Raw genomic sequence first — 54256 nt, 5'->3', positions numbered from 1 at the left:
CCTTCCCCGGCACTCGGTACGGGATGCCCGCGTCGCGGATCTTCTTCTTCGCGCGGACGATCCGCTGGGCCACGCCCGGCTCCGGGACGAGGTACGCCCGCGCGATCTCCCCCACCTCCAGCCCGCCGATCAGGCGCAGGGTGAGCGCGGTCCGCGCGAGCGGCGAAAGCGCCGGATGGCAGCAGGTGAAGATCATGCGGAGCTGGTCGTCGCGCACCGGCCCCAGCTCCCGCGGCTCGTCCGGCGAGTGCAGGAGCAGCGCTTGGGCGTGGCGGGCCTCGCGGGTGGATTCCCGGCGAAGACGGTCGATCGCGCGGTTCCGGGCGGTGGTGACGATCCACGCACCCGGATTGGGCGGCGTTTCCGCCCATTTCTCCACCGCCGTCGCGAACGCGTCCTGCACCGCCTCCTCGGCGAGCGAGATGTCGCCGAGGAGACGGGTCAGCGTGGCCACGCACCGGCCGTATTCCGCCCGGTAGATCCCGTCGAGATCCATCGGCGTCACCGCGACGGATCGCCGAACGGCCGTACCTCGATCGGCTGCCCGCAGGCGAGCGCGCATTTCTCCGCCCAGGCCAGCGCCTGGTCGAGGTCCTCGACCTGGATCACCCAGAACCCGCCGAGCTGTTCCTTCGTCTCGGCGAACGGCCCGTCGGTGATGGTGACCTTGCCGCCCGCGGGCCGGACGACCGTGGAGACGTCCGAGTGCTCCAGGCCGCCCACGAAGACCCAGGACCCGGCGGCCTTCATCTCGTCGGTGACCTTGCCCGTCCTGGCCAGCATCGCCCGGACCTCTTCCTCCGGCGCCTCCCGTTCGCTCTCGTCGAACTGGACGGCGAGCAGGTACTGCCTCATGACGGACCCCTTCGACGGCTCAGGAGATCATTCCACGGTGACGGACTTCGCGAGGTTACGCGGTTTGTCGATGTCGTGGCCGAGGATCAGCGCCGCGTGGTAGGCCAGCAGCTGCAACGGGATGGTGAGCAGGATCGGGTCGAGCTCCGGCTCCGACCGCGGGACCACGAACCGCGGCACGTCGAGATCGCCGAAGTCCACGTCGTCGTGGGTGATCGCCAGCACCTGTCCCTTGCGCGCCTTGATCTGCTGCATCGCGGCCAGGTTGCGGTCGGCGAGGTCGTCGGACGGCACGATCGCGACCGTCGGCAGTTCCTCGTCGATCAGCGCGAGCGGGCCGTGCTTGAGCTCCGAGGTCTGGTAGGCCTCCGCGTGCCGGTACGAGATCTCCTTGAACTTCTGCGCGCCCTCCCGCGCCACCGGGAACCCGCGGACCCGGCCGATGAAGAACAGGCTCCGCGCGTCCGCGCAGATCTTGGCGTGCTCGGCGATCCGGTCCTCCGCCTCGACGATGGCGGCGACCTGCTTCGGCAACGCGCGGAGCGCCGCGACGATACGCTGCCCGTCCGCGTTGGACAGATCGCGGACACGGCCCAGCGCCAGCGCGATCATCGCGAACCCGACGGCCATGTTGGTGAGCGCCTTGGTCGAAGCGACGGCGATCTCCGGGCCGGCGTGCAGGTACAAGCCACCGTCGCAGGCCCGCGCGATCGTCGAACCGACGACGTTCACGAGGCCGACCACCCGGCCGCCCTTGCGCTTGACCTCTTCCACGGCGAACGCGGTGTCCGCCGTCTCGCCGGACTGGCTGACCGCGATGTAGAGGGTGTCCGCTTCGATGATGGGGTTGCGGTAGCGGAACTCGGACGCGGCCTCCGCGTCGGCCGGGACCCGCGCCAGGTCCTCGATCATGGTGGCGCCGATCTGGCCCGCGTAGTACGCCGAACCGCAGCCGAGGATCTTCACCCTCGCGAAACCACGCAGATCACGGGGAGTCAGGTTCAGACCGTCCAAACGGGACACTCCGAACCGGTCGTCCAGCCGTCCCCTGATCATCCGCTCCAGGCATTCCGGCTGCTCTTGGATCTCCTTGTACATGTAGTGCTTGTGGCCGCCGAGGTCGAGGTCGTCGGCCTGGATGTCGATCGCCGTCGCGGCCTTGCCGGTGTCGCTCTCGTCGACGGTGAAGGTGCGGTAGCCGGTGGCCGAGACGCTGGCGAACTCGCCGTCGTCGAGGTGCACCACCTGCGAGGTGTGCCGGACCAGCGCGGACAGATCGCTGGCCACGAACATCTCCCGGTCGCCGACGCCGATGATCAGCGGCGAACCGTTCCGCGCGACCACGACGCGGTCGGGGTGCCCCGTGTCGGTCACGGCGATGGCGTAGGTACCTGTGACGCGGGAGACGGCCTCGACGACCGCGTCTTCCAGTGTCTTCGCGCCCGACCGGGCGATCAGGTGGGCGAGCACCTCGGTGTCGGTCTCGGACGACAGCGTCACCCCTGCCTGGGTGAGCTGCTCGCGCAGCGCGTCGGCGTTGTCGATGATCCCGTTGTGCACCACCGAGATCCGGCCGTCCTCCGAGACGTGCGGATGGGCGTTCGCCTCGGTCGCCGGGCCGTGTGTCGCCCACCTCGTGTGCCCGATGCCGACCTTGCCCGCGAGCCGTTTGGGCAGCGCGGCCGTCAGGTTCCGCACCCGCCCGACGATGCGGTGCACCTGAGCGCCTTTACCGCCGAGGACGGAGATCCCGGCCGAGTCGTAGCCGCGGTACTCCAGCCGCGTCAGCCCCTCGATCAGGATCGGGGCGGCGTTCTGGCCGCCGATGTAGCCGACGATTCCGCACATGACGAGTCAACCTCACAAAAGAAAGAAAACGGACGGGCGTGTTCCGTCAGCCGTAGACGATGCGGCGCAGTTGCCGCTCGGACAGGTCGGGAGGCGCGACGAGACGACGGCTCAGCTCGCCGGCGATACGAGGGAAGATCTCGGGGTTCTTCCTGCCCTCGGCCTGTAACCGGGCATGCCGCTCTCGCACGTACTGCTCGACCGGCTGCCGGTAGAACGCCAGGACGTCCTCGACGACACGGGCGGCGATGGCCGTCGACAGACCCGTCGACAAGGCCACCTGCTCGACGATGTCCGCGTCCTCCACGGAGCCCATCATGCACATCGACGTATCGAAACGCCAGTTCTTGCCCGAAATCGGGCAAGAACTGGCGTTTTATCCTCTCGTAGTTAGTCGACTAAATGCGGGGAGGGTGTCAGCGGCCCAGGATCGCCTTCACCAGTCCGGCGGTCAGCTCCGCTCGTTCCGCCATCGACCCGGCCAGCAGGTACTCGTGATCCGCGTGCGCGCCGCCGCCGACGGCGCCGAGCCCGTCGAGGGTCGGCACGCCGATCGCGGCCGTGAGATTGCCGTCGCTCCCGCCGCCGACGGCCACCCCGGCGACGCCGGGCAGCAGCCGTTCCGCGACCGCGAAGAGGTCCGCGGCGGCCGACTCGGGCATCGGCGGCCGGTGGATCCCGCCCCGTACGGTGATTTCCGCCCCGTGCAGGCGCGGGGTGAGCGCGGCGAACCCGGCTTCGACCCGCTCCTTCTCCTCAGTGGTCTCGACCCGCACGTCGACCACGACGGTCGCGGACGCGGGCACGACGTTGCTCGCCGTTCCCGCCGAAGCGACCGTCGGAGTGACGCTGGTCCCGGCCTCCGGCCGGTCGAGCGCGGCGATCGCCAGCACCTGGTGCGCGGCTTCGGTCAGCGCGTTGACCCCGGCCGCGGGTTCGAGGCCGGCGTGCGACGCCCGGCCCGTGACGACGACTTCGAACGTGCCGCAGCCCTTGCGGCCGATCTTGAGCCCGCCACCGTCGGCCGCGCCTTCGAACACGAGCACCGCGCCGCACGCACGAGCGCGTTCCTCGATGAGCGCGCGAGACGCGTGCGAGCCCGTTTCCTCATCGGCCGTCACCAGGATCTCGACCCCGGAGAGGTCGTCGAGCGCGGCCAGCCCGTGGATCGCCTGCACCAGCCCGCCGAGCATGTCGAACACCCCGGGTCCGGTCACCCGGCCGTCGGTCACCGCGAACGGACGCCGCGCCAGGGTGCCGACCGGGAACACGGTGTCGTGATGCCCCAGGATCAGCACGCGGGGTTCACCGCCGCCGGACCACCGGACGTGCGGTCCCGCCGCACTCTCGACCAGGGCCGCCGTTCCCCCGAGACGCGCCTCGACGAGAGCGGCGACCGCCTCGGCCGACGCGGTCAAAGCCTCGATGTCCCCCGAAGGCGACTCGATCTCGACGAGGGTCCTGAGGTCTTCGATCATCGCGTCGACAGTCATGCGAGTACTTTCTCAGGCGACTCCGGCGGGGACGGTCTCGTCCTCGCTCAAGCGTTCCGTCTTGGTCCAGCTGTTGCGGCGGGCCACCACGCGGAACAGCGCCCGCCAGGTCGCGACGACACCGAGCACCAGGAATCCGGGATAGAGCAGGCCCGCGAGCAGACAGCGGTGAAGTGGTTCCTCACCGAGCCGGAGCCGGTGAACGACGGCCCATACGAGACCGGGAACCAGCAACACGGCCACGCCGATCAAGGCCGCGCCGGGCAACGCCGACGGCGGTGCGATCAGCCCACCGAGGGTGACCCCCGACCAGGAGGCGACGAGCGTGCCCGCGAACAACAGGGAAACCGCCAACGACAACGGCACGGTCAGCCACGAGATAGGCGAGGAAATCCAGGAGCCCGATACTGCCGACTTGCCGGGAACCGCGACCCGCGCGCGTACGAGGACCCGGACCGCTTCGACGTCGACCGTCCCTCGCCGAGGCATCTCGCGCTGGGACAAGGCATTCACTTCTGCCTCGGCGCCCCGCTGGCGCGGCTGGAGGGCCGCACCCTGTTCGAGGCGCTGCTCGGCGCCGGGCGCGCCTTCCACCGGACCGCGGAACCGGTCTGGGTGAAACAGGTGACGCTGCGCGGCCTCGAAAGCCTGCGGCTCGAATTCGCCTGAAAGTCCGGTTTTCGACCTTAGGCGGTTGCCGACCGGCGCCGGACTGCGCATGCTTTGCGCCAATCCGGCGTAGTGGGGGTTGCCCATGTACCAGGAACGCGAGGTCAGATCCGGTTCGTTCCCCCGTGCGCTTTCCGAAGCGGTGGAGCACCGCGGCCTTTCCCTGTCCCGGATCCGCGCGCATCTGGCCGCACGCGGCGTTTCCGTGGCCGAATCGACCCTGAGCTACTGGCAGCGCGGGCTCCGGCATCCGTCGACACCGCGCTCGCTCGACGTCGTCCGCGCGCTCGAAGCGGTGCTGGGTCTGCCCGCGGACAGCCTCGTCGTCCTGATCGGCCCGCAGCGGCGGTCTCCCGGCGACGACCGCAGGCCCTCGTTGCCGGAGCTGCGGCAGAGCTGGGCCGAGACCTGCTCACTGCTGGACGAACTGAGCGAACCCCCCGGCACGGTGGGAAACGCGAAGCTCGACGTCGTGACGGTCGTCGACGTGCTGACCATGACCGGGGAAGGACGGATCTCGGAGATCAGCTCGACCATGGTGGTGCGGGCGCGGGAGCCCGGCGCCGACGGTTTCGTGGTGACCCATCAGGACGAGCCTGGCACCGACATGGAGGCGACGACGGTGTCCGCCACCGATGGCTGCCGGAGAGGACGAGTACGCCGGAGCGCCTCGTCGCCGGGGATGGTGTTCGAGCTCCTCTTCGACCGTGGTCTTGCCGAAGGGGAAACGCACACCTTCGCGTTCACCTTGCGGTTGGCCGCGTCCGTCCGTTCGACCTGCTTCCACCGGACGGTGCGGTCGCGTATGTCGGCGTACCTGCTCCGCCTGCGTTTCGACGACGGCGCGATACCCGCGCGCTGCGTGAAAACCGTGCGAGAGCGCGAAGAACTCGCCCCCGTGGTCAGCGAGCCCCTGCATCCCGGGCCGGGCGCGACGGTCAGCGCCTACTTCGAGGATCTCGGTGTCGGGATCGCGGGGATCGACCTCATCTGGGAGTGAGGCGGCGCTTCCGCCACATCGCGACCAGCACGACACCGGCGCCCGCCCCGGCGGCGATCAGGCCCGCCACGATCGCGACCGGAAGCCCGCTGTCGCCGGGCGGCTGCACCGCCTGCTGGGTGAAGCCGATCCCTCGGTGGCGCTGGTAGTCCGATCCCGGCAGTTTGTCGGCGTAGCGGCCCTGCACTTGCCGCTGGTACTCGGTAAGCGGGACGAACGCCCCCACCGGCGACTGCGGCAGGCTCGCCCGCAGGAGCACCACGCCGCCGTGGCCCAATTCGTACCAGCCGTTGATCTGCGGCTCGTTGAGCAGGACCGAACCGGGCTTCAGCCGCGCGCTCAACGTCTCTTCGTCGTTGCCGGAGAACACGCTCGCCGCGACCCACTTTCCCGGGCCGTCGGGCATCGCCTGCAGGGTGGCTTTCCGGCCGGAATCGGCGGTGGCCGTCACGGCGATGGAACTCAACACACCGGCCGGCGCTCCGGCGATGCCCCTGACGAAGTCGGGATTGAGCGTGTAGACCGGGATTCCCCTGTCTCCCATGGTGATCCGTCGCGGTTCGATCCGGTCGACCTGCCGGAAGTTCGATCTCGCGAGACCGATCGCGTCGGGCTGCCCGGCGACGCGCACGGCGGCCGCGAGGTCGTCGGCCGAGGGCGGGGCGACTCCTTCGCTCGCCATGGCGGGCGGAGTGGCGGGTAGCAACGTCGCGACGGCCACCGCGAGACACCCGGCGAACTTCCGGCAGGTCGTGTTCATGGCCGCCGCTCAGCCCTTCCGGATGTTGACGATGGTGTCGTTCCAGCGGAACTGGGCATTACTCCGGTACTGGTTGTAGTTCCAGGTCTTGTAACGCGGGGAAGACGGCCACGGGTCGCCCACCATGATCGACTGGCTGGTCGAGTCGTAGCCGTAGATCACCTGGGCGTGGCCGCCGCCGGACGTCCAATAGATCCCCGTCAGGTTCAGGATCCCGGAGTCGACCTGGCTGACGACCGAGTTGAAGCCGATCGGCCCGCCCGCGTCCTGCGCCGAGAAGCCGGTCCCGCGGAACCCGCGGATGATTTCGGGAATCTGGGCGGGCTGGTTCGGGCAGTACCCGGCCGACGTACCCTTGCCCGCGGCGCAGAACTGGGCCTGGGTGGCGGTCCCGCCCTGCGAACGTTCGATGCTCGAACCGTCCGCCGCCCAGCACCATTGGTTGTACTGCTGCACCTGCTGGGTGTAGTTCAGCTGCTTGGACGCCGACGTCGCGGCGACCGTCATCGCGGCCCCGGCCACCGGCGCGACCTCGCGCACCTGGGTGTGGATCCGGGTCTGGACGAGGCCGTTGGACCGGTCCCCGGCATCGCCGGGCTGAGCGAGAGCGGTGGCGGGCAGCATGCTCAGCGCGAAGACGGCGGCTCCGGTGGCCAGCGTGGCCCTCGAAAGACTCTTCACAGATGTCTCCTTCGACACGGGGATGGGGAGATCACCGTGCGCCGCCCCGGCGTCGGGAACAACGCCCGCACCGGGCGCGAAGGAACCGCTGTGATCGTTCACAGGACCGGGACGCGTTCGCGTGCCAGGAGACTCGGGGTCCGCGGGCGGCGGGGCGACGGCCGCGGCGCAAGATTCACGGCCCCTTCACACAGGCTGTGAATCCACCACGGGTCAGGACTTGGGGGTCGCGAGTGTGGTGGGCCGGGCGCGGCCCCGCAAGACGACGTCCTCCGTCGCCTTCCACCGCGCGGCCTCGTCCTCGGCCGCAGACTCGATCGCCGTCCATGACGCGAGCAACCGGGCTTCGACGTTCTTCGCCAGTTCGGTCAGCCGGGCGGCTTCATTGACCGGGTCGCCGATCACCGTGTACTCGAACCGCCGCGGGTCGCCGACGTTGCCGGCGACCACCTCACCGGTCGCCACGCCGATCCCGGCCGGGCATTCGGGCACCTCCGCGGCCAGCCTTTGCGAAATCGCCCGGCCGGCGGACAGCGCGAGGGTCGCGTGGTCAGCCTGCCGTACCGGCGCGCCGAAGATCGCCAGCGCCGCGTCACCGACGAACTTGTTGACCAGCCCGTGGTTGCGGTCGACCTCGTCGACCACCACCGCGAAGAACCGGTTGAGCAGGCCGACGACCTCTTCGGGCGGACGGCTGGCGGCGAGCGCCGTCGAACCGATCAGATCGACGAACAACACCGACACCGTCCGGACCGTGCCGCCGAGTTCGGCCGACGTGCGCATCGCCTCGCTCGCGACGTCCTCGCCGACGTGCCTGCCGAACAGGTCCCGCAAACGTTCGCGTTCGGCGAGACCGACGGCCATCCCGTTGAAGCCCGCTTGCAGCAGACCGAGTTCGGTGCCGTCGTAGACCGGGATCTGCACGGCGAAGTCACCGGCCCGGACGCGGCCGAGCGCGTGCTGGACCGACCGGATCGGGTTCACCACGGCGCGGGCGGTGAACACGGTCACCAGCAGGCCGAAGACCAGCACGACGAGCCCGAGCGCGATGACCGAGATGGCGAGCTTCGTGGTCGACACGTCGCCGCGCACCCACGCCAGCACCGCCGTGACCACCAGTCCGGCCACCGGCACCCCGGTGCCGAGGCACCAGAACAACAGCATCCGCAGATTGACCCCGCCGCTGAGCGGCCGGTCCGGCGAGGTGCCCGCGAGGGCGAGGGCCGCGTACGGCCGCAGGATGAACTCCCCGGCCAGGTAGGCGATCGCGCAGACGACCACCCCCGCGAAGGCGACCACGAGCAGTTCGGTGAGCACGACCCGCGGCTGCACCAGCGCGGCGAGCACACCGAAAACGAGGGTCGCGATGCCCCACAGCACGGCCTGGACCAGCGTCAGGCGCAACGGCACGCGGAGGCTGGCCGCGCGTTCCTCGTCGCTCGGCGTCCGGCCGTCGGCGGCCCAGCGCAGGGTCCGCAGCGCGCCGCGGGTGCCCCACAGCGCGCCGACGACGACGGCGGAGACCACGTAGACGGGGACCGCGATCGCGGTCACGCGGACGAGGTCACCGGACATGCCCGGGGCGGGCATGAGCAACGCCGCCAGCCCGACCACGACCAGGGCGCCGATGACGTTCGTCGCGATCAGCGTCCCGGTGAGCAGTCCCTGGACGCGGCGGCGCAACGCGGCCGAATCCTGGTCGAGCGGGCCGAGCAGCCAGGAGCCGAACGGCCCCTGCCCGCGGCCCCGAACAGAGGAGTCGTTGTCTGGTCTCACCCGTGTCCCGCCGTTCACCCCGGTTTGAGTGAACGACTGTACACCGAAGTGGACGCGGTCGTCAGCGGACGGTGCCGGAGCCGATCAGCGTGGTGGCGTCGAGTTCGGTCACGCCCTCGGCCCGCAGGGAATCGAGGTAGCGCTCACGCACCTGCTCGACGACGCCGGGTTCGAGGCCGTCGAGCAGCCCGCGGAATCCGGAGCCGATGACGACCAGCCACGCGATCTCCGGTGTCATGGCCAGCCGCAGCTCGTTCACCACGACGTCCACATCGGACAGATTCCGTCCGGAAAGCCAGTCGCCGTACGGGCCCGCTTGGTCGACGCGGTCGATCAAACTCGGCTCGCGTTCCGGCGGCGGCGCGGAATCGGTCACCGCCGCGACCGCGCGGCCGAGGTGACGGCCCGCCGTCACCATGGACCCGCCGCGCCAGATGGTGAACACGGCGCGGCCGCCGGACCTGGCCCGGCCGATCAGCCGCTGCGTACCGTCCGTCATGTCGGGAAAGAAGAAGATGCCGAGCGCGGATTGCACGACGTCGTAGCCGCCGGTGTCCCATGCCGTCGCGTCGGCCTCGTGCGCGCGCAACTGCGGCAGATCGGCCGACAGGCGGCGCAGTTCGCCGATCATCGGGCCGGAGAGGTCGATCGCGTCCACCACACCCGCGGCGCCGACAGCGTGCGCCGCGGGAATCGCCGATGCCCCGGTGCCGCAGCAGGCGTCGAGGACGCGGTCCCCTTCACGGACTCCGGCGGCGGCCACCGTGGCGGCGCCGATCGGCTCCCAGAGATGCCGCCCGAGCGCGGCGAAATCGGCGGCGGCCGCGTCGAAGGCGCGCTGGGTTCCCACTTCGCGAGACGACATGCCGCGACGATAGCCGTTCCGCGCCCTCTGCGAACCCGGCTGCGACGGACTTCTGGGCGCCGCACGCGGCTGAGACCGATCCGGCGCGCCCACGGCTCCGAACACCGGACATGGACCAAGGAGAGCTCGCGCCGGACTTCACCCTGCCCGACGACACCGGCCGGGACCGCACGCTGTCGGACTTCCTGTCCACCGGCCCGGTCGTTCTGTTCTTCTACCCCGCCGCGATGACCGGGGGATGCACCGCCGAGAGCTGTCACTTCCGCGACCTGGCCGCGGAATTCGGTGAGGTCGGCGCCCACCGCGTCGGGATCAGCCCGGACGGGATCACCAAGCAGCGGCAATTCTCCACGCTGCACGGCTTCGACTATCCGCTTCTGTCCGATGTGGACGGAATCGTCGCGAAGCGGTTCGGCGTGTGGCGCCGGTTCAGCCCGTTGCACGCCAAACGCCGCACCTTCGTGATCGACACCGACCGCCGGATCCTCGCGGTGATCAAGAGCGAGCTGAAGTTCGACGTCCACGCGGACAAGGCGCTCGCGACCCTGCGGGAACGGGCGGCCACCGCTTGAGGTGCGGAACGCGCCTTCACCCCGCTGTCCCCCGCACCACCAGGGAAAGCGCGGCGGTGCCGTCGAAAAGCGCCCGCGAACGGGCCGCGATCCCGGCGTCCCTGGCGGCGAGCGCGGACGCGACGTCCTCCAGCCGCCGGGAGCGCCGCAGCTCCGGCATCAAGGCCCGGAGCGGCGCGACCCGGTAACCGGCCAGCCGCAGCTGCTGCACGATCCGCGCGTCCCGCACCTGGGACGGGGTGTACCGCCGCGTTCCCCGCTGATCGCGGCCGGGGACGACGAGCCGTTCCGTGTCCCAGTGCCGCAGGGTCGAAGGGCGCACGCCGAGCGCCGACGCGAGCTCGGAGACGCTCATCGAGTCCGACCCGCGCACGTCTTCGATCGGCTCGCGGGAGATCACCCGGACCGCCTCCCTGGCCTCCCTGAGGTCCGCACGTTCGGCGTCGAGCCCGGCGTGGGCGGCGTCGAGGCGCGCGAGCACCTCGGGGAGCGGATCCCGGTGCACGGCGCGGACGATCTTCTTGGCCTCGACCGGCCCCACCCCGGCGGCGAGCGCGCGGTAGGCCAGCGCGGACCGGAGGTGGAGCTCTCCGTAGCTCCGGTAGCCCGAGGCCGTCCGCGACGCCGCCGGGAGCACGCCGTCGCGTTCGAGGTTGCGCACCTGCTGGACGGAGTACCCCGCGAGGCGGGCGACCTCCGCCGTGCGCATCGATTTGAGACTTGGCACCTTCACTCCGTCGAAAACCCACTCGAACCCTCCATAAGCACTTTAATGCCACGCTTGAGCACATGACCATCGAAGAGATCATCGGCCTCGTATCGGGCCTCGACGGCGTCCTGACCCTCACCCCCGGCCCCGGTGACGAATGGCCCGAACTCAGCTGGGGTGACGCGTTCTTCTACTACTCCCCGGACGGTGTCGTCCCGACGAACGTCCAGCCCTTCGCGACGATCGTGACCAAGAACTATCCCGGCGACGAGAGCTCGCGGCTGGACCGGCCGGACACGTTCCGCGTGAACGTCCACGCCGGCAAGAAGGAGTTCGCCCGGCGGCTCGGCCAGGACCCCGCCGCCACGGACACCCTGATCGCCCATCCCGTGTACGGCACCGCGGGCTGGCTGGCGGTGGTCAACCCGGCGTCGAACACCGAAACGGCCACCCGCGAGCTGCTCGAAACGGCCTATCGGCTGGCTCGCGCCCGGTACGAGCGGCGGGCGGATTCCTCGCGCGGCCGGTAGACCGAATATCGTGGGGCGGTGGGCCGGAACCTTCACCCCCGTGAGCGGCTCAGGCCGGTCGACCTGGCGCGCGAGCACGGCCTGTCCACCCAAGCCGTCCGCAATTACGAGGCGGACGGCATCCTTCCCGCCGCCGAGCGCGGTCCGCAGGGTTATCGCACCTACACGCCACTGCACGCACAGGCCCTGCGCGCGTTCCTCGCCCTCGTGCCGGGGCACGGCCACGCGACGGCGACGTCGATCATGCGGGCGGTCAACCAGGACGCGGTCGAGGAGGCGCTCCGGCTCATCGACGAAAGCCACGCGCAGCTGCTCGACGATCGCCGCACCCTTCAGGCGGTCGCGGCCGCGCTCCGCGATCTCGAACCCGTGGCGCAGGAGCGGGACGAGATGTTCGTCGGCCCGCTGGCGCGGAAGCTCGGCGTCCGGCCCGCCACCCTGCGCGAATGGGAACGAGCGGGTCTTCTGCGGCCCGGACGCGACCCGAAGACCGGCTACCGCGTCTACGGCGCGGCCGACGTGCGCGACGCGAAACTGACGCATCAGCTCAGGCGCGGCGGCTACCTCCTGGAGCGGATCGCACCGGTACTCGACCAGGTCCGTTCGGCGGGCGGGGTCGTCCCGCTGGAGTCGGCGCTGCGCGACTGGCACTCGCGTCTCTCGGCAAGGGGCCGCGCCCTGCTCTCCGGTGCCGCCGCGCTGGAGGGCTACCTCGACGTGGCACTTTTGCGCCAATGACACTTCCGCGCAATTGATTACGCGGGCAATTCACGTTTTCCGCATACGAAAGTAGGTCCGCGATCACGGATCCTACTTTCGGCGCTACGGCATGCCGTACGGGCGCTCGTACTGTGCGTGACGTCGAGATGAACCGCCCGGTCCCCTGCGCTTTCCGAACATATTCCGGCGGTTCGTCGTTCCCTCCTTATCGAAGGAAATTCGCATGCGAATTCGCGGACCCGTCATGCTCACCCTGCTGAGCGTCTGTGCCGGAATCGGAGCGCTCGCCGTGCCGGCGACCGCCGCGCCGGTCACCGCCTACGACCAGACGATGCTCGAGACCCTCGCCGCCCAGCTCAAGGTCAGCCCGCTTCAGGCCGCCAAGAAGCTGGACCACGAAAAGAACCTGATCGCGTCGCTGGAGAGCATCAGAACCCGCGGCCTCCACACGGACGGCGCGTACTTCGACGACGCCGGCGCCCTCGTGGTGAACGCCGACGCCGGCGCCGCCAAGGAACTCCGCTCGGCCGGGCTGACCCCGCGCACCGGCGCCCGCGGCGAGAACGCGCTGAACGCCCTGTCCGACAAGGTCGGCACGGTGATCGGCAAGGACGTCGCCCAGGTGCAGTCCTGGGGTCCGGAACTCGCGGCCGACCAGGTCGTCGTCACCGTGCAGCCGGGCGCCGACAGCGCCCTCGTCCGCCGCCTCACGGCGCTGCCGGGTGTGTCGGTCCAGACCGGCGTCGCCAACGGGAACACCACGCAGGCCGACGTCATCCCCGGCCAGATCATGGACCTCGTCCCCGGCACCAACTGCTCGCTCGGTTTCCCCGGCACCACCAGCAACGGCAACAACGTGATGCTCACCGCCGGGCACTGCGTCGAGGGCAACCCCGACATCCTCAACCGCAGCGGTGTCCACATCGGCCGCGGTGTCGCCACCCAGTTCCCGTCGGCCGACATGGGCCTGATGGACATCGACGCCGAGGACACCGGCCGCGGCTACGTCGACACCCGCATGGGCACCACGGTGCGGATCACCGGCAGCTCGAAGGCGCCGGTCGGCACCACGCTCTGCAAGGCGGGCAACACCACCGGCTGGACCTGCGGCAAGATCACCGCCTACAACCAGACCGTCCGCTACAGCGGTGAAAGCGTCGCCACCAAGGGGCTCGCGAAGTCGACCGTCTGCACCGAGGGCGGCGACAGCGGCGGTGCCTACATCGCGGGCAACACCGCGCAGGGCATGACCTCCGGCGGCCCCGCCGACGGCCACGACTGCGGATGGAACCAGGGCTCCAACGCCACGGGTTCGTACTCCTACTACCAGCCCGTCGTGGACGCGGCGAACAAGTACGGCGTCACGCTGACCCGTTCCTGACGAAGTGATCGCGATGGCCGGGGAGCGGGCGCTCCCCGGCCATCGTCGTCTACCGCGAGCTCAGGATCTGCTCGCGCAGGATGTCCGCGTGGCCGCCGTGCTGGGCGAGTTCACGCAGCACGTGCAGGTACACCCAGCGCAGCGGAAGCGGGCCACGCCGGTTCCCGTGGACGAGATCGTCCAGGTCGAGGGCGGCCGCCGCCTTGCGGGACGCCTCGCAGGCTTCGCGATACGCCTGCCGCACCGTGGCGATTGTGTCCTCCTCGTCGAGGACGAACGACTCGTCGGGTGTGGCGGGGATGCCGATCTCGGCGCGCGGGCGGCAGGTGACGGCTTCGTCGAACCACACCTTTTCCACGAAGGTCGCGTGCTTCACCAGCCCGAGCAGGGTCGTGCGGGAGGGGACGAGCGACCGGCGGGCCTCCTCCTCGGTCAGCCCTTCCAGTGACTCGTCGAGAACACGGCGGTGCTCGTCGAGGAACACGTCGAACTGCTCGCGGAACGGGTGGTCGAGGACTTCCAGCGTGGACATGGGGGAAGCATCGCAAAGGTTCTCGATCTTGGGCAACTACTTCAAGAACCCGACCAGTTCGGCGCTCACGAACTCCGGGTTCTCCTCGGCGAGCCAATGCCCCGCCCTCGGCACCTCCACGGCGCGGGCCAGGTTCGCGACGCGGGGCGCCAGTGTCGCCTTCTGCGGTTCGAGCAGTCCTTCCGCGGTCATCAGGAGTGTGGGAGTCGCGATCGGACTCGCGCCGACGTTCGCGGTCGCGTCCTGCCCGAGCGTGCGGTAGAGCTCGAAACCGCCGTGCAGGACCTCCGGCCTCGTGTAGGTGCGGGCGTACTCGTCGATCTCGGCGTCGTCGAACGGCGATGGCGCTCCTGGCCCGCCGAAGGCCGTCCCCGAGTAGGCGACCTGGGGATAGAACAGGGACAGGTACTTGCGGACGTCGTCGCCGACGACGGCTTCGGGAACCGTCTTCTGCGAGTGGAAGGCGATGTGCCAGCTCAGCTTCCGGTACGCCGTCGCGTCGAGCGCGGGGCCCGGCAGCGGTAGATCGAGGTACGCGAGTTTGATGATGTCACCGGGGAATTGCGCCGCGTACTGGAAGGCGACCGCGGCACCGAGATCGTGCCCGGCGATCCGGACGTCGCGCAGGCCGAGCCGCCCGGCGACGAGGCCGTGCACGTAGCGCGCGAGGGTCGCCTTGTCGTAGCTGGGCGGCGAGCCGGCGCTGTCACCGAGACCGGGCAGGTCGAGGGCGTACACCGTGAAGTGCTCGGCCAGCGCGGGCATGACCCGGTGCCAGCCGTACCAGGTCTGCGGCCAGCCGTGCAGCAGGACGAGCGGTGCTCCCTTTCCGCCGGTGACGTAGTGCATCTTCACGCCGTCGACGTCGGCGAACTCATGCCGGAACCGACTCGCGAAAGCCGTGTCGCCGCGGGTGACGTTCTCGTAGGGCGGGGCGGCGGCCGGGGGCGAACCGCAGGCCGTCAGCAGGACGAGTGCCGCGACGAACGCGGCGGCCCGGTGGAACATGGGATTCTCCGTTTCAGCGCCCGGTGGCGCCATCGATCAGTTCGCGCAGGATGTCGGCGTGCCCCGCGTGCCGTGCGGTTTCTTCGATCAGGTGGGTCAGCGTCCAGCGTCGTGATCCCCGGCGGGGCCCGGTCGCGGCGAGGTCGTCCCAGGACGCGATCTCCGCGTTCGCCTCGGCGACGGTTTCCCGGTAGGCGGCCAGAATCGACGCCGTCGTGTCGCCGGGATCCGGATGGAACGTCGCCCTCCAGTCGGTGACGCGATGGCCGAGCAGCCAGTGGCGTTCGACGTGGGTCAGGTGTTTGACCAGCCCCAGCAGATTCGTGCCGGACGGCACGCCAGGGGTGCGGGCCAGGTTTTCCGGCACCCCTTCGGCCTTGGCCACGACCGCGGCGCGGAGATAGTCGAGGAACCCGGCGAGGACGTCTTTCTCCCCAGCCCCCGTCGAAGGGGGCCCGGCGTCGCGTTTGCGGCTCATCGCCCGGCCCGCCGGAGCACCAGGACGTGGTCGACGACCGTCGCGGTCCGGCCCACCGGGCCGGTGGCCAGGCGTTCCGCCGCCTCCGCGCGGTCGGTCGACCAGTCCGACGGGTCGAGCGCCAATTCGGCCGCCACCTCGGCGGGAGTGGGGTATTCGGCGTCCTGGTCCCACGACCAGGGCGCGGCGGAGCCGTGGTCGACGACGACCAGCCGCCCGCCGGGGTTCACCGAGCTCGCGGCGGCGCGCAGGACGCGGGCCCGGTCCAGCTCGAACGGTGTGTGGAAGTACTGCGCCGACACCAGGTCGAAGGTGCCGTCGGGGAAATCCTCGGCGAGGTCGACGCGGAGCGCCGTGATCGGTTCGCCGCGTTCCTGAAGCGAGCGCACGGCCGCTCCGGAGATGTCGACCGCGGTCACCCGCCAGCCTCGGGCTGCCAGCCACAGCGCGTCTCCCCCGCCACCACAGCCGAGGTCGAGCGCGGTGCCCGGCGCCAGCGGGCCCGCGATCTCGGCCAGTCTCGCGTTCACCCTCGGCGTTTCGGCGACGCGCCGTTCGTAGAGTTCGTCCCAGAATTCCGTCGCGTTCATGACCGCCACCTTCGCCCGGGAGCAGCAGTATTGGCACGAAAACTTGCCGACCTGGCAAGATCGGCGCCATGGCGGACGAGACGGACGAGGTACTGGACGCGGTGGGCCCCCGGCTGCGGGCGCTGCGCAAACACCGGGGCCTGACCCTGGCCGAGCTGTCGGCGACGACCGGGATCTCGGAAAGCACCTTGTCGCGGCTGGAAAGCGGCGGCAGGCGGCCGACGCTGGAGCTACTGCTGCCGCTGGCCCGCGTGCACGGCGTGCCGCTCGACGATCTCGTCGGCGCTCCCCGGACCGGCGATCCGCGTATCCACCTCCAGCCGATCCACCGCCACGGCATGACGTTCCTGCCGCTCACCCGGCGCGCCGGCGGGGTGCAGGCGTTCAAGATGCTCATCCCCGGCCGGGGCGAACCGGCGGAACCCACGCCGCAGACCCACGGCGGCTACGAATGGGTGTATGTCCTCAATGGACGGTTGCGCCTGGTGGTCGGCGACCGTGACATGGTCCTGCCACCCGGTGAGGCCGCCGAGTTCGACACCGCGTTACCGCATTGGCTCGGCTCCGCCGACGGGCAGGCCGTCGAAACCCTCGTCCTGTTCGGACCGCAGGGCGAGCGCGCGCACGTCCGGGCCTAGGGCGTGTTTCATAGGCCTGTTCGATGGACTTCGTGATCCAGGTGGTTCCTGCCGGTGCGGGCGGATCGGCCTCGTACCGGGTCGTACTCGGCCGCATTCGCCCGTGCCGTCAGGGACCGCCTGGGCGCGGAGACCGCGAACTTGGCTTATGAAACGCGCCCTAAAGCCAATCGTGCTCGCGGGCGTATCTGGCGGCCTCGTGCCGGGTCTGCGTCTGGGTCTTCTGCATCGCGTTCGAGAGGTAGTTCCGCACCGTGCCCTGCGCGAGATGGAGCTGGGCGGCGATCTCGGCGACGGAGTAGCCCTCGCCGGTCACCCGCAGCACCTCCAGTTCCCGCTCGGTGAGGGGACAGTCGTCGACGACGGCGAGCGCGGAGACGTCCGGATCGATCCAGCGTTTGCCCTGGTGCAGGGCGCCGATGACGAACGTGATGTGCGACGGCTCGGCGGCCTTGCTCACGAAGCCCTGGACACCGAGTTTGAGGGCCTTGCGGAGCACCCCGGGTTTCGCGTGCCGCGTCAGCATGAGGATGACCTGGTTCGGCCGGGTGCGGCGGATCTCCGCGACCGCGCCCAGCCCGTCCACGCCGGGCATTTCGAGGTCGATGACGAGCACGTCGGGCTCGTGCCGCAAGGTGGCCTCGACGGCCTCCTCGCCGTTCTCCGCCTCGGCCAGGACGGTGATCTCGCCTTCGAGCGGGAGCAACGCGGCCATCGCCTTGCGCAGCAGGGCTTCGTCGTCGGCGAGTACGACCGTGGTCATCGTTCCTCCCGGCCGGGGAAGGCCGCGGCGGTCACGAACTGCCCGTCTTCCTGTCGCACCGTCAGTTCACCACCGTCCGCGACGACACGTTGTCCGAGCGCGGCCAGCCCGCGGAGTTCGGGCAGCGGCGCTTGCTGGGCACCGTCGTTGACGATACTGATGCTCCATTCCGACAGCGTGATCCGCACGCGGGTCGCCTGCGCGTGGCGCAGGATGTTGGTCGTGGTCTCGCGCAGGACCTGGCCGAGCAGCCTGCCCGCCGCCGGATCGACGTCCGCCTCCCGGTTGACGCGCACGCGGATCCCCGCGGCCTCGAAAAGGTTCCTCGCGTTTTCCAGTTCGGCGGAGAGGTTGAGCCGGCGCTGGGCGTAGGCGAGTTCCTTCGTCTGGGTGATCGTGTCGGCCACGAGCGCGTGGATCTCCCCCAGTTCCTGTTTGGCCCGCTCGGCGTCGATGTCCACCAGCTTTCTGGCGAGCGCGGTCTTGAGCTTCACCACGTGCAGCGTGTGCCCCTGGATGTCGTGCAGATCGCTCGCGAACCGGACGCGTTCCCGGATCACGGCCAATTCCGCCTCGCGCTCGCGTGACTCCTCGAGCTCCTTGACGACGTCGTAGAACCGCTTGTTGGGGAACATCAGGCCGAGTACGACGGCCGTGATCGCCGCCGGGACGAACACGAAGCTGACCAGCTCACCGGAAACGTCCTCGTGCGAGACCAGCGGCCTCAGCGCACCCACCGCCGCGATGTACGCGACGAGCGCGACGGCCGCCGCGATCCGGTGCCGGGGCACTTGAGGGACGACCAGGGAACCCACGAGGAAGACCCCGAAGAACGACGAACTCCCGCCGACCACCAGCACCGAGAACGGCCACACGGCCGCCGTGACGACCAGGCACGGGATCGCCACCCTCAGGACCTCGCCCGCCGCCCACCGCACGAAGGCGACCATGGCCGCCAGCACGCCTGCGCTCAGGACGACCGCGTGCCACCAGGTCCGCGCGTCGGACGCGACCACGACCACCCCGCCGACGACGAGCAGCGGGAAGAACATGGTGAGGTTGAGCCGGCGCAGCTTTCCCTTCGCCGGCTCGGTGTCCACAGCAGACATGAGCCCAGTATCGGCCCTCGCCGCCGCCGACGACAGTGACACCACGTCATATCCGATCATGACAGACCGCACTGGTCGGTCCGCGTCAGAGCGGCTGGAATCAGACCATGACTTCGACAGCAATCGACGTTGACCGCCTGAACCTGAAATACGGCGACTTCCACGCCGTGAAGGATTTGTCCTTCCAGGTCCGGCAGGGTGAGTTCTACGCCCTGCTGGGCACGAACGGCGCCGGGAAGACCTCGACCCTGGAAACCCTGGAAGGACACCGGAATCCGACGTCGGGCACGGTGCGGGTGCTGGGAAAGAGCCCACGGGATCGCGCCACCGTCCGCCCCGAGATGGGCATCATGCTGCAGGAGAGCGGTTTCTCACCGGATCTGACGGTGAAGGAGTCGATCCGCCTCATCGGGAGCCTGACCCGGCGCACGGACCGGCTCGAACGAGTCCTCGGCATCGTGGACCTGACCCGCAAGGCCGGCACGAAGGTGTCCCAGCTTTCCGGCGGCGAGAAGCGGCGGCTCGACTTCGCGACCGCGGTGTACGGCTCGCCGCGGCTGGTGTTCCTCGACGAGCCGACGACCGGCCTGGACATCCAGTCCCGGGACGCGCTGTGGGACGCGGTCGACAAACTCCGCGAGGACGGATCGACCATCGTGCTCACCACGCATTACCTGGAAGAGGCCCAGCAGCGCGCCGACCGCATCGGCCTGATGCACCGGGGCACCTTCCACCGGGAGGGCACGGTCTCCGAACTCACGCGGACGCTGCCCGCGGTGATCCGGTTCGCCCTGCCGCCTTCGGCCCCGGCGCTGCCGCTACAGGGCAGGACCGAACACGACGGGAAGTTCGTCATCGAGACCTTCGGCTTGCAGAAGGACCTGCACGTCCTGCTGCGGTGGGCGCGGGACAACGCCATCGAACTGCGGGACCTCGAAGCGGGCCCGACCCGGCTCGACGACGTGTTCCGCGCCATCGACAACGACTAGCCACAAAGGACTCCCATGCTCTCGATAGCCCATAGCGAACTCATCCAGATCTTCCGGAACCGCTCGGTCCTGATCACCAGCTTCGTGATGCCGCTGGCCATCTCCGCGTTCTTCGTCTACCAGCACGAGGTCTTCGCCAAGATCGGCAGTCTCGGCTATATCGCGGCGGTCGTGATGTTCACCGTCTGCGCCTTCGGCCTCTACACCAGCGCGGTGACCACGCTGGCGTCGCGGCGGCAGAACCTCTTCCTCAAGCGCTTGCGCTCCACCGCGGCGGGCGACGCGTCCATCCTGGTCGGCCTGGTGCTGCCGGTCACCGTCATCTCACTCGTCCAGGTGGCGGTGATCATGACCGTGCTGGGCACGGTCACCGGATCGCCCGCCAACATCGCCCTGCTGGTGGCGGCGGTGCTCGCCAGCGTCGCCATGATGATCGGCCTCGGCCTGGCCACCGCGGGCCTGACCAACTCCCCCGAGCACGCCCAGGTCACCACCTTGCCGGTCAGTCTCGGCGTGATCGCCGTCGCCAGCTGGGTCGGCATCTCCGGAACCGGCGAGCTGACCTTGCTCAAGCGGCTGCTGCCCGGCGGCTCGGCCACCGAACTCGCCATCGACGCCTGGAACGGCGGAGTCGCCATCACCGATTCACTGCTCCTGCTCGCCCCGACGCTGGCGTGGGTCGTCGTCGCCGTCGTCCTGGCGACCCGGCTCTTCCGCTGGGAGCCGCGCCGATGACCGTCCGAAATGGAGTGAAACTTCTTCCCGTCCTCGTCGCCGTCTTGGTGACCGCGGCGACCCCGGCGGTCGCGTCGGCGGCACCTCCGCCGGAATGGGGGCAGTGCCCCGAAGAGGCAGCGGGCCTCGGCCTGGAATGCGGCACCATCCAGGTCCCGCTGGACTACCGGAACCCTGGCGGTAAGAGCATCGAGATCGCGATCTCGCGCCTGGCGAGCACCAAACCCGGGAAGCGGCGCGGCGTACTGCTGACCAACACCGGCGGCCCCGGCGGCGAAGGGCTGGCCTATCCGGCCACGCTCAAGAAACTGAACATTCCGCAAGAGGTGCTCGACAGCTACGACGTCATCGGAATGGACCCGCGCGGCGTCCACAACAGCACGCCGGTGACGTGCGGGCTGTCCCTCGCCGAGCATCCGACCAACATCCCGAGGTACGCCAGGAACTCGGCCGACGTCACGAGCGAGGCGCAGCGGGTCGCCGCCGTCGCCGCGAAATGCGGTTCTTCGGCCACCGCCCCGCTCCTGCCGTACATGACGACCGCCAACACCGCCCGCGACATGGACCGGGTGCGCGAGGCGCTCGGCGAGCGGAAGGTGAACTACTTCGGCATCTCGTACGGCACCTACCTCGGCTCGGTGTACACGTCCTTGTTCCCCGAACGCAGCGACCGGTTCCTGATCGACAGCGCGACCGGCCCCGGCGGCTGGGACGCCTCCTTCTCGCGCCTGTTCGGCCAGGGCGTCGAAGACCGCTTCCCGGACTTCGCGAAATTCGCCGCTTCGAAGCCCGAATACGGCCTGGGCCGGACGCCTGCGCAAGTGACGGCGAAGTACTTCGAGCTCGCCGCGCGGCTGGACCGGACACCGAGCCCGGACGGCTACAACGGCCAGGTGTTCCGCCACGTCACGTTCGCCGATCTCTACTACGACAGCAGGCTGCCGCACCTGGCCGAGACCTGGCGCGCGCTCGACACCGGGAAGCCCGTCCCTTCGCCTTTGTCCGGTGCGGGCTACCCGTCGGACAACTACATCGCGAGTCAGCTGCACGTGATCTGCAACGACTCCGACTGGCCGGAGGACGTCGGCACGTATCGACGCAACGTCGCCATCGACCGGTTCCGCCACCCGCTGTTCGGCGCGGCGGCCGCGGACATCACGCCGTGCGCGTTCTGGCCGTCCGAACCGATCGAACCGCCCGTGAAGATCAGCGACCGCGGCCCCTCGAACGTGCTGATCGTGCAGAACCTCCGCGACCCGGCCACGCCGCTGGCGGGGGCACGGAAACTGCGCCAAGCCTTCGGCGACCGCGCCAGGATGGTCACCGTCGACCAGGGCGGGCATCTGGCGTACCTGTTCAAGGACAACCGGTGCGCGAACGACCTCGCGACGGAGTTCCTGGTCGGCGTGCCGCGGCCGCGGCACGATTTCGCCTGCTGATCCGGTGTCTGACCGCGCGGGGCCGGTCGTGACCGGGCCTGTCATGCACGCTCGCGGGGTCGCCCATGCAAGACCAAGCGCCGCGTGACGCGGCCGCGGCACGACCTCACCTGCTGCTCCGGGTGGCCCCGCCGAAGACAACCTCGGTCGTGACCGGTCCCCTCATGCGGGACCGTGTGGATTTCGGGACGTTGGATGACCCGAAATCCACACGGTGGTGCGAGATCGGTCCAGTCACACACGCTCGCCGGGTCGCCCATGCAAGACCAGCACGACCTCACCTGCTGACCCGGGTAGCCCCGCCGAAGACAACCTCGGTCGCGACCGGTCCCCTCATGCGGGACCGTGTGGATTCCGGGACGTTGAATGACCCGAAACCCACACAGTCGCGCGTGATCGGCCCGGTCACACACGCTCGCCAGGTCGCCCACGAAAGACCAGCACGACCTCACCTTCTGCCCCGGGGACCGGCGAGCGGTACGGCCAAGATCCCGTGTTGCGAAAGCCACTTTCGCAACCTTCAACGTTGCGAAAGCCACTTTCGCAACATCCCGCCGGGCATCCACCCAGTCACGAAAGACCAAAGCGCCCCGGGCCGGGGACCCCGGCCCGGGGCGACCCCCAGTACAGGTCTCGGTTCAGCGGTCACGTTCCTTGGCGAACAAGGACTTCGACCACAGATATCCGACGACCACGAGCAGGACGCACCAGCCGACGGCGAGCCAGCCGCTGCTTCCGATCCGGGTGCCGAGCAGCAGACCGCGGATGGTTTCGATGACCGGCGTGAACGGCTGGTAGTCGGCGAACCAGCGCAGCCACGCGGGCATCGAGTCGGTGGGCACGAACCCGCTGCCGAGGAACGGCAGCAGCAGGAAGATCATCGGCGTGTTGCTGGCCGTCTCCACGCTCTTGGCCGCCAGGCCCAGCGCCACGGAAAGCCAAGTGAGCGCGATGGTCAGCAGCAACAGCAGGCCGACGACCGCGAACCACTCGCCGACCCCCGCCGTCGGCGAGAAGCCGATGAGCAGCGTGACCCCGAAGACCACGGCGAGCGCGAACGCGGTCTGGATGAGCGCGCCGACGACGTGCCCGGTCAGGACCGACGCCTTGCTGATCGCCATCGTCCGGAACCGCGCGATGATGCCTTCGGTCATGTCCGTCGCCACGGAGATCGCGGTACCGAGCGCGGCGCTGCACACGGTCACGAGCAGGATGGCCGGCGTGACGTAGCCGACGTACTCGGCCCTGCCGCCTCCGCCGCCGAGCCCGTTCCCGAGCGTGCCGCCGAAGACGTAGACGAACAGCAGCAGGAACACGATCGGCTGGCCGATCAGCATGATGGTGAGCGACGGATAGCGTTGCATGTGCCGGATGTTGCGGCGCAGCATCGTCGCCGAGTCGCGCATCGAGAGGGACAGGGTGCTCATCGGGCCATCTCCTTGGTGGCGTCGGTCCGGTGACCGGTGAGGCTGAGGAACACGTCGTCGAGGTCCGGCGTGTGCACGGTGAGGCTGTCGACGGCGACGGCGTCGAGGCGGTCCAGCACGGTGCGAAGGTCGGCGACGGTGCCGTCGGTCGGCACGCGGAGCGCGAGCGTGTCTTCGTCCGAAGTGGACACTCGAAGCACGCGGGCCGCGTCACGCAGGGAAACCGCGTCGGGGAACTTCAGCTGCATGTGCCCGCCGGGGACGCGCCGCTTCAGTTCGTCGGGCGTACCGAGCGCGACGATCCGGCCGCCGTCGAGTACGGCGACCCGGTCCGCGAGCTGATCGGCCTCCTCCAGGTACTGCGTGGTGAGGAAGATCGTCACCCCGCCGTCGACGAGGTCCCGGATGATCTCCCACATCGTGCGACGGCTGCGCGGGTCGAGGCCGGTGGTCGGTTCGTCGAGGAAGATGACCTTCGGATCGCCGATCAACGTCATCGCCAGGTCGAGTTTGCGGCGCATGCCACCCGAGAAGGTGGACGGCGTCTTCTTCGCGGCGCCGGACAGTTCGAACCGCTCCAGGAGTTCGGCGGCGCGCTTGCGCCCCGCCCGGCGCGGCAGATGGTGCAGATCCGCCATGAGGAACAGGTTCTCCTCGCCGGTGAGGAGATTGTCGACGGCGGAGAACTGGCCGGTGAGGCCGATGGCGGCGCGGACACCGTCCGGGTCGGTGCCGAGGTCGGCTCCGGCGATGGTCGCGGCGCCTGCGTCCGGAGTGACCAAAGTGGACAGGATGTTGACCGTGGTGGTCTTGCCCGCGCCGTTGGGGCCGAGCAGCGAGAAGACGGTGCCCGCCGGGACGTGCAGGTCGATGCCGTCCAGGACGACCTTGTCGCCGTAGGACTTACGCAGTCCGGTCGCGGAAATGGCCGGGTGTCTCATGGGGATTCCCCTTCAGGAACGGTGGACGATGATGTCGCCGACGGAGGTGCCGGCGTGGACTTCGACCTTGTCGGTCGCGTCGCCGGGCGCGGTGGCCGTGGTCATGTCGTTGATGACGCGGCCGAAGGCGGTGTTCACGTCGAGCCACGCGGCGCTGCCCTCGCGGACGCCGATCTCGACGTCTCCCAACGAGGTTTCGAGGGTGAGCGTGCCCCTGGCCGCGTCGAGCACACGGACGGATCCGTTGGCGGTCTTGGCTTCGACGTCGCTTTCGGCCTTCTCGACGGTGATGTCGCCATTGGCCGAACGGACGCGGATCGAGTCGGCGGCGGCCCCGATCGTGGTGGTGCCGTTGGAGTTCTTGACCACCGCGGTGCCCTCGATCGCGCCGACGTGCACCCGGCCGGAACTCGTGCTGATGTCCGCGTTGCCCTCGGCGTGCTCGACGACGATGTTCCCGGACGCGGAGTGCAGTTTCAGCTCGCCGGCGCGGTCGAGCCGGAGGTGCCCGGTGCCCGATTTGTAGCGGCAACCGCCGATCCGCCCGGTCACGGTCAGGTCGCCGAGCCCGGTGCTCCCCTGCACCCGGGAACCGGCGGGGAGTTCGATGGTCACGTCGATCGACCTCGTCCGATTGGAGAAGTCGAGCAGGCGCATCTTCGGCGCACGGACGGTCAGGGTGCCGCCGGAGAATTCGACGACGGTCCGCTTCGCGGCGTCGACGTCGGAGTCGTTGTTCGCGTCGAGCGGCGCCACTTCGACGACCGTGTCGGTGCGGTCGCCGGCGACGATGCGGACATTGCCGACGACCGGCTCGAGGTCCGCGAGAATGGGTTCCGGGGTGGCGAAAGAAGGCATGGTTGTCCCCTCGAAGGTGGTGTGATCGGTGTTTGTGCCGGTGAACGGGGTCTAACTGACCCAGCCGGTGTAGCGCTGTGCGCCGCGGTGACCGCCGCCGGCCGGGGCGGGTGGCGTGGCCCGTTCCGACGGGTTCAGCGCCGCGGAGGCGGCACGCACGAGCCACGCGTTGACCGAACGGCCCTGCGCGGCCGCCGCTTCCTCGACGCGTGTCTTGAGGTTTTCCGGGAGCCGGAAGTTGATCCTGGCCGTGGCCCCTTCGTCCTCAGGCAGCGGCGCCGCCGGAGGCTCCGGCACGGCGGCCGCGACCGGCTCGGCCTGTCCGACCGCGGGCAGCGTGACGGCGAAGCTGGCTTCCCCGGCACGCAACCGGACCTCGACCGAACCCGGCGCGAGGTCACGGGTGATCTCGTCCGACGCGGCGGACAGCGCGTCCAGCAGCGCGAGACGAATGGCCGACGCGAGCGGCGCGGTCAGGCGTTCAGCGAGCGCGCTCGCCTCGGCTCCCCCCGCCTCGGCGGCGACGGCGAGTTCCCGGCGAACGTTGTCCACAAAGGGCGTCAGATCCATGATGCCATCATGGCACCAACGTGGCGCCATTGCAAGGCCAGCTTGGCGCCACAATGCGCCAATATGGCGTCATTGCAGGTCAGGGCCACTTCTGCCCCTTCGGCCAGTCTCCACTGGCGGGGAAAGCAGGACGCGGGCGAACGCGTTGCCGGGATCGTTCACGGCGGGCCAGAATCGCCACGAGCCGCGCGGAAAAGGAAGCGACCCGCCGCCAGGGCGTGGGGGTCACCCGAGGCGGGCCGCTACCCGGTTCCCACCGTACAAGAGCACCACTCGCTCATGCGGGCAACGCTTTTTGTCCCTGCGGCTCTTGACAAATCGAATATCCACAGTGGACAGAAGAGGGTATATGCGACCAGTCCGGGTGAGCGTCTGCGCACTGGACCCCATCACGAAGGCCGGAATGGCCGGCCTCCTCGGGGCACGCCCGTCCGTCAAGGTGGTCGAGGACCGGGCGCGGGACGAAACCGATGTCGTCGTCGCCGCGTTCGACCGGCTTTCCGCCGACGCGCTCACCGCGCTGCGCAAGGTCACCGCCGAATTCGGCAGGCCGATCGTGCTGGTGACCGACCGGGTCGAGGAGGGCGGCCTCGCGGCGGCGGTCGCGTGCCGGGTGGTCGCCATCCTGCCGAGGTCGGCGATGACCGACTCCCGGGTGGCCGACAGCGTCCGTGCCGCCGCCTCGGGCGGCCCGCCGCGGGATCTGCTCGGCAGGCTGGCCGAACACGCCGAGCGGCTGCACCGGGAGATGCTCGCGCCGGACGTGCCCGCCGGGGTGGGGCTCTCCTCAAGGGAGATCGACGTCCTCCGCCTGATGGCCGACGGGCTCGACACACAGGAGATCGCCACCGAACTCGCCTATTCGGAGCGAACGGTGAAGAACGTGATCTACGCCGTCACCGACCGGCTGCGGCTGCGGAACCGGTCGCACGCGGTGGCCTACGCGATCCGGGAAGGGGTCATCTGAAAACGCTCAGATGAGCCCCTCGCGCAGCGCGTACGCCACGACGTGGGTGCGGTTGCGCAGATTGAAGCGGCTGAGCAGGCCGTGCAGGATGTTCTTGACGGTCCGGTCGGAGTAGGCCACCCGCCGGGCGATCTCACCGGTGTCGAATCCTTCCGCGAGCAGCCGGAGCACTTCGGTCTCGCGGGGTGACAGACCGCTGAGCGTGAGCTCGCGGGGTTCGAGAACTTCCTTGTGCAGCCGCGAAATCCCGCGGAGCAGGCTGCCGAGCTGTTCGGCGGGCAGATCGCCCCGGCCGGCGTGGGCGTCGGCGACCGCGCGCAGCAGCCGTCCCGGTGTCGCCTCGGAGCGCGCGACGACGACGGCGAGCCCGCGTTCCACCGCGGCCCACAGTTCGGCCTGGTTGGGCTGATCGGCCACCAGCACCAGCCGGGCGGACCCGGCCGGGATGCGCCTCGGGTCGTCGCCCGCGACCGCGACGAGGACGTCGGCCTGCTCCGGATCGTCGCGCAAGCTGATGCCGGGCCCGTCGCCGAGCGCGCTGCGCAGCCCCGCCCGGACGAGCGGATCGGCGGCGTGCACGGCGACCCGGATCTTCTCGGCCCGGAGTACCGGGCGGACGGGCGTCGTCATGATCGTCGACATGCCTTCCAGGTAACCGGCCCCCGAGAAGGCCGGACAAGCGGAAGCAGGGGGCAGCTTTTCGTCATCGGAAGCCTGCCGGTTGAATGGGCCGCGGTGGAGGCGAACGAGAAGCGGTCGGTGTTCGGCAAGCTCCTGCTCGAACACCGGCGAGCCGCGGGGTGGACGCAGGGGCGCCTGGCCGAGGCCTCCGGTATCAGTGTCCGCGCCCTGCGCGAGCTGGAGCGCGGCCGCGCACGAGCCGCCCAGCAACGCTCCGCCGAGGTACTGGCCGACGCGCTCGGCCTGACCGGCGGCGACCGGGAGTTCTTCCTGACCGTCGCCAAACAGGGACGTCGCCGGAATCCGGCGCTGGCCGCCCAGGTCGCGGCGACCTGCGCGCTGCCCGCGCCCACCGCGGATCTGTCCGGCCGCGAAAGCGAGCTGGAACAGCTGTCCGCGAAGGTCGCCGAAGGTGCCGGCGTGGTCGCGATCGTCGGGCAGGCCGGGGTCGGGAAGACCGCGCTCGCGGTGACCGCCGCGGAGCTGTGGCGCGCGGAGTTCCCGGACGGGGGCTACGCCGTGGACCTGCGCGGGATGGACGAACGACCGCTGAGCGCCGGAACCGCGCTCGACCGGCTGTTGCGCGCGCTGGACGTCGCGCCGGGACAGGTGCCCGCGTCCGAAGCCGAACGGTCGGCGTTGCTGCGGATGCTGCTCGAAGGGCGCAAAGTCCTGCTGCTGCTCGACAACGCGGCCGACGAAGCGCAGATCCGCCCGCTGCTGGTCGCCGGGCCCGGCTCCCTCACCCTGATCACCTGCCGCCGGACGCTCGCCGGGCTCGAAGGCGCCCGGTGGCTCGGGCTCGAAGCGCTTTCGGGCGACGGCGCGACCGGCCTGCTCGCCAGGATCATCGGCGCAGACCGGGTACACGCGGAGCCCGGCGCGGCACGCGAACTCGCCGAGCTGTGCGGGCGTCTGCCGCTCGCGCTCCGGATCGCGGGAAACCGGCTCGCCACCCGGCCACAGTGGTCGCTGGCCCAGCTGGCGGACCGGCTGCGCGACGAAAGCACCCGGTTGCGCGCGCTCGCGGCGGGCGATCTGCGGCTGCGCCCGGCTTTCGACCTGTCCTATCGCGCGGTCTCGCCCGAGGCCCGGCGTCTGTTCCGGCTGCTGGCGACCGTGCCCGGCGCCGACTTCGGCCTCGAACTCGCGGTCGTCGTCTCCGGCGCTTCGCCCGCCGACGTCCGTGACCAGCTCGACGAACTCGCCGACGCCAGCCTTCTGCAGAGCACGGCGGAACCGGAGCGGCACCAGTTCCACGACCTGATCCGCCTGTTCGCCGAGGAACGGTTCGAGGCCGAGGAGGATCCGGCCGCGCGGGACACCGTGCTCGCCCATCTGCTCGACAAGGCGGCGGAAGCGGCCAGGCTGTTCTACCCCGGAGCGCCGGAGAACGGCCGCTTCGGCTCTCGGGAAGAGAGCGCCCGCTGGCTGGACGCCGAAGGCGGGAACTGGGTCGCCGCGCACCGGATCGCGGCACGGAAGGGCCTGCACCGGCAGGTCCGGGATCTCGCCGTCGCGCTGCACTGGTACTCCGACGGGCGGAGCGCCCAGCGGCCGTGGTGGGAGATCTTCTCGCTCGGCGCGGCCGCGGCGAACACGCTCGGCGACGCGGGGGCCGAGGCGAAACTCCTCAACTTCGTCGGCTGGGCCGCCAGCGTCTGTCTCGGTGACGACGAGGGTGCCGTGGCGGCGCACCGCCGCGCGATGGACATCGCCGTCGGGATCGGCGACCGCGTCGAGCAGACCTGGGCGTCGATCTACCTCGGCCAGGTGCTGCGGCTGACCGGAAAGGACGACGAAGCGTTCGAGTTCGCGAAGCGCGGGTACGAGCTGGCGGGCGAACTTCCGTTCTGGGACGGGCAAACCACGGCGCGGAACGTCTACGGGCGCGCGCTGCTCAACGCCGGACGGCACGCCGAAGCGCTCGCCGTGCACCGGGCCGTGCTTTCCGACGCCGAGCGGCTGGCCGGCGACACGTATCCCGGATTCCATCGGCTGCTGAAGGCTTTGACCCTGCGCGCCATCGGTGACGTGCACGGTGATCTCACCGAATGGCGGGAGGCGGCTGGCCACTACCGCACCGGCCGGTGGCTCGCGTGGGAAGGCGGTTTCGACGCTCTGGAAGCGACCTGCGCCTTCCGTGAGGGGCGAGCCTGGCGGGAAGCCGGTGCCTTCGAGGAAGCCAGGGAGTGCCTCACCCTGGCCGTGGACCTCTCCGAGGGGCCGTCGTTCGGCGCGCTGCGCGAGCAGGCTTCGGCCGAACTGGCGCTCCTGCCCGCGGAGCGCCGACTAAGCTTCGGGCCGACAGAGCGGGAGGACCGATGACGGACGCGGACGGGAAGAGCCCGCGGGAGCGCTATCGCGACCAGGTGCGCGCGGAGATCAAGCAGCACGCGTGGGAGCAGATCGCCGCCGCCGGGGTGCCCGCGCTGTCCCTCAACGCGATCGCCAAACAGGTCGGGATGAGCGGTCCCGCCCTGTACCGGTACTTCGCCAGCCGCGACGATCTCATCACCGCGCTCATCCGTGACGCGTACCGGAGCCTCGCCGACACCGTTCGCGCGGCGTTCGACGGCGGCGCCGATCTGGCCGGGCTCGCCGTCACCATCCGGGACTGGGCCAGGAGCGACCCGCAGCGCTACTTCCTCATCTACGGCACGCCCGTCCCCGGCTACCACGCGCCCGAGGACACCACCGCCATCACGAGCGAGGTCATGGCCGTGCTGCTCGAAGCGTGCCGCGCGATCACCATCGACAAGCCGGAAACCCCGTTCGACAAGCATCTGGACGGCCATCGCGACTGGGCGGGCGGCGATCCGGCCCCGTCCTCGACGCTGCACCGCGCGCTCGCTTTCTGGACCCGGTTGCACGGCGTGCTCTCACTCGAACTCGCCGGGCACTTCACCGGGATGAAGTTCGACCCCGACCTGTTGATCGCGGACGAACTGGACGACCTCACGACCCGGTGACCCGCTCACCTTCTCGATGAACCTTTCCCGCCTGCCGGGCGTCTTGCCTTGTGACGTCGCCGCCGACCGCGGTTGACATACAACGTTGTAAGGTTATAGCTTCTAAGTACCGCAATAGCTATTAACGCTGGCGCTTCGGATGGGGACTTCGCATGATTCACGGGGAGAAGATCAGCAGGAGAACCGATCGCGTCAGAGTCGCCGTGTACGCCCCGGACCTGCTGGCCGGGCTCGGCACGACGAGCATCCTCGGCGCCGACGAACGGCTGGACGTACTGCCCGACACCGACCTCGGAGCCGCCGAAGTCGTCGTGACGGTCGGGGATTCGATCGGCGACGGCGTTTTCGCTTTCCTGCGCCAGGTTCGCGCGGCGTCGTCACTCGCGACGCCGCCGAGATGCGTGATCGTCACCGACCATTTCCCGGTCCAGGTGCTGATGACGGCGATCGAATGCGGGATGGCCGCGTTGCTGCCGCGACGCGATCTCGACGGCGAGCACCTGGTGCGGACGATCCTCGCGGTCAGCCAGGGCGCGGGCGCGCTGCCGCCGCGCCTGCAGGGCAGCCTGCTGTCCCAGCTCGAACGGATCCAGGAAGACCTGCTGGTGCCCAACGGTTTGGCCCTCTCCGGCCTGTCCGACCGGGAACGGGAAGTCCTCCGTCTGCTGGCCGACGGCCATGGCACGGAAGAGATCGCGGCGAAACTCGCCTATTCGGAGAGCACGGTGAAGAACGTCCTCCACCGGGTGATGTCGCGGTACGGCCTGCACAACCGCACGCACGCCGTCGCCTTCGCGTTGCGCACCGGCTCGATCTGACTCAAGGTCGCTATCACCAAAGTCCGCCTGGGATCAACCGCAGCCGGAATCCTCGGTCACCGAAGCTGAACGCGGCCGAGCAACCGGTCGACCAACTCGGGAAGCGACTGCTCCTCCGGACCTTCCAGCCACAGCACGTTGCCCGTCCGCAGCGTGGCCAGGAAGGTCGCCGCGGTGAGCCTTGCCAGCTCCTGATCGAGGCCGTGCCCCCTGGCGAGCAGCACCGCGATCAAGTCGCGTTCGAGGGCGAACTGATCGCCCGCCTGCCGCGCGAGCAGCGACGGATGCCGCCGCAGCAGCCGTAACTGCGCCACCCACTCACGGTCGGGGACGGGGTGCGCCCGGTACAGCTCCCGACTCGCCGCCCGCAGCGCCTGCCAGGGCTTCTCGCCCGGCGGCCTGCCCTCGACGAGCGACACCAGCAGGCCGGTGCGCTCGCGGTCCGCGTGCAGGATCGCGTCCTCTTTGTTCGCGAAGTAGTTCGAGAACGTCCGCCGGGACACGCCCACCGCGTCGGCGATGTCCTCGACGGTCACGCCGTCCAGCCCGTGCTCCATCGCCAGCCGGAGCGCGGCCTCGTGCAGCGATTGCCGCGTCGCCGCCTTCTTGCGGGTTCGCAGCGTGTCGAGGGTGTCCACCAGGACAGCGTAGCGAGGGGAATAAAGTTCTCACTGTGCAAGTTTGCACAATGAGCAACATTGCCGCTCGAAAGGACGCCATGAAGACCGAGGGAACGACGGCGGAGGCACCGTCAGGGGCGATGGGGCATCGTCAGGTGCTCGAATCGCTGTCCGGTCTGCTGCTCGCGCTGCTCGTGGCGATGATCAGCTCGACGGTCGTGTCGACCGCCCTGCCGTTGATCATCGGCTCGCTGAACGGCACGCAGACGCAGTACACGTGGGTGGTCACGGCCACCCTGCTGGCGGCGACCGCCACCACTCCGATCTGGGGCAAACTCGCCGACCTGTTCAACAAGAAGACGCTGGTCCAGATCGCGATCGTGATCTTCGTGGTCGGTTCGACGATCAGCGGATTCAGCCAGAACACCGGGCAGCTGATCGCCGCCCGCGCGTTCCAGGGCATCGGCGTCGGCGGTCTTCAGGCGCTGGTCCAGGTCGTGATCGCGGCGATCATCCCGCCGCGGGAACGCGGCCGCTACAACGGGTACCTCGGCGCGGTCATGGCGGTCGCCACCGTCGGCGGGCCGCTGCTCGGCGGCCTGATCGTGGACGTGCCGTGGCTCGGCTGGCGCTGGTGCTTCTTCGTCGGTGTGCCGATCGCGGTCGCGGCGTTCATCGTGCTGCAGCGGACCTTGAAGCTGGAGACCGTGCGCCGGGAAGGCGTCCAGGTGGACTACCTCGGCGCGGGCCTGATCGCGGCGGGCGTGAGTGTCCTGCTGATCTGGGTCTCGTTCGTCGGCAACGCCTTCGACTGGCTGTCCTGGCAGACGGCCGTCATGGTGGTGGGCGGCGCCGTGCTCCTCACCGTCGCCGTGATGGTGGAACGGAAGGTCCGCGAACCCGTCGTCCCGTTGCACATCATCACCCAGCGCACCCCGGCACTGGCGATCATCGCGAGCCTCGCGGTCGGGATGGCGATGTTCGGCGGCGCGGTGTTCCTCGGCCAGTACTTCCAGGTCGGCCGCGGCTACTCCCCCACCGAAGCCGGACTGCTGACCATTCCGCTGATGGGCGGCGTGCTCGTCTCCTCGACCGTGTCCGGGCGCCTGATCAGCCGCACCGGACGGATGAAGCCGTACATCGTGGCGGGCACGATCACCCTCGTGCTCGGCTTCCTCGGGCTGGGCACCGTCGACCACGCGTCGCCACTGTGGCTGGTCGGAGTCGCGATGGCGATCGTCGGCATCGGTGTCGGCATGACGATGCAGAACCTCGTGCTCGCGGTGCAGAACACCGTGCCGTTGCGGGATCTCGGCGCGGCCAGCGCCTCGGTCACGTTCTTCCGGTCGCTCGGCGGCACCATCGGCGTCTCGGTGCTGGGCGCGGTGCTCGCGAACCGGGTCACCGCCGACCTGTCCACCGCGCTGCACGTGCCGGCGGGGAGTGCGTCGACGGGCAGCGTCAGCGCGCTGAACCTCAAGGCGCTGCCGCCGGAGATCCAGACGATCGTGCACACCGTGTACGGCGACGCGACCGCGCACATCTTCCTGATCTCCGCGGCGGTGGGTGTCGTCGGCGTGATCGCGGCCCTGCTGCTCAAACCGCTCACCCTGCGCACCACGCTCGACGTGGAGGCGCCGTCGGAAGCCCCGGTCGCGCGATGAACGGCGCCTTCGAGTCCACTGTGGAGCGTTTCGGCCCGCCCCGGCACCACCCGGGGCGGGCCATCCTGGCCGGGGTCGACGGCTCCGACACGGCGATGCGGGCGGCCGCCTTCGCCTTCGGCATGACACGGCGCGAGGGCGGCAGGCTGATCGTCGCCTTCGTCTGCCGTCCGGCGCTCGGTCCCGCCGTCGCGGCGACGATGGAACACGACACGGCGGTGCAGCTCCACGCGGAGATCCGCGAGCAGATCCGCGAGGCCGCCGAAGAACTGGAAGTGCCGGTCAGCTTCCTGAAGGCCTACGGCGATCCGTACACCGTGCTCCGTGACACCGCCGACCGCGGCAAGGTCGACACCGTCGTGGTCGGCGCCTCACAGCAGGCCGGTCACCGGTTCGCGGGGTCGGTCGCGACCAAGCTCATCAAGACCGGGCACTGGCCGGTGCTGGTCGTTCCCTGACGACCGGCCGCCGAGGAACGAGACGGCGCCCACCGCGGCGACGACGAGCGCGCAACCCGCCAGCTGCAGCGGGGTCGGCCACTGGCCGAGCAGGGCGGCACCGAACAGGATCGCGGCGGCGGGTTGCAGCATCAGCACGGCGGACCCGCCGCTCGCGGGCAGGGCGGACAGTGCCTTCCCGATCAGGAGCCAGCCGAGCACCTGACCGGTCACGGCCAGCACGAACAGCCACAGCAACGCCAAGACCGGCGGCGTGACGTCGAGGTTTCCGGCGAACAGGCCCGAAAGCCCGCCCACGCTCGCCGACGCCGCAGTCGCGGTGGCGAGCATCGTCGTGCGCCCGCCGCCGTCGGATCCGGCGCGGCGCAGCAGGATCAGGTAACCGGCGTAGGCGACTCCCGCCAGCACCGCCATGACGGTGCCGTACCAGGGATCGCTGCCCGCGGCACCGCCGTCCGCCAGCCCACCGGCCAGCGCGGTCCCCGCCAGCATCACCGGGATGGACAACCAGAACGCCCGCGGCGGCCGCTCTCCGAACCACAGCAGACCCGCCAGCGGGACGAGGACGACCTGGACGTTGACCAGCGCCGTGGCGACTCCCGCGCCGACGGAGAGGATCGCCTCGCTCCACAGCACCATGTCGACGCCGAGCAGGACACCGGCCAGCACGTGGCGCCGCCGCGCGGCCGGGGTGGGTCGCTGGCCCCGCTCCCGGGAACGCGCCAGGACCACGAGGATCGGCAACGCGAACAGGCAGCGGAAGAACGTCGCCGTCGTCGAGCTGACCCCGGACAGCGCGACGAGCGGGGCGGAGAGGGCGATCGCGAGGGCGCCGAGGACTCCCTGTGTCCTCGGATCGACGAAGAATCCGGTGTGCCGCATGCCTTCGATTCGATCGCACGGCGGCGGGCAGGACCAGCGAGATCCTCTTACCCCGAGGGTTAAGCTCGGCTAATGAGTGGCGATCTGTCCAATGTGGAACGGCTGCGGATGCTGCACGCGGTGTGGCGGCGGGGATCGCTCGCCGCGGCGGCCGAGGTGCTGCACGTGACGCCGTCGGCCATCTCCCAGCAGCTGACCAAACTGGAGCGGGAGGCGGGCACCGGGCTCCTCGTCCGGCACGGGCGCGGCGTGCGGCTCACCCCGGCGGGGCTACTGCTGGCGCAGCGCTCGGACCGGGTGCTCGCCGAACTCCGCGCCGCCCGCGCTGATCTGGACTCCCTCACCGGGGAGACGACCGGGGTGGTCGAGATCGGCGCCATTCCGTCCGGGGTGCACACGTTCATCGCGCCGGCGCTCACCGGCCTCGCCGTCCGCCACCCCGGTATCGAGGCGCGGCTGCACGAGGTCGAACCCGAAGTCGCCCTTCCCGCGCTGGCCGACGGTGTCTTCGACGTCGTGGTCGTCGAGAGCTGGGAGAACCTGCCGCTCACCCGCCCGCCCGCGACCCGCTGGACCGAACTGCGCGACGACTCGGCGATGATCGTGCTCCCGGCGGGACACCCGCTGGCCGGCGCGGATTCGGTGCGCGCCGAAGACCTCGCGGACGAGATCTGGGTCGCCTGGGCCCGGCCCACCCTGGCGAACGCCTGGCTCCGCCAGACGCTGCGGGAACGCGGGATCGAACCGATCGTGCGGCATACGGTCAGCGGATTCGGGACGCAGTTCGCCGTCGTCGCCGGGCTCGGCGCCGTCACGCTGGTGCCGGGTATGGCCACCACGATCGCGCCGCCGACGGTGGTGTGCGCGCCGCTCGAACCGGTGCTGCACCGGCAGCTCTACGCGGTGCAGCCGCACGGGGAAACGCGGCCCGCGGTCGCGGAGTGCGTCACGGCCCTGGTGGAGGCGGCGAGGTCTTGGGGCTCGTGAGTGGTAAGGACGGTTAGAACCGTCCTTACCACTCACGAGGTCAGGCAGCCCCGGGGTTCTGCTGGGTGCTGGGCTTGGCCCGGCGGGTTGCGAAAGCCACTTTCGCAACGTTGAAGGTTGCGAAAGTGGCTTTCGCAACGTCGGCCGTGGCCGGGCCCGGTACCGTCCTTACCACTCACGACGGGGATCAGCGGCCGCAGAGCGCGTGGTCGATCACCCGGTCCAGCGGGTTCCCCCGCGGCGGTTCGGCGCCGGGGTTGTACGGCGTGAGCGTGTTCAGCGAAACCATCACGCTGCGCTTGCCGTCCTCGGTCACGCCGTTGCCCGTCAGGTAGCCGGGCAGCGCGCCACCGTGGCCCCAGTGATCACCACAGGAAACGGTCGACTTGACCAGGCCGAGCCCGTACGCGCCGAGCCCCGGCGCGGGCACGGTCTTCTTCATCTCGGCCAGCATCGACGGCGGGAGCACCTTGCCACCCAGCAGTGCCCGCAGGAACTTGTTGCCGTCCTCGGTGGTGCTGTTGATCGACCCGTCCGCTCCCCCGCCCATCGACGGATTCATCAGTGTCACGTCCACCCGCCGCCCGAGCCGCGGCGGATTCGAGCCTTCGACGACGAACCGGTCGTACCCTCGCGCGTGCGGGGCCGGGATGAACGGCGACGTGTACGGCAGCGTGGTCTCACGCAGGCCCAGCGGGCGGACGATCCGGTCGATGATCTCCTGCTGCCAGTCCCGCCCGGTCACCTTCTCGGTCACCATCCCGGCGAGGACGTAGTTGGTGTTGGAGTAGCCCCAGCTCGTCCCGGGCGCGAACACCGGCGGTTTGCCGACCGCCAGTTTCACCGCGTCGGACGCGCTGAGTTCGTCGAACCGGTGCCGCAGGAAACCCTTCTCGGTGAAGAGATCGAGTTCCGCCATGTAGTCGTGCAACCCGCTGGTGTGCTGTAGTAGCTGCCGGACGGTGATGGCTTTGCCGTCGTTGCCGTTCCCGCGCACCACCCCCGGAAGCCACCGGTCCACGGTGTCCTCCAGGGAAAGCCGTCCCTCGCCGACGAGCTGGAGCATCGTCGCGGACAGGAACGTCTTGCTGAAACTCGCGATCCGGAAATGCCCGTCCCACGGCACCGGCGTCCGGGTGCGCAGATCGCCGTGGCCGCTGCGCACCTTGACACTGCCCTTGGCCGTGCTGACCTCCACGAGCACGCCGGGCGAACCGTTCGCCACGAGCGTGTCGGCGTCGCGCTGGAGTGTCCGCTGAAGCTGTGGCGTCGCGGACGCGACGGCCGGGGAAACGAGCGTAGCCGCGCAGACGGCGGCGATGACCATTGAAGTTCGTTTCATACCGGCAAAACTACGAAGCAACGGCGCACCCCGGCATCGGCTTGAAGGACGACACCGCCTCCCTCCCCGGTAGCAATTCCGGGACAGGGTGGTCTCAGGGTTTCAGGTCCATCCGGAGGAATTCGGTGACCCGCAGCAGTTTCGGCGGACGGGTCACGCCGTCGGGGAATTCGTCCGCCCCGACGAGCCGCGGTCCGGTGAGGTCCACTTCCCGTCCGTCGATCCGGAGCCGTGCTTCCCCCGCGGTCAGGATGTTGCGCACCCAGTCCGCTTCCGGGCCGTACACCGGGACGAACAGGTAGCCGCCGTCGACGGGATGCGCGTCGAGCGGCGTCTGATGGGTCTTTCCCGAGGTGCGGCCGACGTGGATCAGCACCGGAGACTTCCCGCCGGCGATCGCACGGGGGTTGAACACCCGCTTGTTGATGTGGCCCCACCATCTCGGCATCGGCATCGCTCTCTCCTCTCGATGGCCTTACACCTGTAAGGTTGGCTTACACCTGTAAGGTTGTCAATGTGCCGCCTCGTCGATCACTCACCAGGGACCGCGTACTGAAAGCCGCGATCGAAGTCGCCGACCGCGGCGGCGTGGAGGCGATGACGATGCGCCGGGTCGCGCAGCACCTCGGCGTGGAGGCCATGTCGCTGTACCACCACGTACCGAACAAGGACGCGATCCTCGACGGCGTCGTCGACGCGGTGTTCGCGGCGATCGAGCTGCCGGACCCCGGCACCGGCGATTGGCGTGAGGCGATCCGCGCGCGTGCTTCGTCCGCACGGACGGTCCTGTCGCGGCACAGCTGGGCGCTGGGCCTCATGGACTCCCGGCGGAATCCAGGGCCGGCGACGTTACGCCACCACGACGCCGTCCTCGGCGTTCTCCGGCGGGCGGGATTCACGCTCCCGATGGCGGTGCACGCCGTCTCGCTCATCGACAGCTACATCGGCGGATTCGTGCTGCAGGAGTCGAACCTTCCGTTGAGCGAAGAGGTCCCGGCGGTCGCCGACGACATCCTGGACAACCTGCCGCGGGACGAGTTCCCCTATCTGGCCGAGGTGATCACCGAGCACGCCCAGCGGCCGGGCTACGACCACACGAAGGAATTCGCCTACGGCCTCGACCTCATCCTGGAAGGACTCGAAGCGCGCAGGAAGTGACTCACGGCAGCACGAGGGCGAGCCGCGCCACCGGCGGCAGCGGCGACCGGTCCGGCACGGCCCGGAACGCGTGGATCACGAGCGCGGCGAACCGGCGGGACGCCGCCACCTGCGCGGCCGCCGAAGCGGCCTGGATCCCGTTGTTGGCCATGAGCATGAGGATCAGGTCGTCGAGGACGAAATCGGGGCGCAGCTTCCCGGTGTCCTTGGCCCGGCCCGCCAGTTCGGCGATCGCCTTGAGCGCGTGGTCGCGATCCGCGGTGAAGTCGACCGCCTTGGGGAACGCCGAGACGAAAGCCGCCGTGAAGCCCCGGTCGCGCGAATGCAGCTCGCAGATCTTCTCGATCACGGAACAGAAACCGCGCCACGGATCCGGATCGGCGAGCCCCTCTTCGACGACCACGTGGCAGGTGCGCATCTGCTCGGCGAACGCCTCCGTCGCCAGGATCTCCTTGGTCGGGAAGTGGCGGTACAGCGTGGCGGGGCCGACTCCGGCGCGGCGCGCGACTTCCCGCAGCGGCACGTTCAGGCCCTCGGTGGCGAACAGCACGCGAGCCGCTTCGAGGATGCGTTCACGGTTGTCCACGGCGTCGGAACGCGGGATCCGAGGCAAATGGTCGGTCACCGCTCTCACTTTAGCCAAAACGGACGGGGGCGTCCGTTAACGTCCGCCGGAACCAGTGATCGACGACCAGGAGACGAAATGCGCGCAGTCGAGATCCGGACGTTCGGCGCCCCCGAAGGCCTCGCCGTGATCGACGTCCCCTCCCCCGTTCCCGCCGAAGGTGAAGTACTGATCACCGTGGAGGCGATCGGTGTCGGCGGCGTCGACACCGTGATCCGCCGCGGTGCTCTCGCTGGTTTCGGCTTCCAGGAAGGATTCATCCCCGGCAACGAGGTGGCCGGTGCCGTCACGGCGGTCGGCGGCGGCGTCGATCCGGCCTTGACCGGCCGGCGGGTCTGGACGTTCACCGGCGAGGGCGGCGGCTACGTCGGACAAGTGGCCGTCCCGGCGGACAGGATCCTCCCCCTTCCCGACGACCTGTCCGCCACCGACGCGGTGGCCATCGGGACTTCCGGCATGGTCGCCCATTTCGCGCTCGCCCACGCTCATTTCGTGCCGGGCGAATCGGTGCTGGTACGCGGGGCGGCGGGCAGCATCGGGATCATGGCGGTGCAGCTCGCGGCACACGGCGGCGCGAGCGCGGTGGCGGTCACGACGTCCTCGGCCGAACGCGGCGAGCGCCTGCGCGAACTGGGGGCGACCCACGTCCTCGACCGGTCCGGCGAGGGGGACGGGCCGTCGGGTTTCGACGTCATCGTCGACATCGTGTCCGGTGTGGACATGCCGTCGTTCTTCGACCGGCTGAATCCGAACGGCCGCATGGTCCTCGTCGGCGTCGTCGCGGGCATGCCTCCGGCGGACTTCGGCGCGAAGCTGATGGCGAACTTCCGGAAGTCCTTGTCGTTCGTGGCCTTCAGCGCGGACTCGATCCCCGAACCGGATCGGCGGGCGGTGAGCGCGGAGCACTTCGGCGCGGCGGCGCGCGGCGAACTGCGTCCGGTGGTGCACGAGGTGCTGCCGCTGGAGGAAGCCGTTCTGGCGCACCGGAAGATGGACGACGGCGAAGTGTTCGGCAGGATCGTGCTGACGCCGTAGCCAGGTCCATTGTGGAGTGCCGCGTCACCCGGTCAGTGCGAGTTTCCCCCATCGCGTGCGCAGTCGCACTAGGCTGCCCACTCGTGCCCGATCCGATGCCCGAAGGACCCGGTTTCACGGCGGTCGACCTGCGGCCGCTCTCCGGCGGCGAGGGCACCGGCGCCTACGGCGTGAACGACGCCGGGATGATCGTGGGCGAGTCGGGGTCGAGGCCGGCGCGCTGGGACCGCGACGGGCATCCCACTCCGTTGTCTCTCCTCGACGGCTGCTCCGGCGGACGGGCGGTCGACGTCAACGACGCGGGCGTCATGGCCGGTTCACTTCTCGCCGGCGAGCACCTCCGGCCCGTGTGCTGGCGGCCCGACGGCCGGGTACGCGCGCTCGAACTCCCCGACGGGGCGCTCTCCGGCACGGCGTGCCGGGTGAACGCGCGCGGGTCGATCCTGGGGAACGCGATGTGGCCGGGCCATCGCTGGCGGGCGCTGCGCTGGGCACCCGGCGGAGAAACCGTCGAACTCGCCACCCTGCCCGGGGGCGACGAGACGCAAGGACAGGACCTGAACGGGCTGGACGAGGTCGTCGGATCGGCCAGGAACGGCTCCGGCGTCCGCACCGCGGTGCGCTGGACGTCCTCGGGGAAGATCAGCACCCTGCCCCCGCCTCGCCGCGCGACGGCCTGCGGGATCACCGACTCCGGCGCCATCCTCGGCGACGGGGTCGTGTGGAACCGCGACGGAGGCACCGTCCTGCTGACCGGGGAACCGGAGTTCTCCGCGGGGCAGGTCGTCCGGATCACCGGGCGGGGTGTCGCGATCGGCTGGGGCCTGACGCCGGACCGGCGCGGCATCGGCGCGCGCTGGGATCGCGACGGACGGCCCACCGTGCTCCGGCCCCTGCCCTCGGACGCCGCCAGTACGTGTTTCGACATCGACGAGGCCGGGACCGTCGTCGGCGAGTCCGTGAGCGAGGGAACGGTGCGGCCGGTGGGATGGGACGCGGACGCGACGCCCTTCCCGCTCCCGTCACCTCCCGGTGTCACGGCGATCGTGGCCCAGCACATCAACGCGACCGGCACCGTCATCATCGGTTACGGCTTCGCCGCGGACAGCTCCGCCTACCGCGGGATCGTCTGGCACCGTTCGTGAAATCGCCCGGTCAGGCCGTCGCGCGGTCGATCGCGCGGCGCATCGCCTCGTCGAGCGGAGTCCCGAGGCGGAGGGCCGTCCGCCCGGCGGCGAAGACCGACCCGGTGGCGGCACCGACCAGCGCCGCGGCGTCGACCTCGTCGATCTCGCCCGCACAGGCTTGGCACAGCGCGGCCGAAAGCCGCTCCTGAGCGTCGAAGGCCCGTTGCAGCATCGTCGCGCGCAACGACGGCACCGACGTGATCAGGTCCAGCCGGATCCGCTCGGGCTCGGCGGCCGGATCGCGGAGCCCCGCCCCCGCCTCGGCGAGCATCCCGAGCATCGCGCGCCGAAGAAGCGCGGCCGGTGGCTCGCCGGCCTCACGCGCGGCGAGCACGTCCAGGCCCACGCGCAGGATGTGTTCGCCGTCGCCGGTGAGGAGCAGGTCTTCCTTCGTCGCGAAGTGGTTGAAGAACGTCGCGGTGGACACCTCGGCGGCCGCGGCGATCTCGGCGGTGGTCGTCCGGTCGTAGCCCTGCCGTGCGAAAAGCCGGTACGCCGTCTCGATCAACACCTTCCGGGTGCGCCATTTCTTCCGTTCCCGCAAACCCACCGGCTCGGTCATGAGAGCAGCATACTGGATCAACAGCAAAATTAGAGCTACTCTAATTTTAGAGTCGATCCAACCAAGGAGACCCCATGATCCTCGACGCGTTCCTCGACCGGCTGGAGTACCGCGAGCCCGTCCGGCCGGATCCGGCCACGCTCCGGAACCTGCACCGGGCATGGCGGCTGCGAGTGCCCTACGAGAACCTCGACCTCCAGCTCGGCAGGACGATCCAGCTCGACCAGGAAGCCTTGATCGACAAGTTCACCCGCCGTCGCCGCGGCGGCCTCTGCTACGAGATGAACGGCGCGCTCGCCCTTCTGTTGCGGGCGGCGGGATTCGAGGTGACCGTCGTGGAGGGCGCCGTCCTGCGCTCGACCCGCGGCGAAGGCCAATGGGGCAACCACATCGCCCTGCTGATCGACGTCGAAGGGGAGACCTGGCTCGCCGACACCGGGATCGGCGACGCGTTCCTCGAACCCCTCCCCGTGCGGGAAGGCACGTACCGGCAAGGAGAACTGCCGTTCCGGATCGAGCGCCTCGACGACGGCACCTGGCGGATGCATCACCATCCGGGTGGCACGGTCGACTCCTGCGACTACCGCACCAAGCCCCGCGAGGTCACCGAATTCGCCGACCGGGCCGAGATGAGGTCCCCGGACTCCCCGTTCGCCAAGGTGCTGGTGGCACAACATCATCGTGATGGCCGCGAACTGGCTCTTCGGGCGCGCACGCTCAAACGCGGCGACGGCGACCGCCACACCCTGGCCTCTCTCGACGAGTTCGCCGAGACGCTGCGCGAGTTCCGTATTCCGGTGGAGGACATCGGTACCGGCGAACTGGCCGCCCTCTGGGCCAAGACCGAAGAGCAGCACGAGGCCTGGCTGTCCATGGCCTCTCGCCACACATGACCTCGCCCCATCATGTAGAGTGAACAATTGTTCATTCAAAAAGCCGATGGGGGCGGTCAGTGCCACGTAAACCCGAGCAGTACGAGGCGATGCGCACCGCCACCCGGGCGAGTGTGCAGACGGCGGCGGTGCGGATCTTCGCTCGTCGCGGGTTCGCGGCGACGAACATGCGCGAGATCGCCCATGAGGCGGGGATCAGCCCCGGCTCGATCTACCGGCACTATGCGACCAAGAAGGAGCTTTTCGACGAGCTGCTCGGCCAGGCGGCCGCGGGCCTCGACGCGGCCGTCCGGACCCTCACGGGCGATGGGGATCCCGTTCTGCTGCTTCGGGACTTCGCGGCGCGTTTTCTGGCCGACCTGTCCACCGGCGGTGCGGAAGCGGAGTTCTTCATGGTGATCAACCAGGGGTTCACGGCCGACGAGCCACCCGGCACGGTCGAGCGTCTCACGCGCGAGCATCGGGCGCTGTGGCGAGCGACGACCGCCCTCATCGAGCGTGGCCAACGTAAAGGGCAGTTCGCCGACGGCGAACCTGCCGAGCTGACAGCGTGCTACTTCGCCACGCTCACGGGACTCGCGACACTGCGGGTCACGCTGGCGGACGAGCTGCCCCTGCCCGGCGCCGATCTGGTGCTGCGGCCACTCACAGGAGGACGGACCGATGATCGACGTCAAACGCGGTGACCAGCTCGGAGAGCACTACCGGAGACGGATCACCGAGGTCCTCGTCCGCGGGTTCGCCGAGGATTTCTCCTTCTTCTCCGAGGATCCGGAGCGGCTCGCCGACAGTTTCGAGCACATGATGCTGCTGGAGCGGTTCTACGTCGCCCTCTGCGACGGCGAGCCCGCTGCCGTCGCTTCGCTGACCGAGGGCGATCAGGAGTGCTTCGCTCCTCGGTGGCGTGAGATCCGGCGGCACCTCGGACCGGTCCACGGCACGATCAGCCACCTGGTGCTCCGGAGCCAGTTCCTGGGCGCGCCCGAGGACGCCGAGAAGGGACTCGCCGAGATCGGCTTCGTCACCACCGCGCCCGCATACCAGGGTCGGGGTATGGCCACGGCGCTGATGCGACACCTGCTGGCGCTGCCCCGATATGACACGTACGTGCTCCGGGACATCAAGGACACCAACAGCCCGGCCCTGGGCCTGTACGCCAAGTTCGGGTTCGGCGAGTACCGGCGCCGGCCCGTCCGGTTCGCCGAGCGCGCCGGATTCACCGACTATGTCTCGCTGAAGCTCGTCCAGGGAGGGCCGAGTTGATCTACGGGGATTGAATCCGCCCGTCCGGGGTATGCCCTGACCATGGAAGTCGACGCCGTGGTGATCGGATCGGGGCCGAACGGCCTGGTCGCGGCCAATCTCCTGGCCGACGCCGGCTGGGAGACCCTGGTCATCGAAGCCACGGCCGAACCCGGCGGCGCGGTACGGACCGAGGAACTCACCGCGCCGGGTTTCCGCAACGACGTCTACAGCGCCTTCTACCCGCTCGGCGCGGCGTCGCCGGTGCTCGCCGGGCTGGACCTCGAAGACCACGGCCTGCGGTGGCGGCACGCGCCGGCGGTGCTGGCGCATGTGCTGCCCGACGACCGGTACGTCCTGCAGTCCCGAGATCTCGACCGTACGGCCCGTTCCGTGGCGGAGTTCGACGAGCGGGACGCGGACAACCTGCGGGCCGAACACGCGAACTGGCGGCGCCTGCGCGAACCGCTGCTCGACGCGATCGTGCGCCCCTTCCCGCCGGTGCGGTCGGGGGCGCGACTGTTCAAGACGCTCGGCACCGCGGAATCACTCCGGCTGGCGAGGATGCTGACCTTGACCGCCCGCGGCCTCGGCAAGGAGAAGTTCGCCGGAGAGGGCGCCCGTCTGCTGCTCGCGGGCAACGCCATGCACACCGACCTCGGCCCCGACCAGGCCGGGAGCGGCGTCTTCGGCTGGCTGCTGACCATGCTCGGTCAGGACGTCGGATTCCCGGTGCCGGAAGGCGGGGCGGGCCGTCTGACCGACGCGCTGGTGAACCGCCTGTCCGCCAAGGGCGGGGAGATCGTCTGCGGTACCCCGGTCACCGAAGTGACGCTCTCGGATGGCCGGGCGGTGGGTGTCCGGGACGCGGACGGACGACCGGTGCGTGCCCGCCGGGCCGTGCTCGCCGACGTCCCCGCTCCCGTGCTCTACCGGGATCTGGTCGGTGCCGGGCACCTTCCCGCGCGGCTGGTGTCCGATCTGGACCGGTTCGTCTGGGACGACGCCACGATCAAGGTGGACTGGGCGCTGTCCTCGCCCATTCCGTGGAGCGCCGCCGAAGTCGGCGAAGCGGGCACCGTCCACATCGGAGCGAACCTCGACGGCCTCGCCGGAATCGCCAACGATCTGGCTTGCGGACGGGTGCCCCGTGACCCGTTCCTGCTGCTCGGGCAGATGACCACGGCGGATCCGACCCGCTCCCCCGCCGGGACCGAATCGGCCTGGGCCTACACACATGTGCCGAGGGGTGAGCCCTGGTCCGCTTCCCGGTTGCGCCGCCACGCCGACCGGATGGAAGAGATCATCGAGAAGCACGCGCCCGGCTTCCGCGGCCTGATCGCGGGCCGGGCGATCGCCGGGCCCGCCGAACTGGAGGAAGGGAACCACAGTCTGGTGGAAGGTTCGATCAACGCCGGGACCGCGGCCATCCAGCAGCAACTCTTCTTCCGGCCTGTTCCGGGTCTCGGCCGGGCGGACACCCCGATCGACCGGCTCTTCCTGGCGTCCGCGTCGGCGCATCCCGGTGGCGCGGTGCACGGCGCGCCCGGATCGAACGCCGCCAGGGCGGCGCTGGCCAGGGACGGCTGGGCCGGTCCCGTCTATCGCGCGACGATGCGTGCCGCGCACCGCGCGGTCTACCGATGAGGATCGTCGTCACCGGAGCGAGCGGGAACATCGGGACCGCCTTGCTCCGGGCACTGGCCGGAGCCGGTCACGACGTGCTCGGAGTGGCACGCCGGCGCCCCGACACGACCGCCGCGCCCTACTCGTCGGCCCGTTGGGTCCAGCAGGACATCGGCGCGAACGACGCCTGGCCGCGGCTGATCGAGACCTTCGACGGCGCCGACGCCGTGGTGCATCTCGCCTGGGCGATCCATCCGCGCGCCGACGATCCGGCGATGCGCCGGACCAACCTGGCGGGCAGCGCGAACGTCCTGCGCGCGGCCGCCGACGCCGGGGTGAAGCACATCGTGTGCGCGTCCTCGGTCGCCGCCTACACCCCGGCGGGCCGGTGGGACGAGGTCGACGAGGAATGGCCCTGCGGCGGGCTCCCCGAAAGCGCCTACAGCGCGGGAAAGGCCGCCTTCGAGTCCAAATTGAACGAATTCTGCCGTGATCACCCGGAGATCGGGTTGGCGCGGATCCGTCCGTGCGGTGTCGTGCAGCCGGACGCCGCGGCCGAATTCTCGAGCTGGCTGCTCAGCCCGCTGGTGCCGCCGTTGCCGCTCGGCGGCAATTGGCTGCCGGTGCCGTTATGGCCGGGGCTGCGGATGCAGGTGGTGCACTCGGACGACGTCGCGCAAGCGCTCCGGGCGATCCTCGACCGTCGTGCGACCGGTGCGTTCAACCTCGCCGGCGAGCCCGTCCTCGACAGCCGCGCCCTCGCCGCGCTGGCCGGCGGGTTCCGGGTGCCCGTACCGCTGAGACTGCTGACCGGACTGGCCTGGCCGAGCTGGCGGCTCGGCCTGCAGCCACTGCATCCGTCCTGGCTGCGGCTCGCCGATCGAGCGTCCCTTGTGGACACCCGGCGCGCACGGGAGGAACTCGGCTGGCGGCCTCGCCACGACGCGGCGGCCACGATCGAGGAACTGCTCGCCGCCATCCGCTCCGGGCGACGGGGAAACAGCCGTCCGCTCGACCCGCCGCGCGCCCGGATCCGGCTCGGACGGCCGAGCCACCAGGATCAGTCCGCCGGTTGAGCGGCCTCGCGGCCCTTGGCGAGATCCGCGAGACGTCGCAGGGATTCCCGGTTCCGCGGCACCAGGAAAAGCGCCTGCGCGGCCTCCGGCAGCAGCCGCCCCGGCCCCTTGGTCGCCTGCTCGGACATCAGGATCTCCGTGGTCCCCGGCATGGTTTCCCGCAGCTCCAACCGGATCCGCGCGGTGCCGAACGGCCAGGCCCGCGCGTCGAGTTCGAGCAGCCTCGGCGGATCGGCGACGTGCACCTTGGTGACGTCGTCGAGCAGGAGGGGCCAGGATCCGACACAGTGGTGGATCCGCGTTCCGCGCGCCGGCCAGCCCGCGTCGACGTCACGGATGTGGGACGCCCCCACGACCCAGGCCCCGTAGGTCCAGCCGTCGGCCAGCACCTCGAACACACGCTCGGGAGAAGCGTCTACCGTCATCTTCACGTCGACCATGAACCCATCCGCCCTGGATACCCGGCCGGCTCGTTCCGGCTCGCCTCACCGGGCCGGATACCCCGCGGCGGCAAGGGCAAACCCGTGCCGACGGCGAGTTCAGTCGCGCCAGCGGTTGTTGAGGAAGGCGTCGTCCTCGTCGTCCGCCGGTGCCGGCCGTGCGCGGGGAGCACGACGGGGCGTGTCCCGCCCCGCGCGGGCAGGCGGCTCCGAAGCGAACGGAGCCGCCATGTCCACGGGATCGTCTTCGAACGCCGACGCCGCGCCCGGCTGCGCGTGCGACCGGTCGGTGCTCCAACCGGACTTCGTCTTGCGCTGCCCCAGCTCCCGCCGGTGCTCGACGTACCGCTGGGCGGTCGCGACCTGCTTGGTCATGAACTCCTGCGAGCTCGCCTTGATCTCGTCGGCGCGTTTGTCCCGCAGCGCCCGGCGCTCCGACTGCTCGCGGACCAGGCCGTCCAGGGTCGCCTTCATGGTGGCGGTGTCATCGGCGCTCATCTGTTCTCCCCTGCCCCGGCTCACCGCTTGCGGGTGACCGACTGATCCTCATCGTCCAGCAGCGAACCGGTGATCCGGCCGGTGGGTTCGTTGATCCGGTCGAACACCTCGCCCTCGATCCGGTACGCGCGGTTGGTCCGTTCCTGATCTCCGCCCTGGCCGCCACCTCCGCCGGCACCCATGCCCATCGGCGGCATCGCACCGCCGCCGAACGACTGGCCCGACGGGCTGCCCATCGGAGCGGACGGGGCACCCGCGGCCACAGGCTGCGGCTGTTGTGTCCCACCGCCACCGGTGTGCACGCCTTCGCTGAGCGACTGGCCCGTCGCGGGGCTCGCGGTTTCGAAGGGCATCGACGGCGCCGAGGCGCCGCCACCACCACCGCCACCGAAGCCACCACCACCGCCGGTGTCACCGGCGCGGATCCCGTCGGGGACGGTCCCGCCGCCGCCGTGGTGCGGGGTGAACGCCGGTTTGGAGTCGGGCTGCGCCGTCCCGCTGACGGGAGTCGCCGGATGCGACGGCTTGTCGGCGGAGGGCTTGTCCTCGCCGAGGGTGTACGTGGTCGGCTTGCCGGTGCCGTCGTCGACCGTGACGACCGTCGGCCCGGACGGGCCGTCGGGACGTTCGGCGGTGATCTTCACATCGCCGTCCTGGATGTGGATCTTGCCGTCCGGCCCTGGCCGATGGACGCCGTCCTTGTCCGGCTTCCCGTCGTCCGAACCCCCGTCGTTCGAACCCGGTGTGGAGCCCAGCTTGGACTCGTCGCCGTCACCGGTCCAGTCGAGCTTGAAGTCCTTGACGGGCCCGGAACCGTCCCCGACCTTGATCTCCATCTCGCCGTCTTTGTCCGGCTCGGTCATCTCGAAGGTCGTGTCACCCTGCTTGACCTTGAGGGTCTCGCGCTCGCTGTCCTCGGCCTTGTCACCGGTCAGCTTGTCGCCGCCTTCGCCGGACAGCTCGTCGTCGAGCTTGTCCAAGGCGTCCGACGCCTTCTTCTTCGCCTCGTCCGCGGACTTCTCGCCGTCCTTCGAGTCTCCGTCCTTGGAGTCTGCGTCGCCCGTGCCGCCAGGGGCGTCGCCCAGTTTGTCCAGCGCGTCGGAAGCCTGCTTTTTCGCCTCTTCACCGGCTTTCTCGGCCGCTGCCTTGGCTTCGGCCGCGGCGTCGGTGTTACCACCGCCGCCAGGCCCGCCGCCCGGGCTCGAACCGCCCGGCCCGGAACCGCCGGAACCACCGAGATCGGCACCGGCCGGACCGTCGCCCAGCTTGCCCAGCGCCTCGGACGCCTGCTTCTTCGCGTTCTCGGCCGCCGCGGCGGCCTGCTTCTTCGCCTCTTCGGCCGCGGCCTTCTGCTCGTCGCCGTTCGACGGCGGCGGGGCCGAGCCCGAGGGCGACGTCTGATCCTTGTTCGCGTCCGGCCCGCCACCGGAGCCGCCCGGCGATCCCGAGCCACTCTCGGGAATCTTCACGTCCGGGACCGGTGGGGGTTTGACGTCGCCCGCCGGACCGGAACCACCGCCACCGGGACCACTGCCGGAGCCGCCGGGACCACTGCCGGAGCCGCCCTCGGGGCCGCCACCGCCCGGACCACCGCCGGTGCCGCCGGTGAAGTCCGGGCCCTTGCCCGAACCGCCCGGTCCACCGGTCCCCGAGCCGCCGGGGCCACCTCCCGGACCACCCTGGCCACCGGTGAAGTCCGGACCCTTGCCACCGCCGGGACCGCCGCCCGTGCCACCAGGGCCGCCGGGACCGCCACCCGTGCCGCCGGCGCCACCGGCACCCGCGCCCTCGAACTCGTTCTTGACCTTGCCCATGACCTTGTCGAGCTCGTCGTAGGCCTGGTTGACGAAGTCCTTGGTTTCCTTGCAGGACTTGGCGAATCCCTCGTAGATGATGGTCCACATCTCGGGGATGAACTGGTTCTGGATCCACTGCTTGGCGAGGTCCTGGCCCGCCTTCTTGAACTCGTCGTCGTCGCAGCAGCCGTCGTTGTTCAGCTGCTGGACCAGGTTGGAGCCGAAGTTGACGTCCATCCAGCCCGCGATCGCGCCGAGGTCCTCCTTGCCGCTCTTCTCGCCGGCGGCGATGGCGATGACCTTCTGCGCCATCGCGAAGTCCGCCTTGCCGACGATCTCCTTGTACAGGTCGACGACCGTGTCGGCCTTGCCCTTGCACAGCTTGAACACCGTCGCGGTGGTGTGCAACGTCGCTTCGCTCGCGGTGTCCAGTGTCTGCGAGAGTTTCTTGGCCTTGGGGAGGATCTTCTCGTTGTAGTTGTCCGACGAGGCGTCCGCGGCCTTCCCGGTCCACGTCCCGTAAAGCGTGTTCAGCTGGGAACCGGTATCGTCGATGGCCTTCTGCACGGTCTTCGAACCGGTCTTGAAGTGCGCGGCGTCGTCGACGAAGTTCTTGAAGCTGATCCCGCGCTGCTCGTCGAACGGCTTCTGGATGTCCTTGTCGAAATCGAGCGCGCGAGAGGTTCCACGGCAGTCTTCCGGAACCTTCGCCAGCAGCGAGCCGAACGTCTGGAACACCTTGAGCGCGGGCGCGGCGGCGTCGAAGATCTCGTCCGACGTCTTGGTCCCGGCGCCCTCCGCGGTGGGTTCCTTCACTCCGTCGAGCTTCTTGTTGCCTTCGTCGACGGCCTTCGTCTCTTCGTTCTGGGTGAAGCTGGCCTGATCTCCGGCCTTCTTCGCCTCGTCGTAGACCTTGCCGACGTCGTCCGAGGCGAAGAACGGCATGGCGTTGTAGGAAGCCGCATACTTCGCGGCTTCCTTGCGCTTCTCTTTGATCTCCTCCGGCTCCTGGTCCGCCGACCACGGCGGAGGCGCCGGATGCGTCCGCATCCACGAGCCGATGAGCTTGGTCTTCTGCTCGGCGGGAACGGCCGGGTCGTCGAGAACGGCTTTGACGTCGGTCCAGGTGGTTTCGTCGGCCACTAGCGCATCCCCGTCTCGATGATCTTGTTCTTCTGCTCGTCCTCGTTGGTGCCGTAAGAGGTGGCCGCGGTACCGAGGTTCGTGCCGAACGAGCCGAGCGTGGTGCTGTACCCCTGGACCGACGCCCACAACGCCGCCACGCCGTCGGTGTACTTCTTCGCGTGGTCGCCGTGCGCCTGGCCGAAGCCCGCCGCGTTCACCGGTGTGCTCGACAGATCCGGGTTGTCTTCGAGCAACTGTTCCGTCAGCTTTCCGATGTTCTTCGACGCCGATGAAAGCGCATCGGTCGCCGCGGTGAAGCCCCCGCTCATTCTTTTCAGCGCCTTTCGTCGGATCCGTCGGCCTTGTCGCCGAGTGCCTCTGCGAGCACTTCGGCCACCGACCCGATGTCGGTGAACCGGTCCAGCAGGTCCAGATCAATCCTCACGTCGTGGTGGATCTCCAGCGCCGACAGGAGTTTTATCCGTCCCTTGGAGTCGATACCCAGCTCTTCGAGCGGCGCGTCGGACTCGATTTCGGCGGGATCAAGCCGAAAAGTCTCACTGACGACCTTCACGACCTCCGCGCGGTGATCACCCACGGGGCCGACTATAACGCGCCTTCGCCGCCGCCCGCGCGACCTTGCCACTGGAAGTGCGCGGAAGGTCACCGGAGGGAACCAGACGGACCGATCGAAGCGTCAGATCATGTTCCCGTGAAACCGCGCGCAATACCACTCTCGTCACTTCTTTGACATCCGCCTCGGCATTCTTTGCCCATTCGGCTACCAACATCGCCCCTTCTCCCCTTTCATCGGTGACACCGAATGCGGCGACGCGGTCGCGGCGGATCGATGGATGGGCCTCACCCGCCACCGCCTCGATGTCCTGCGGGTGGAAGTTGCGGCCGTCGATGACGATGAGATCCTTGAGCCTGCCGGTGATGTAGAGGTCTCCGCGGTGGACCACACCGAGGTCACCGGTGCGCAGCCAGCCGGCGGCGCCGTCCAGTTCGCCGCCGAACGCGGCGGCGTCGCCACGGCCCCAGTACCCCGCCGCGACGTTCGGCCCGTGGATCCAGATCTCCCCGGCGAGGCCGTCGGGCTGCGCCACCCCGTCCCGGACGATCCGGACCCGTTGACCGAGCGGACGGCCGACCGACACGAGTTCCTGACCTTCCGGCACCTCGATCGCCCTGCCCTGCGCGAGAGCTTCGCGGTCGAACACCGCGCCACGCGGTCCTTCCGCGCCCGCGCTCGCGACGTACACGGTGGCCTCGGCCAGGCCATAGGAGGGACGGTGGGCCTCGGCACGGAATCCGTGCGGGCCGAAGGCCTCCAGGAAGCGCTTGACCGTGTCCGGCCGCACCGGCTCGGCGCCGTTCAGCGCGACCCGGACGTCGGAGAGGTCGAGATCGTCCCCCATTTGCCCGGCCGCTTCGACGGCGAGATCGAACGCGAAATTCGGCGCGGCGGTGAACACGGCCGGGTGATCGGCGAGCTGACGCAGCCATCTCACCGGACGGTGCACGAATTCGGCGGGCGACATGAACACCGATCGCGCTCCCGCGTGGACCGGCAGGCACAGCAGCTGGATCAGGCCCATGTCATGGAAGAACGGGATCCAGCCGGCGCAGGTCGTGCCCTCGTCGACGGCGTAGGCCCGGCTCGCCTGCCAGCAGGCGGCGGCGACCGCCCGGTGCGGGATCACGGCACCGGCGGGCTCCCGGGTCGACCCGGACGTGTACTGCAGGTACGCGGGGCTTTCCGGTGCGACCGGGAGCGGATCGGCCCCTGGCCCCGAAAGTTCGTCGACCACGATCAGGTGGTCCGGCGTGCCCGCTTCGCGCACCTTCGCCGCGGCGGACGAAGAGGTCAGCCAAATCCGTGCGCCGCTGTCCTCCAGCACACCGGCGAGCCTGGCCCGCTGGGAAGGGCTGCCCGGAGCCATCAACGGCACGGCGACCAGCCCGGCGGCGAGCGCTCCGAAGAACGCCAACGGGTAGTTCAGGTCCTGACCGGTGAGCACGGCGGCACGATCACCCGGCCGTGAGACCTGGCGCAGCACGCCCGCGACCACTCGCACACGCGAAACGAACTCCGTCCACGTGACCGTGCTGTCCACACCGGCGCCGTGGTCCTGGTGCGTGAACAGCGGGCGCGGGTCGGCTTCGCGAGCGAACAACCGCTCCACGATCGAGGTGCGCAGCACCTGCTCCGGCACATCCTCCGGCGACGCGGTCATATCCGGCAACGTACTGGAACCGCCGCAAGGCCGCTCGGACGGCTCGGGCCCGTGCCGATGTTAGTCCTAAGTAGACGATCGAGGGCCGGAATTCGCTCTTGTGAATTCCGGACAGAAGACCGGACATTCCTCGCCCTTTCACCGACCCCGGCCGCACACTCGGCGGGCAGTGTGTTTCTTTCCCCCGGCCTTGGAGGACTAGACCATGCGTCGAAGAATCGCCCTGGCAGTCGGCGGCGCCGCCGTCCTGACCGCGAGTCTCACATCCGCCGCCCTCGCCCCGGTCGCGCAGGCTTCCCCCGGATTGATCGCCGCCATGCAGCGGGACCTGGGGCTCTCCGCCGCGCAGGTCTCGGCCAGGCTCACCCAGGAGATGACCGCGTCGCGGGTGCTGCCCGCCGCCCAGCAGGCCGCCGGCGCGGCGTTCGGCGGCGCCTGGTTCGATCCGGCGCGCGGCGAACTCGTCGTCGGGGTGACCGACCCCGCCGTCGCCCCCGCCGTCCGGAAGGCGGGCGCCGAGCCCACCGCGGTCGCGATCAGCGCGGCCCGGCTCGACGCGGCCAAGGCCGAAATCGACCTGTCGGCCAAGACCGAGCCCGCCCCCGCCGCGGTCAGCGGCTGGCGCGCCGACCCGCGCAGCGGCAGCGTCGTGGTGGCGGTGCGGCCGGGCGGGCACGGTTCGGACGTCGACGACTTCCTGGCCAGGGCGAGGAAATCCGGTCCGGTCACGGTGGTCACCGCGCCCAAGGCCGAACCGTTCGCGGCGGGCACCGTCGGCGGCGACCCGTACTACATCAACGGGAACACCCGCTGCTCCATCGGATTCTCCGTCCACGGCGGCTTCGTCAGCGCGGGCCACTGCGGCGGCACCGGCAGCTCCGTCGTCGGCTGGGACGGCTCGGCGATGGGCAACTTCGCCGGTTCTTCCTTCCCCGGCAACGACTACGCCTTCATCCGGATCGGCAACGGCTGGTGGACCGCACCGGTCGTCCTCGGCTGGGGCACCGTCAGCGACGCGCTCGTCCGCGGCTCGTGGGTCGCGCCGGTCGGCACCTCGGTGTGCCGGTCCGGTTCGACGACGCACTGGCACTGCGGCACCGTGCTGGGGCACAACGAGACGGTCAACTACGCGCAGGGCGCGGTGCACCAGATGACCCGCACCAACGTCTGCGCGGAACCCGGTGATTCCGGCGGTTCCTTCATCACCGGTGACCAGGCGCAGGGAGTCACCTCCGGCGGCTGGGGCAACTGCCGGTCCGGCGGTGAGACCTGGTTCCAGCCGGTGAACGAGATCCTGCAGAACTACGGCTTGTCCCTCGTCACCGCCTGATCGCGCGTGAAGGCCCCCTTCCCCTTGGGTTCTAGTGGTGGTTGCAACACCTGGCTTGTTCAGGGGTTGTGTTGTTCGAGATCCGTGGAGATCGGT

Annotated in this window: 59 protein-coding genes (1 of these 59 cut by a window edge); 25 read left to right on the top strand and 34 right to left on the bottom strand. The window is 69.9% G+C overall.

Translation table 11 applies throughout. The features are described 5' to 3' along the window. The 6 genes from ACZ3HL_RS33210 to ACZ3HL_RS33185 form a co-directional block, all read right to left on the bottom strand. Positions 1-496 carry the beginning of an RNA polymerase sigma factor gene (locus ACZ3HL_RS33210; RefSeq protein ID WP_465535301.1) on the bottom strand. The gene continues 686 nt to the left of window position 1, outside the view, so 496 of the gene's 1182 nt are visible here — the first part of the coding sequence; its start codon is at positions 494-496; the stop codon falls past the left edge of the window. A 5-nt stretch (positions 497-501) separates the two neighbouring features. Further along, entirely contained in the window at positions 502-855 is a 354-nt protein-coding gene (locus ACZ3HL_RS33205) for a YciI family protein (RefSeq protein WP_465535300.1), read from the bottom strand. Between the two features lie 27 nt (positions 856-882). Beyond that, a complete protein-coding gene (gene glmS / locus ACZ3HL_RS33200) occupies positions 883-2703 on the bottom strand; it encodes a glutamine--fructose-6-phosphate transaminase (isomerizing) (RefSeq protein WP_465412855.1) in 1821 nt (606 codons plus the stop codon). Positions 2704-2749: 46 nt separating this feature from the next. After that, the gene (locus ACZ3HL_RS33195; protein WP_034324749.1) at positions 2750-3022 is read right to left on the bottom strand and encodes a hypothetical protein; all 273 of its coding nucleotides are present in this window, start codon (positions 3020-3022) and stop codon (positions 2750-2752) included. A 97-nt stretch (positions 3023-3119) separates the two neighbouring features. Beyond that, on the bottom strand, positions 3120-4196 hold the full coding sequence (locus ACZ3HL_RS33190) for a M20 family metallopeptidase (protein WP_465412854.1): 1077 nt from the start codon (positions 4194-4196) through the stop codon (positions 3120-3122). A gap of 12 nt (positions 4197-4208) precedes the next feature. Beyond that, positions 4209-4916: a hypothetical protein gene (locus tag ACZ3HL_RS33185; RefSeq protein WP_465535299.1), complete on the bottom strand. Its 708-nt coding sequence runs from the start codon at positions 4914-4916 to the stop codon at positions 4209-4211. A gap of 34 nt (positions 4917-4950) precedes the next feature. Between ACZ3HL_RS33185 and ACZ3HL_RS33180 the strand changes: the two genes are divergently transcribed. Next, complete coding sequence (locus tag ACZ3HL_RS33180; RefSeq protein ID WP_465412848.1) at positions 4951-5865, top strand: helix-turn-helix domain-containing protein; 915 nt, start codon at positions 4951-4953, stop codon at positions 5863-5865. Here the strand turns inward: ACZ3HL_RS33180 and ACZ3HL_RS33175 are convergent. The 4 genes from ACZ3HL_RS33175 to ACZ3HL_RS33160 all read right to left on the bottom strand — a co-directional run bounded on the left by ACZ3HL_RS33175 (position 5852) and on the right by ACZ3HL_RS33160 (position 9947). Beyond that, entirely contained in the window at positions 5852-6625 is a 774-nt protein-coding gene (locus ACZ3HL_RS33175) for a hypothetical protein (RefSeq protein ID WP_465535298.1), read from the bottom strand. The two genes, ACZ3HL_RS33180 and ACZ3HL_RS33175, sit on opposite strands and share 14 nt — an antisense overlap. Before the next feature lie 9 nt (positions 6626-6634). Further along, positions 6635-7306: a papain-like cysteine protease family protein gene (locus ACZ3HL_RS33170; protein ID WP_465535297.1), complete on the bottom strand. Its 672-nt coding sequence runs from the start codon at positions 7304-7306 to the stop codon at positions 6635-6637. A 213-nt stretch (positions 7307-7519) separates the two neighbouring features. Continuing rightward, a complete protein-coding gene (locus tag ACZ3HL_RS33165; RefSeq protein WP_465535296.1) occupies positions 7520-9082 on the bottom strand; it encodes an adenylate/guanylate cyclase domain-containing protein in 1563 nt (520 codons plus the stop codon). Between the two features lie 61 nt (positions 9083-9143). Beyond that, positions 9144-9947 carry a class I SAM-dependent methyltransferase gene (locus tag ACZ3HL_RS33160; RefSeq protein ID WP_465535295.1) on the bottom strand — a complete coding sequence of 268 codons (804 nt, stop codon included), beginning with the start codon at positions 9945-9947 and terminating at the stop codon, positions 9144-9146. Positions 9948-10057: 110 nt separating this feature from the next. Here ACZ3HL_RS33160 and ACZ3HL_RS33155 point away from each other — a divergent pair, with 110 nt between their 5' ends. Continuing rightward, positions 10058-10519, top strand: coding sequence for a peroxiredoxin (locus ACZ3HL_RS33155; protein ID WP_465535294.1), 462 nt, complete (start codon positions 10058-10060; stop codon positions 10517-10519). A gap of 16 nt (positions 10520-10535) precedes the next feature. On the opposite strand, the gene ACZ3HL_RS33150 is transcribed toward ACZ3HL_RS33155, so the two are convergent. Beyond that, positions 10536-11246: a MerR family transcriptional regulator gene (locus ACZ3HL_RS33150; RefSeq protein WP_465535293.1), complete on the bottom strand. Its 711-nt coding sequence runs from the start codon at positions 11244-11246 to the stop codon at positions 10536-10538. A 62-nt stretch (positions 11247-11308) separates the two neighbouring features. Here ACZ3HL_RS33150 and ACZ3HL_RS33145 point away from each other — a divergent pair, with 62 nt between their 5' ends. The 3 genes from ACZ3HL_RS33145 (at position 11309) to ACZ3HL_RS33135 (ending at position 13859) form a co-directional block, all read left to right on the top strand. Further along, positions 11309-11758, top strand: coding sequence for a DUF6194 family protein (locus tag ACZ3HL_RS33145; RefSeq protein ID WP_465535292.1), 450 nt, complete (start codon positions 11309-11311; stop codon positions 11756-11758). Positions 11759-11776: 18 nt separating this feature from the next. Next, a complete protein-coding gene (locus ACZ3HL_RS33140) occupies positions 11777-12496 on the top strand; it encodes a TioE family transcriptional regulator (RefSeq protein WP_465412840.1) in 720 nt (239 codons plus the stop codon). Between the two features lie 205 nt (positions 12497-12701). After that, positions 12702-13859, top strand: coding sequence for a S1 family peptidase (locus ACZ3HL_RS33135; protein WP_465412839.1), 1158 nt, complete (start codon positions 12702-12704; stop codon positions 13857-13859). Between the two features lie 49 nt (positions 13860-13908). Here the strand turns inward: ACZ3HL_RS33135 and ACZ3HL_RS33130 are convergent, their stop codons facing one another. From ACZ3HL_RS33130 to ACZ3HL_RS33115, 4 genes are read right to left on the bottom strand one after another with little or no spacing between them, the layout of a single operon-like run. Next, a complete protein-coding gene (locus ACZ3HL_RS33130) occupies positions 13909-14391 on the bottom strand; it encodes a DinB family protein (protein WP_465535291.1) in 483 nt (160 codons plus the stop codon). 36 nt (positions 14392-14427) lie between these two features. After that, entirely contained in the window at positions 14428-15399 is a 972-nt protein-coding gene (locus tag ACZ3HL_RS33125; RefSeq protein WP_465535290.1) for an alpha/beta fold hydrolase, read from the bottom strand. Positions 15400-15412: 13 nt separating this feature from the next. Continuing rightward, entirely contained in the window at positions 15413-15877 is a 465-nt protein-coding gene (locus ACZ3HL_RS33120) for a DinB family protein (protein ID WP_465535289.1), read from the bottom strand. After that, positions 15874-16467, bottom strand: a complete 594-nt coding sequence (locus ACZ3HL_RS33115; protein ID WP_465535288.1) for a class I SAM-dependent methyltransferase — start codon at positions 16465-16467, stop codon at positions 15874-15876. Before ACZ3HL_RS33115 ends, ACZ3HL_RS33120 begins: the two co-directional genes overlap by 4 nt. 68 nt (positions 16468-16535) lie before the next feature. Between ACZ3HL_RS33115 and ACZ3HL_RS33110 the strand changes: the two genes are divergently transcribed. Next, the gene (locus ACZ3HL_RS33110) at positions 16536-17105 is read left to right on the top strand and encodes a helix-turn-helix domain-containing protein (RefSeq protein ID WP_465535287.1); all 570 of its coding nucleotides are present in this window, start codon (positions 16536-16538) and stop codon (positions 17103-17105) included. A gap of 160 nt (positions 17106-17265) precedes the next feature. Here the strand turns inward: ACZ3HL_RS33110 and ACZ3HL_RS33105 are convergent, their stop codons facing one another. Beyond that, on the bottom strand, positions 17266-17868 hold the full coding sequence (locus tag ACZ3HL_RS33105) for a response regulator transcription factor (RefSeq protein WP_034323874.1): 603 nt from the start codon (positions 17866-17868) through the stop codon (positions 17266-17268). Next, positions 17865-18968: a sensor histidine kinase gene (locus ACZ3HL_RS33100; protein ID WP_465535386.1), complete on the bottom strand. Its 1104-nt coding sequence runs from the start codon at positions 18966-18968 to the stop codon at positions 17865-17867. The genes ACZ3HL_RS33105 and ACZ3HL_RS33100 overlap by 4 nt, the downstream gene beginning before the upstream one ends. A gap of 116 nt (positions 18969-19084) precedes the next feature. Between ACZ3HL_RS33100 and ACZ3HL_RS33095 the strand changes: the two genes are divergently transcribed. The 3 genes from ACZ3HL_RS33095 to ACZ3HL_RS33085 are packed head-to-tail and all read left to right on the top strand — an operon-like array spanning position 19085 to position 22140. Further along, positions 19085-19966, top strand: a complete 882-nt coding sequence (locus ACZ3HL_RS33095) for an ABC transporter ATP-binding protein (RefSeq protein WP_465412833.1) — start codon at positions 19085-19087, stop codon at positions 19964-19966. 15 nt (positions 19967-19981) lie between these two features. Then, entirely contained in the window at positions 19982-20701 is a 720-nt protein-coding gene (locus ACZ3HL_RS33090; RefSeq protein ID WP_465535286.1) for an ABC transporter permease, read from the top strand. Continuing rightward, entirely contained in the window at positions 20698-22140 is a 1443-nt protein-coding gene (locus ACZ3HL_RS33085; RefSeq protein WP_465535285.1) for an alpha/beta hydrolase, read from the top strand. Before ACZ3HL_RS33090 ends, ACZ3HL_RS33085 begins: the two co-directional genes overlap by 4 nt. 638 nt (positions 22141-22778) lie before the next feature. Here ACZ3HL_RS33085 and ACZ3HL_RS33080 read toward each other — a convergent pair. The 4 genes from ACZ3HL_RS33080 to ACZ3HL_RS33065 are packed head-to-tail and all read right to left on the bottom strand — an operon-like array spanning position 22779 to position 25936. Beyond that, complete coding sequence (locus ACZ3HL_RS33080) at positions 22779-23567, bottom strand: ABC transporter permease (protein ID WP_465535284.1); 789 nt, start codon at positions 23565-23567, stop codon at positions 22779-22781. Next, complete coding sequence (locus ACZ3HL_RS33075; protein WP_465535283.1) at positions 23564-24508, bottom strand: ATP-binding cassette domain-containing protein; 945 nt, start codon at positions 24506-24508, stop codon at positions 23564-23566. The genes ACZ3HL_RS33080 and ACZ3HL_RS33075 overlap by 4 nt, the downstream gene beginning before the upstream one ends. 12 nt (positions 24509-24520) lie before the next feature. Further along, positions 24521-25366: a DUF4097 family beta strand repeat-containing protein gene (locus tag ACZ3HL_RS33070; RefSeq protein WP_465535282.1), complete on the bottom strand. Its 846-nt coding sequence runs from the start codon at positions 25364-25366 to the stop codon at positions 24521-24523. 51 nt (positions 25367-25417) lie between these two features. Next, positions 25418-25936, bottom strand: a complete 519-nt coding sequence (locus tag ACZ3HL_RS33065) for an Arc family DNA-binding protein (RefSeq protein ID WP_465535281.1) — start codon at positions 25934-25936, stop codon at positions 25418-25420. 403 nt (positions 25937-26339) lie between these two features. On the opposite strand from ACZ3HL_RS33065, the gene ACZ3HL_RS33060 reads away from it, so the two are divergent. Beyond that, positions 26340-26903 (top strand): helix-turn-helix transcriptional regulator, encoded by a 564-nt coding sequence (locus ACZ3HL_RS33060; RefSeq protein WP_465413154.1) that lies wholly within the window; start codon positions 26340-26342, stop codon positions 26901-26903. Between the two features lie 6 nt (positions 26904-26909). Here ACZ3HL_RS33060 and ACZ3HL_RS33055 read toward each other — a convergent pair whose 3' ends face one another. Then, positions 26910-27545, bottom strand: coding sequence for a helix-turn-helix transcriptional regulator (locus tag ACZ3HL_RS33055; RefSeq protein ID WP_465535280.1), 636 nt, complete (start codon positions 27543-27545; stop codon positions 26910-26912). Between the two features lie 93 nt (positions 27546-27638). On the opposite strand from ACZ3HL_RS33055, the gene ACZ3HL_RS33050 reads away from it, so the two are divergent. From ACZ3HL_RS33050 to ACZ3HL_RS33040, 3 genes are all read left to right on the top strand, one after another. Next, positions 27639-29912 (top strand): ATP-binding protein, encoded by a 2274-nt coding sequence (locus ACZ3HL_RS33050; RefSeq protein WP_465535279.1) that lies wholly within the window; start codon positions 27639-27641, stop codon positions 29910-29912. Beyond that, positions 29909-30556: a TetR/AcrR family transcriptional regulator gene (locus ACZ3HL_RS33045; protein WP_465535278.1), complete on the top strand. Its 648-nt coding sequence runs from the start codon at positions 29909-29911 to the stop codon at positions 30554-30556. Before ACZ3HL_RS33050 ends, ACZ3HL_RS33045 begins: the two co-directional genes overlap by 4 nt. 152 nt (positions 30557-30708) lie before the next feature. Beyond that, entirely contained in the window at positions 30709-31374 is a 666-nt protein-coding gene (locus ACZ3HL_RS33040; protein ID WP_465412823.1) for a helix-turn-helix transcriptional regulator, read from the top strand. 56 nt (positions 31375-31430) lie between these two features. Here the strand turns inward: ACZ3HL_RS33040 and ACZ3HL_RS33035 are convergent, their stop codons facing one another. Continuing rightward, positions 31431-32012 (bottom strand): TetR/AcrR family transcriptional regulator, encoded by a 582-nt coding sequence (locus ACZ3HL_RS33035; RefSeq protein WP_465535277.1) that lies wholly within the window; start codon positions 32010-32012, stop codon positions 31431-31433. A gap of 80 nt (positions 32013-32092) precedes the next feature. Between ACZ3HL_RS33035 and ACZ3HL_RS33030 the strand changes: the two genes are divergently transcribed. After that, positions 32093-33658 carry an MDR family MFS transporter gene (locus tag ACZ3HL_RS33030; RefSeq protein ID WP_465535276.1) on the top strand — a complete coding sequence of 522 codons (1566 nt, stop codon included), beginning with the start codon at positions 32093-32095 and terminating at the stop codon, positions 33656-33658. Beyond that, complete coding sequence (locus ACZ3HL_RS33025; protein ID WP_465412820.1) at positions 33655-34116, top strand: universal stress protein; 462 nt, start codon at positions 33655-33657, stop codon at positions 34114-34116. Before ACZ3HL_RS33030 ends, ACZ3HL_RS33025 begins: the two co-directional genes overlap by 4 nt. On the opposite strand, the gene ACZ3HL_RS33020 is transcribed toward ACZ3HL_RS33025, so the two are convergent. Beyond that, on the bottom strand, positions 34030-34998 hold the full coding sequence (locus ACZ3HL_RS33020) for a DMT family transporter (protein ID WP_465535275.1): 969 nt from the start codon (positions 34996-34998) through the stop codon (positions 34030-34032). The two genes, ACZ3HL_RS33025 and ACZ3HL_RS33020, sit on opposite strands and share 87 nt — an antisense overlap. 72 nt (positions 34999-35070) lie before the next feature. Here ACZ3HL_RS33020 and ACZ3HL_RS33015 point away from each other — a divergent pair, with 72 nt between their 5' ends. Continuing rightward, complete coding sequence (locus ACZ3HL_RS33015) at positions 35071-35985, top strand: LysR family transcriptional regulator (protein ID WP_465412818.1); 915 nt, start codon at positions 35071-35073, stop codon at positions 35983-35985. A gap of 187 nt (positions 35986-36172) precedes the next feature. Here ACZ3HL_RS33015 and ACZ3HL_RS33010 read toward each other — a convergent pair whose 3' ends face one another. Further along, on the bottom strand, positions 36173-37327 hold the full coding sequence (locus tag ACZ3HL_RS33010) for a serine hydrolase domain-containing protein (RefSeq protein ID WP_465535274.1): 1155 nt from the start codon (positions 37325-37327) through the stop codon (positions 36173-36175). A 94-nt stretch (positions 37328-37421) separates the two neighbouring features. After that, positions 37422-37781 carry a nitroreductase/quinone reductase family protein gene (locus ACZ3HL_RS33005; protein WP_465412816.1) on the bottom strand — a complete coding sequence of 120 codons (360 nt, stop codon included), beginning with the start codon at positions 37779-37781 and terminating at the stop codon, positions 37422-37424. Between the two features lie 62 nt (positions 37782-37843). Here ACZ3HL_RS33005 and ACZ3HL_RS33000 point away from each other — a divergent pair, with 62 nt between their 5' ends. After that, positions 37844-38485, top strand: a complete 642-nt coding sequence (locus ACZ3HL_RS33000) for a TetR/AcrR family transcriptional regulator (RefSeq protein WP_465535273.1) — start codon at positions 37844-37846, stop codon at positions 38483-38485. Position 38486: 1 nt separating this feature from the next. On the opposite strand, the gene ACZ3HL_RS32995 is transcribed toward ACZ3HL_RS33000, so the two are convergent. After that, positions 38487-39110, bottom strand: a complete 624-nt coding sequence (locus ACZ3HL_RS32995; protein WP_465535272.1) for a TetR/AcrR family transcriptional regulator — start codon at positions 39108-39110, stop codon at positions 38487-38489. A gap of 78 nt (positions 39111-39188) precedes the next feature. Here ACZ3HL_RS32995 and ACZ3HL_RS32990 point away from each other — a divergent pair, with 78 nt between their 5' ends. Both ACZ3HL_RS32990 and ACZ3HL_RS32985 read left to right on the top strand, forming a co-directional pair. Further along, positions 39189-40145, top strand: coding sequence for a zinc-dependent alcohol dehydrogenase family protein (locus ACZ3HL_RS32990; protein WP_465535271.1), 957 nt, complete (start codon positions 39189-39191; stop codon positions 40143-40145). Between the two features lie 83 nt (positions 40146-40228). Beyond that, positions 40229-41290: a hypothetical protein gene (locus ACZ3HL_RS32985; protein WP_465535270.1), complete on the top strand. Its 1062-nt coding sequence runs from the start codon at positions 40229-40231 to the stop codon at positions 41288-41290. A 10-nt stretch (positions 41291-41300) separates the two neighbouring features. Here the strand turns inward: ACZ3HL_RS32985 and ACZ3HL_RS32980 are convergent, their stop codons facing one another. Continuing rightward, the gene (locus tag ACZ3HL_RS32980) at positions 41301-41894 is read right to left on the bottom strand and encodes a TetR/AcrR family transcriptional regulator (protein WP_465412811.1); all 594 of its coding nucleotides are present in this window, start codon (positions 41892-41894) and stop codon (positions 41301-41303) included. 74 nt (positions 41895-41968) lie between these two features. On the opposite strand from ACZ3HL_RS32980, the gene ACZ3HL_RS32975 reads away from it, so the two are divergent. From ACZ3HL_RS32975 to ACZ3HL_RS32955, 5 genes are read left to right on the top strand one after another with little or no spacing between them, the layout of a single operon-like run. Next, a complete protein-coding gene (locus ACZ3HL_RS32975) occupies positions 41969-42787 on the top strand; it encodes an arylamine N-acetyltransferase family protein (protein ID WP_465535269.1) in 819 nt (272 codons plus the stop codon). A 59-nt stretch (positions 42788-42846) separates the two neighbouring features. Further along, entirely contained in the window at positions 42847-43473 is a 627-nt protein-coding gene (locus tag ACZ3HL_RS32970) for a TetR/AcrR family transcriptional regulator (protein ID WP_465412809.1), read from the top strand. Next, on the top strand, positions 43451-44050 hold the full coding sequence (locus ACZ3HL_RS32965; protein ID WP_465535268.1) for a GNAT family N-acetyltransferase: 600 nt from the start codon (positions 43451-43453) through the stop codon (positions 44048-44050). Before ACZ3HL_RS32970 ends, ACZ3HL_RS32965 begins: the two co-directional genes overlap by 23 nt. A 42-nt stretch (positions 44051-44092) precedes the next feature. Beyond that, positions 44093-45676, top strand: coding sequence for a phytoene desaturase family protein (locus tag ACZ3HL_RS32960; RefSeq protein WP_465535267.1), 1584 nt, complete (start codon positions 44093-44095; stop codon positions 45674-45676). After that, entirely contained in the window at positions 45673-46731 is a 1059-nt protein-coding gene (locus ACZ3HL_RS32955; protein ID WP_465535266.1) for an NAD-dependent epimerase/dehydratase family protein, read from the top strand. Before ACZ3HL_RS32960 ends, ACZ3HL_RS32955 begins: the two co-directional genes overlap by 4 nt. On the opposite strand, the gene ACZ3HL_RS32950 is transcribed toward ACZ3HL_RS32955, so the two are convergent. The 6 genes from ACZ3HL_RS32950 to ACZ3HL_RS32925 form a co-directional block, all read right to left on the bottom strand. After that, positions 46716-47171, bottom strand: coding sequence for an SRPBCC family protein (locus tag ACZ3HL_RS32950; protein WP_465412805.1), 456 nt, complete (start codon positions 47169-47171; stop codon positions 46716-46718). The genes ACZ3HL_RS32955 and ACZ3HL_RS32950 overlap by 16 nt on opposite strands. A 99-nt stretch (positions 47172-47270) precedes the next feature. Continuing rightward, positions 47271-47669, bottom strand: coding sequence for a hypothetical protein (locus ACZ3HL_RS32945; RefSeq protein ID WP_465412804.1), 399 nt, complete (start codon positions 47667-47669; stop codon positions 47271-47273). Between the two features lie 20 nt (positions 47670-47689). Further along, the gene (locus ACZ3HL_RS32940) at positions 47690-50608 is read right to left on the bottom strand and encodes a WXG100 family type VII secretion target (protein ID WP_465535265.1); all 2919 of its coding nucleotides are present in this window, start codon (positions 50606-50608) and stop codon (positions 47690-47692) included. Beyond that, the gene (locus ACZ3HL_RS32935; RefSeq protein WP_465412802.1) at positions 50608-50919 is read right to left on the bottom strand and encodes a hypothetical protein; all 312 of its coding nucleotides are present in this window, start codon (positions 50917-50919) and stop codon (positions 50608-50610) included. Before ACZ3HL_RS32935 ends, ACZ3HL_RS32940 begins: the two co-directional genes overlap by 1 nt. A gap of 5 nt (positions 50920-50924) precedes the next feature. Beyond that, positions 50925-51188, bottom strand: coding sequence for an acyl carrier protein (locus tag ACZ3HL_RS32930; protein WP_465412801.1), 264 nt, complete (start codon positions 51186-51188; stop codon positions 50925-50927). After that, a complete protein-coding gene (locus tag ACZ3HL_RS32925; RefSeq protein WP_465535264.1) occupies positions 51181-52830 on the bottom strand; it encodes a fatty acyl-AMP ligase in 1650 nt (549 codons plus the stop codon). The genes ACZ3HL_RS32930 and ACZ3HL_RS32925 overlap by 8 nt, the downstream gene beginning before the upstream one ends. Positions 52831-53035: 205 nt before the next feature. Between ACZ3HL_RS32925 and ACZ3HL_RS32920 the strand changes: the two genes are divergently transcribed. Then, complete coding sequence (locus tag ACZ3HL_RS32920) at positions 53036-54160, top strand: S1 family peptidase (protein ID WP_465535263.1); 1125 nt, start codon at positions 53036-53038, stop codon at positions 54158-54160. Positions 54161-54256: the final 96 nt, after the last annotated feature.

The sequence above is a fragment of the Amycolatopsis sp. NPDC000009 genome (genome assembly GCF_055563465.1).
The sequence above is the reverse complement of the archived record's forward strand: the minus strand, read 5'-3'. Positions and strand labels throughout refer to the sequence as shown.

Excerpts from the sequence above, each read along its gene's own strand:
- ACZ3HL_RS33205 (WP_465535300.1), bottom strand. The coding sequence starts at position 855 with ATGAGGCAGTACCTGCTCGCCGTCCAGTTCGACGAGAGCGAACGGGAG.
- glmS (WP_465412855.1), bottom strand. The coding sequence starts at position 2,703 with ATGTGCGGAATCGTCGGCTACATCGGCGGCCAGAACGCCGCCCCGATC.
- ACZ3HL_RS33195 (WP_034324749.1), bottom strand. The coding sequence starts at position 3,022 with ATGATGGGCTCCGTGGAGGACGCGGACATCGTCGAGCAGGTGGCCTTG.
- ACZ3HL_RS33190 (WP_465412854.1), bottom strand. The coding sequence starts at position 4,196 with ATGACTGTCGACGCGATGATCGAAGACCTCAGGACCCTCGTCGAGATC.
- ACZ3HL_RS33185 (WP_465535299.1), bottom strand. The coding sequence starts at position 4,916 with ATGCGCAGTCCGGCGCCGGTCGGCAACCGCCTAAGGTCGAAAACCGGA.
- ACZ3HL_RS33180 (WP_465412848.1), top strand. The coding sequence starts at position 4,951 with ATGTACCAGGAACGCGAGGTCAGATCCGGTTCGTTCCCCCGTGCGCTT.
- ACZ3HL_RS33175 (WP_465535298.1), bottom strand. The coding sequence starts at position 6,625 with ATGAACACGACCTGCCGGAAGTTCGCCGGGTGTCTCGCGGTGGCCGTC.
- ACZ3HL_RS33160 (WP_465535295.1), bottom strand. The coding sequence starts at position 9,947 with ATGTCGTCTCGCGAAGTGGGAACCCAGCGCGCCTTCGACGCGGCCGCC.
- ACZ3HL_RS33155 (WP_465535294.1), top strand. The coding sequence starts at position 10,058 with ATGGACCAAGGAGAGCTCGCGCCGGACTTCACCCTGCCCGACGACACC.
- ACZ3HL_RS33145 (WP_465535292.1), top strand. The coding sequence starts at position 11,309 with ATGACCATCGAAGAGATCATCGGCCTCGTATCGGGCCTCGACGGCGTC.
- ACZ3HL_RS33135 (WP_465412839.1), top strand. The coding sequence starts at position 12,702 with ATGCGAATTCGCGGACCCGTCATGCTCACCCTGCTGAGCGTCTGTGCC.
- ACZ3HL_RS33130 (WP_465535291.1), bottom strand. The coding sequence starts at position 14,391 with ATGTCCACGCTGGAAGTCCTCGACCACCCGTTCCGCGAGCAGTTCGAC.
- ACZ3HL_RS33125 (WP_465535290.1), bottom strand. The coding sequence starts at position 15,399 with ATGTTCCACCGGGCCGCCGCGTTCGTCGCGGCACTCGTCCTGCTGACG.
- ACZ3HL_RS33120 (WP_465535289.1), bottom strand. The coding sequence starts at position 15,877 with ATGAGCCGCAAACGCGACGCCGGGCCCCCTTCGACGGGGGCTGGGGAG.
- ACZ3HL_RS33115 (WP_465535288.1), bottom strand. The coding sequence starts at position 16,467 with ATGAACGCGACGGAATTCTGGGACGAACTCTACGAACGGCGCGTCGCC.
- ACZ3HL_RS33110 (WP_465535287.1), top strand. The coding sequence starts at position 16,536 with ATGGCGGACGAGACGGACGAGGTACTGGACGCGGTGGGCCCCCGGCTG.
- ACZ3HL_RS33105 (WP_034323874.1), bottom strand. The coding sequence starts at position 17,868 with ATGACCACGGTCGTACTCGCCGACGACGAAGCCCTGCTGCGCAAGGCG.
- ACZ3HL_RS33095 (WP_465412833.1), top strand. The coding sequence starts at position 19,085 with ATGACTTCGACAGCAATCGACGTTGACCGCCTGAACCTGAAATACGGC.
- ACZ3HL_RS33090 (WP_465535286.1), top strand. The coding sequence starts at position 19,982 with ATGCTCTCGATAGCCCATAGCGAACTCATCCAGATCTTCCGGAACCGC.
- ACZ3HL_RS33085 (WP_465535285.1), top strand. The coding sequence starts at position 20,698 with ATGACCGTCCGAAATGGAGTGAAACTTCTTCCCGTCCTCGTCGCCGTC.
- ACZ3HL_RS33080 (WP_465535284.1), bottom strand. The coding sequence starts at position 23,567 with ATGAGCACCCTGTCCCTCTCGATGCGCGACTCGGCGACGATGCTGCGC.
- ACZ3HL_RS33075 (WP_465535283.1), bottom strand. The coding sequence starts at position 24,508 with ATGAGACACCCGGCCATTTCCGCGACCGGACTGCGTAAGTCCTACGGC.
- ACZ3HL_RS33070 (WP_465535282.1), bottom strand. The coding sequence starts at position 25,366 with ATGCCTTCTTTCGCCACCCCGGAACCCATTCTCGCGGACCTCGAGCCG.
- ACZ3HL_RS33065 (WP_465535281.1), bottom strand. The coding sequence starts at position 25,936 with ATGGATCTGACGCCCTTTGTGGACAACGTTCGCCGGGAACTCGCCGTC.
- ACZ3HL_RS33060 (WP_465413154.1), top strand. The coding sequence starts at position 26,340 with ATGGCCGGCCTCCTCGGGGCACGCCCGTCCGTCAAGGTGGTCGAGGAC.
- ACZ3HL_RS33055 (WP_465535280.1), bottom strand. The coding sequence starts at position 27,545 with ATGTCGACGATCATGACGACGCCCGTCCGCCCGGTACTCCGGGCCGAG.
- ACZ3HL_RS33045 (WP_465535278.1), top strand. The coding sequence starts at position 29,909 with ATGACGGACGCGGACGGGAAGAGCCCGCGGGAGCGCTATCGCGACCAG.
- ACZ3HL_RS33040 (WP_465412823.1), top strand. The coding sequence starts at position 30,709 with ATGATTCACGGGGAGAAGATCAGCAGGAGAACCGATCGCGTCAGAGTC.
- ACZ3HL_RS33030 (WP_465535276.1), top strand. The coding sequence starts at position 32,093 with ATGAAGACCGAGGGAACGACGGCGGAGGCACCGTCAGGGGCGATGGGG.
- ACZ3HL_RS33025 (WP_465412820.1), top strand. The coding sequence starts at position 33,655 with ATGAACGGCGCCTTCGAGTCCACTGTGGAGCGTTTCGGCCCGCCCCGG.
- ACZ3HL_RS33020 (WP_465535275.1), bottom strand. The coding sequence starts at position 34,998 with ATGCGGCACACCGGATTCTTCGTCGATCCGAGGACACAGGGAGTCCTC.
- ACZ3HL_RS33015 (WP_465412818.1), top strand. The coding sequence starts at position 35,071 with ATGAGTGGCGATCTGTCCAATGTGGAACGGCTGCGGATGCTGCACGCG.
- ACZ3HL_RS33010 (WP_465535274.1), bottom strand. The coding sequence starts at position 37,327 with ATGAAACGAACTTCAATGGTCATCGCCGCCGTCTGCGCGGCTACGCTC.
- ACZ3HL_RS33005 (WP_465412816.1), bottom strand. The coding sequence starts at position 37,781 with ATGCCGATGCCGAGATGGTGGGGCCACATCAACAAGCGGGTGTTCAAC.
- ACZ3HL_RS32990 (WP_465535271.1), top strand. The coding sequence starts at position 39,189 with ATGCGCGCAGTCGAGATCCGGACGTTCGGCGCCCCCGAAGGCCTCGCC.
- ACZ3HL_RS32980 (WP_465412811.1), bottom strand. The coding sequence starts at position 41,894 with ATGACCGAGCCGGTGGGTTTGCGGGAACGGAAGAAATGGCGCACCCGG.
- ACZ3HL_RS32975 (WP_465535269.1), top strand. The coding sequence starts at position 41,969 with ATGATCCTCGACGCGTTCCTCGACCGGCTGGAGTACCGCGAGCCCGTC.
- ACZ3HL_RS32965 (WP_465535268.1), top strand. The coding sequence starts at position 43,451 with ATGATCGACGTCAAACGCGGTGACCAGCTCGGAGAGCACTACCGGAGA.
- ACZ3HL_RS32960 (WP_465535267.1), top strand. The coding sequence starts at position 44,093 with ATGGAAGTCGACGCCGTGGTGATCGGATCGGGGCCGAACGGCCTGGTC.
- ACZ3HL_RS32955 (WP_465535266.1), top strand. The coding sequence starts at position 45,673 with ATGAGGATCGTCGTCACCGGAGCGAGCGGGAACATCGGGACCGCCTTG.
- ACZ3HL_RS32950 (WP_465412805.1), bottom strand. The coding sequence starts at position 47,171 with ATGGTCGACGTGAAGATGACGGTAGACGCTTCTCCCGAGCGTGTGTTC.
- ACZ3HL_RS32945 (WP_465412804.1), bottom strand. The coding sequence starts at position 47,669 with ATGAGCGCCGATGACACCGCCACCATGAAGGCGACCCTGGACGGCCTG.
- ACZ3HL_RS32935 (WP_465412802.1), bottom strand. The coding sequence starts at position 50,919 with ATGAGCGGGGGCTTCACCGCGGCGACCGATGCGCTTTCATCGGCGTCG.
- ACZ3HL_RS32925 (WP_465535264.1), bottom strand. The coding sequence starts at position 52,830 with ATGACCGCGTCGCCGGAGGATGTGCCGGAGCAGGTGCTGCGCACCTCG.
- ACZ3HL_RS32920 (WP_465535263.1), top strand. The coding sequence starts at position 53,036 with ATGCGTCGAAGAATCGCCCTGGCAGTCGGCGGCGCCGCCGTCCTGACC.